Source organism: Nonomuraea sp. NPDC049625 (assembly GCF_040675285.1).
GTDB classification, from domain to species: Bacteria; Actinomycetota; Actinomycetes; order Streptosporangiales; family Streptosporangiaceae; genus Nonomuraea; species Nonomuraea angiospora_A.
The window spans coordinates 1-57671 of record NZ_JBFAOQ010000002.1; the positions used below are offsets into that span (position 1 = coordinate 1).

At 69.4% G+C, this 57671-nt stretch carries 54 protein-coding genes and 1 tRNA gene (1 of these 55 running past the window's edge); 33 read left to right on the forward strand and 22 right to left on the reverse strand.

Annotated features, from left to right (window positions below):
* On the forward strand, positions 1–574 hold a 574-nt coding region (locus AB0J87_RS07345), incomplete at its 5' end, for a transposase (RefSeq protein WP_363963136.1).
* A gap of 536 nt (positions 575–1110) precedes the next feature.
* On the forward strand, positions 1111–2190 hold the full coding sequence (locus AB0J87_RS07350) for an integrase core domain-containing protein (RefSeq protein WP_363963140.1): 1080 nt from the start codon (positions 1111–1113) through the stop codon (positions 2188–2190).
* Between the two features lie 105 nt (positions 2191–2295).
* On the opposite strand, the gene AB0J87_RS07355 is transcribed toward AB0J87_RS07350, so the two are convergent.
* A complete protein-coding gene (locus tag AB0J87_RS07355; RefSeq protein WP_363963142.1) occupies positions 2296–4239 on the reverse strand; it encodes a hypothetical protein in 1944 nt (647 codons plus the stop codon).
* Positions 4240–4402: 163 nt separating this feature from the next.
* On the opposite strand from AB0J87_RS07355, the gene AB0J87_RS07360 reads away from it, so the two are divergent.
* From AB0J87_RS07360 to AB0J87_RS07375, 4 genes are all read left to right on the forward strand, one after another.
* Positions 4403–5455 (forward strand): integrase core domain-containing protein, encoded by a 1053-nt coding sequence (locus AB0J87_RS07360; RefSeq protein ID WP_363963144.1) that lies wholly within the window; start codon positions 4403–4405, stop codon positions 5453–5455.
* Positions 5456–5579: 124 nt separating this feature from the next.
* Positions 5580–5984: a hypothetical protein gene (locus AB0J87_RS07365; protein WP_363963146.1), complete on the forward strand. Its 405-nt coding sequence runs from the start codon at positions 5580–5582 to the stop codon at positions 5982–5984.
* 1408 nt (positions 5985–7392) lie between these two features.
* The gene (locus AB0J87_RS07370) at positions 7393–16062 is read left to right on the forward strand and encodes a DNRLRE domain-containing protein (RefSeq protein ID WP_363963148.1); all 8670 of its coding nucleotides are present in this window, start codon (positions 7393–7395) and stop codon (positions 16060–16062) included.
* A gap of 101 nt (positions 16063–16163) precedes the next feature.
* A complete protein-coding gene (locus tag AB0J87_RS07375; protein WP_363963150.1) occupies positions 16164–16586 on the forward strand; it encodes a hypothetical protein in 423 nt (140 codons plus the stop codon).
* A gap of 209 nt (positions 16587–16795) precedes the next feature.
* Here the strand turns inward: AB0J87_RS07375 and AB0J87_RS07380 are convergent, their stop codons facing one another.
* Positions 16796–17080 (reverse strand): hypothetical protein, encoded by a 285-nt coding sequence (locus AB0J87_RS07380; RefSeq protein ID WP_363963152.1) that lies wholly within the window; start codon positions 17078–17080, stop codon positions 16796–16798.
* A 552-nt stretch (positions 17081–17632) separates the two neighbouring features.
* Positions 17633–17944: a DUF4236 domain-containing protein gene (locus AB0J87_RS07385; RefSeq protein ID WP_363963154.1), complete on the reverse strand. Its 312-nt coding sequence runs from the start codon at positions 17942–17944 to the stop codon at positions 17633–17635.
* A 226-nt stretch (positions 17945–18170) separates the two neighbouring features.
* Between AB0J87_RS07385 and AB0J87_RS07390 the strand changes: the two genes are divergently transcribed.
* Complete coding sequence (locus AB0J87_RS07390) at positions 18171–19475, forward strand: site-specific integrase (protein WP_363963156.1); 1305 nt, start codon at positions 18171–18173, stop codon at positions 19473–19475.
* A gap of 72 nt (positions 19476–19547) precedes the next feature.
* Here AB0J87_RS07390 and AB0J87_RS07395 read toward each other — a convergent pair.
* Positions 19548–19624: transfer RNA gene (locus AB0J87_RS07395), tRNA-Ile, on the reverse strand.
* A gap of 402 nt (positions 19625–20026) precedes the next feature.
* Here AB0J87_RS07395 and AB0J87_RS07400 point away from each other — a divergent pair.
* Entirely contained in the window at positions 20027–20197 is a 171-nt protein-coding gene (locus AB0J87_RS07400) for a hypothetical protein (RefSeq protein WP_363963158.1), read from the forward strand.
* A 308-nt stretch (positions 20198–20505) separates the two neighbouring features.
* Here AB0J87_RS07400 and AB0J87_RS07405 read toward each other — a convergent pair whose 3' ends face one another.
* Positions 20506–21438 carry a LysR family transcriptional regulator gene (locus tag AB0J87_RS07405; RefSeq protein ID WP_363963160.1) on the reverse strand — a complete coding sequence of 311 codons (933 nt, stop codon included), beginning with the start codon at positions 21436–21438 and terminating at the stop codon, positions 20506–20508.
* Positions 21439–21533: 95 nt separating this feature from the next.
* Here AB0J87_RS07405 and AB0J87_RS07410 point away from each other — a divergent pair, with 95 nt between their 5' ends.
* Positions 21534–21761: a DUF6158 family protein gene (locus tag AB0J87_RS07410; RefSeq protein ID WP_350741535.1), complete on the forward strand. Its 228-nt coding sequence runs from the start codon at positions 21534–21536 to the stop codon at positions 21759–21761.
* A complete protein-coding gene (locus AB0J87_RS07415; protein ID WP_363963162.1) occupies positions 21758–21994 on the forward strand; it encodes a hypothetical protein in 237 nt (78 codons plus the stop codon). Before AB0J87_RS07410 ends, AB0J87_RS07415 begins: the two co-directional genes overlap by 4 nt.
* A gap of 363 nt (positions 21995–22357) precedes the next feature.
* Here the strand turns inward: AB0J87_RS07415 and AB0J87_RS07420 are convergent, their stop codons facing one another.
* Together AB0J87_RS07420 and AB0J87_RS07425 are read right to left on the reverse strand one after the other, a co-directional pair.
* Positions 22358–22519 carry a hypothetical protein gene (locus AB0J87_RS07420; protein ID WP_363963164.1) on the reverse strand — a complete coding sequence of 54 codons (162 nt, stop codon included), beginning with the start codon at positions 22517–22519 and terminating at the stop codon, positions 22358–22360.
* Positions 22516–24147: a sodium:solute symporter family protein gene (locus AB0J87_RS07425; protein WP_355206434.1), complete on the reverse strand. Its 1632-nt coding sequence runs from the start codon at positions 24145–24147 to the stop codon at positions 22516–22518. The genes AB0J87_RS07420 and AB0J87_RS07425 overlap by 4 nt, the downstream gene beginning before the upstream one ends.
* A gap of 67 nt (positions 24148–24214) precedes the next feature.
* Between AB0J87_RS07425 and AB0J87_RS07430 the strand changes: the two genes are divergently transcribed.
* Positions 24215–24997: a putative hydro-lyase gene (locus AB0J87_RS07430; RefSeq protein WP_363963166.1), complete on the forward strand. Its 783-nt coding sequence runs from the start codon at positions 24215–24217 to the stop codon at positions 24995–24997.
* Between the two features lie 100 nt (positions 24998–25097).
* Positions 25098–26387, forward strand: a complete 1290-nt coding sequence (secY, locus tag AB0J87_RS07435; protein WP_363963168.1) for a preprotein translocase subunit SecY — start codon at positions 25098–25100, stop codon at positions 26385–26387.
* A 1-nt stretch (position 26388) separates the two neighbouring features.
* On the opposite strand, the gene AB0J87_RS07440 is transcribed toward secY, so the two are convergent.
* The 4 genes from AB0J87_RS07440 to AB0J87_RS07455 form a co-directional block, all read right to left on the reverse strand.
* Positions 26389–27033: a response regulator transcription factor gene (locus tag AB0J87_RS07440; RefSeq protein ID WP_355206532.1), complete on the reverse strand. Its 645-nt coding sequence runs from the start codon at positions 27031–27033 to the stop codon at positions 26389–26391.
* Positions 27034–27155: 122 nt separating this feature from the next.
* The gene (locus tag AB0J87_RS07445; protein WP_363965020.1) at positions 27156–28091 is read right to left on the reverse strand and encodes a sensor histidine kinase; all 936 of its coding nucleotides are present in this window, start codon (positions 28089–28091) and stop codon (positions 27156–27158) included.
* 44 nt (positions 28092–28135) lie between these two features.
* Positions 28136–28525, reverse strand: a complete 390-nt coding sequence (locus AB0J87_RS07450; protein ID WP_363963170.1) for a PPOX class F420-dependent oxidoreductase — start codon at positions 28523–28525, stop codon at positions 28136–28138.
* Positions 28526–28559: 34 nt separating this feature from the next.
* Positions 28560–29468, reverse strand: a complete 909-nt coding sequence (locus AB0J87_RS07455; protein ID WP_363963172.1) for an aryldialkylphosphatase — start codon at positions 29466–29468, stop codon at positions 28560–28562.
* Between the two features lie 150 nt (positions 29469–29618).
* Here AB0J87_RS07455 and AB0J87_RS07460 point away from each other — a divergent pair, with 150 nt between their 5' ends.
* Positions 29619–30074: a TIGR02611 family protein gene (locus tag AB0J87_RS07460; RefSeq protein WP_363963174.1), complete on the forward strand. Its 456-nt coding sequence runs from the start codon at positions 29619–29621 to the stop codon at positions 30072–30074.
* A 54-nt stretch (positions 30075–30128) separates the two neighbouring features.
* Positions 30129–31073 (forward strand): hypothetical protein, encoded by a 945-nt coding sequence (locus AB0J87_RS07465; protein WP_363963176.1) that lies wholly within the window; start codon positions 30129–30131, stop codon positions 31071–31073.
* Here the strand turns inward: AB0J87_RS07465 and AB0J87_RS07470 are convergent.
* Together AB0J87_RS07470 and AB0J87_RS07475 are read right to left on the reverse strand one after the other, a co-directional pair.
* On the reverse strand, positions 31068–31388 hold the full coding sequence (locus tag AB0J87_RS07470) for a co-chaperone GroES (protein WP_363963178.1): 321 nt from the start codon (positions 31386–31388) through the stop codon (positions 31068–31070). The genes AB0J87_RS07465 and AB0J87_RS07470 overlap by 6 nt on opposite strands.
* A gap of 47 nt (positions 31389–31435) precedes the next feature.
* The gene (locus tag AB0J87_RS07475) at positions 31436–32356 is read right to left on the reverse strand and encodes an endonuclease/exonuclease/phosphatase family protein (RefSeq protein ID WP_363963180.1); all 921 of its coding nucleotides are present in this window, start codon (positions 32354–32356) and stop codon (positions 31436–31438) included.
* A 63-nt stretch (positions 32357–32419) separates the two neighbouring features.
* Between AB0J87_RS07475 and AB0J87_RS07480 the strand changes: the two genes are divergently transcribed.
* Positions 32420–33673, forward strand: a complete 1254-nt coding sequence (locus AB0J87_RS07480) for an ArgE/DapE family deacylase (RefSeq protein WP_363963182.1) — start codon at positions 32420–32422, stop codon at positions 33671–33673.
* 61 nt (positions 33674–33734) lie between these two features.
* The gene (locus AB0J87_RS07485) at positions 33735–34334 is read left to right on the forward strand and encodes a helix-turn-helix domain-containing protein (protein WP_363963184.1); all 600 of its coding nucleotides are present in this window, start codon (positions 33735–33737) and stop codon (positions 34332–34334) included.
* A 53-nt stretch (positions 34335–34387) separates the two neighbouring features.
* Here the strand turns inward: AB0J87_RS07485 and AB0J87_RS07490 are convergent, their stop codons facing one another.
* Genes AB0J87_RS07490 through AB0J87_RS07500 form a run of 3 tightly spaced genes read right to left on the reverse strand, consistent with a single transcriptional unit; the run spans position 34388 to position 37271 of the window.
* Positions 34388–35185 (reverse strand): ABC transporter ATP-binding protein, encoded by a 798-nt coding sequence (locus AB0J87_RS07490; protein WP_355206402.1) that lies wholly within the window; start codon positions 35183–35185, stop codon positions 34388–34390.
* A complete protein-coding gene (locus AB0J87_RS07495; protein ID WP_363963187.1) occupies positions 35185–36192 on the reverse strand; it encodes an iron chelate uptake ABC transporter family permease subunit in 1008 nt (335 codons plus the stop codon). Before AB0J87_RS07495 ends, AB0J87_RS07490 begins: the two co-directional genes overlap by 1 nt.
* Entirely contained in the window at positions 36189–37271 is a 1083-nt protein-coding gene (locus AB0J87_RS07500) for an iron ABC transporter permease (RefSeq protein WP_363963188.1), read from the reverse strand. The genes AB0J87_RS07495 and AB0J87_RS07500 overlap by 4 nt, the downstream gene beginning before the upstream one ends.
* A gap of 85 nt (positions 37272–37356) precedes the next feature.
* Between AB0J87_RS07500 and AB0J87_RS07505 the strand changes: the two genes are divergently transcribed.
* A complete protein-coding gene (locus AB0J87_RS07505) occupies positions 37357–38370 on the forward strand; it encodes an ABC transporter substrate-binding protein (protein ID WP_363963190.1) in 1014 nt (337 codons plus the stop codon).
* Here the strand turns inward: AB0J87_RS07505 and AB0J87_RS07510 are convergent.
* Both AB0J87_RS07510 and AB0J87_RS07515 read right to left on the reverse strand, forming a co-directional pair.
* Positions 38354–40771: a helicase-associated domain-containing protein gene (locus AB0J87_RS07510; RefSeq protein ID WP_363963192.1), complete on the reverse strand. Its 2418-nt coding sequence runs from the start codon at positions 40769–40771 to the stop codon at positions 38354–38356. The genes AB0J87_RS07505 and AB0J87_RS07510 overlap by 17 nt on opposite strands.
* An 80-nt stretch (positions 40772–40851) precedes the next feature.
* The gene (locus tag AB0J87_RS07515) at positions 40852–41346 is read right to left on the reverse strand and encodes an ATP-binding protein (protein WP_363963194.1); all 495 of its coding nucleotides are present in this window, start codon (positions 41344–41346) and stop codon (positions 40852–40854) included.
* 377 nt (positions 41347–41723) lie between these two features.
* On the opposite strand from AB0J87_RS07515, the gene AB0J87_RS07520 reads away from it, so the two are divergent.
* The 6 genes from AB0J87_RS07520 to AB0J87_RS07545 all read left to right on the forward strand — a co-directional run bounded on the left by AB0J87_RS07520 (position 41724) and on the right by AB0J87_RS07545 (position 45095).
* Complete coding sequence (locus AB0J87_RS07520; protein WP_350741585.1) at positions 41724–42545, forward strand: helix-turn-helix transcriptional regulator; 822 nt, start codon at positions 41724–41726, stop codon at positions 42543–42545.
* Positions 42546–42782 carry a DUF397 domain-containing protein gene (locus AB0J87_RS07525; protein ID WP_185072716.1) on the forward strand — a complete coding sequence of 79 codons (237 nt, stop codon included), beginning with the start codon at positions 42546–42548 and terminating at the stop codon, positions 42780–42782.
* Positions 42783–42870: 88 nt separating this feature from the next.
* Positions 42871–43128, forward strand: coding sequence for a hypothetical protein (locus AB0J87_RS07530; protein WP_350741570.1), 258 nt, complete (start codon positions 42871–42873; stop codon positions 43126–43128).
* 43 nt (positions 43129–43171) lie between these two features.
* Positions 43172–43930: a hypothetical protein gene (locus AB0J87_RS07535; RefSeq protein WP_350741572.1), complete on the forward strand. Its 759-nt coding sequence runs from the start codon at positions 43172–43174 to the stop codon at positions 43928–43930.
* A gap of 20 nt (positions 43931–43950) precedes the next feature.
* Positions 43951–44832, forward strand: a complete 882-nt coding sequence (locus tag AB0J87_RS07540; RefSeq protein ID WP_363963197.1) for a maleylpyruvate isomerase family mycothiol-dependent enzyme — start codon at positions 43951–43953, stop codon at positions 44830–44832.
* A complete protein-coding gene (locus AB0J87_RS07545) occupies positions 44832–45095 on the forward strand; it encodes a sigma factor (protein WP_355206387.1) in 264 nt (87 codons plus the stop codon). Before AB0J87_RS07540 ends, AB0J87_RS07545 begins: the two co-directional genes overlap by 1 nt.
* A gap of 4 nt (positions 45096–45099) precedes the next feature.
* Here the strand turns inward: AB0J87_RS07545 and AB0J87_RS07550 are convergent, their stop codons facing one another.
* The 3 genes from AB0J87_RS07550 to AB0J87_RS07560 all read right to left on the reverse strand — a co-directional run bounded on the left by AB0J87_RS07550 (position 45100) and on the right by AB0J87_RS07560 (position 47340).
* Positions 45100–45684 carry a histidine phosphatase family protein gene (locus AB0J87_RS07550; RefSeq protein ID WP_363963199.1) on the reverse strand — a complete coding sequence of 195 codons (585 nt, stop codon included), beginning with the start codon at positions 45682–45684 and terminating at the stop codon, positions 45100–45102.
* 38 nt (positions 45685–45722) lie between these two features.
* On the reverse strand, positions 45723–46631 hold the full coding sequence (locus AB0J87_RS07555) for a TIGR03621 family F420-dependent LLM class oxidoreductase (RefSeq protein WP_363963201.1): 909 nt from the start codon (positions 46629–46631) through the stop codon (positions 45723–45725).
* A gap of 64 nt (positions 46632–46695) precedes the next feature.
* A complete protein-coding gene (locus tag AB0J87_RS07560; RefSeq protein WP_363963203.1) occupies positions 46696–47340 on the reverse strand; it encodes a hypothetical protein in 645 nt (214 codons plus the stop codon).
* Positions 47341–47436: 96 nt separating this feature from the next.
* On the opposite strand from AB0J87_RS07560, the gene AB0J87_RS07565 reads away from it, so the two are divergent.
* From AB0J87_RS07565 to AB0J87_RS07610, 10 genes are all read left to right on the forward strand, one after another.
* A complete protein-coding gene (locus AB0J87_RS07565; protein WP_363963205.1) occupies positions 47437–48219 on the forward strand; it encodes a phytanoyl-CoA dioxygenase family protein in 783 nt (260 codons plus the stop codon).
* Positions 48212–49168, forward strand: a complete 957-nt coding sequence (locus AB0J87_RS07570) for a phosphotriesterase-related protein (RefSeq protein WP_363963207.1) — start codon at positions 48212–48214, stop codon at positions 49166–49168. Before AB0J87_RS07565 ends, AB0J87_RS07570 begins: the two co-directional genes overlap by 8 nt.
* On the forward strand, positions 49165–50367 hold the full coding sequence (locus AB0J87_RS07575) for a cytochrome P450 (RefSeq protein WP_363963209.1): 1203 nt from the start codon (positions 49165–49167) through the stop codon (positions 50365–50367). Before AB0J87_RS07570 ends, AB0J87_RS07575 begins: the two co-directional genes overlap by 4 nt.
* Positions 50364–51191 (forward strand): SDR family oxidoreductase, encoded by an 828-nt coding sequence (locus AB0J87_RS07580; protein WP_363963211.1) that lies wholly within the window; start codon positions 50364–50366, stop codon positions 51189–51191. Before AB0J87_RS07575 ends, AB0J87_RS07580 begins: the two co-directional genes overlap by 4 nt.
* A 107-nt stretch (positions 51192–51298) precedes the next feature.
* Positions 51299–52156, forward strand: coding sequence for a Gfo/Idh/MocA family oxidoreductase (locus AB0J87_RS07585; RefSeq protein ID WP_363963213.1), 858 nt, complete (start codon positions 51299–51301; stop codon positions 52154–52156).
* Positions 52157–52354: 198 nt separating this feature from the next.
* Positions 52355–53335, forward strand: coding sequence for an ABC transporter substrate-binding protein (locus AB0J87_RS07590; RefSeq protein ID WP_363963215.1), 981 nt, complete (start codon positions 52355–52357; stop codon positions 53333–53335).
* A 2-nt stretch (positions 53336–53337) separates the two neighbouring features.
* Positions 53338–54372, forward strand: coding sequence for an iron ABC transporter permease (locus AB0J87_RS07595; RefSeq protein ID WP_355206361.1), 1035 nt, complete (start codon positions 53338–53340; stop codon positions 54370–54372).
* Positions 54369–55142, forward strand: a complete 774-nt coding sequence (locus tag AB0J87_RS07600) for an ABC transporter ATP-binding protein (RefSeq protein WP_363963217.1) — start codon at positions 54369–54371, stop codon at positions 55140–55142. The genes AB0J87_RS07595 and AB0J87_RS07600 overlap by 4 nt, the downstream gene beginning before the upstream one ends.
* On the forward strand, positions 55139–55777 hold the full coding sequence (locus tag AB0J87_RS07605; RefSeq protein ID WP_363963219.1) for an adenosylcobinamide amidohydrolase: 639 nt from the start codon (positions 55139–55141) through the stop codon (positions 55775–55777). The genes AB0J87_RS07600 and AB0J87_RS07605 overlap by 4 nt, the downstream gene beginning before the upstream one ends.
* Positions 55778–55809: 32 nt before the next feature.
* Complete coding sequence (locus tag AB0J87_RS07610; RefSeq protein ID WP_363963221.1) at positions 55810–56379, forward strand: Uma2 family endonuclease; 570 nt, start codon at positions 55810–55812, stop codon at positions 56377–56379.
* Here the strand turns inward: AB0J87_RS07610 and AB0J87_RS07615 are convergent.
* Positions 56298–57671, reverse strand: the 3' portion of a protein-coding gene (locus AB0J87_RS07615) for a hydantoinase B/oxoprolinase family protein (protein ID WP_363963223.1). 351 nt of this gene lie beyond the right edge of the window; 1374 of the gene's 1725 nt are visible here — the last part of the coding sequence; its start codon lies beyond the right edge, outside the window; the stop codon is at positions 56298–56300. The two genes, AB0J87_RS07610 and AB0J87_RS07615, sit on opposite strands and share 82 nt — an antisense overlap.

The following is a 57671-nucleotide window of genomic DNA, read 5'->3' on the forward strand; positions in this document are numbered from 1 at the left end:
GGCCGACGTTGGCGCGTCGGTCATGCTTGTGGATTCACATGATCACCGGGACGGTACACCCCTTCCCAGTGATCCACAGATCTCAAGCATTGCTCACTTCCTCATGGGCACCGATACGACGAACATGAAGTTTCTGATCCGCGACCGTGCAGGGCAGTTCACCGATGCCTTCGACAGGGTGTTTGCCGATTCCGGCTTGCACGTCCTGAAGAGTCCTCCGCAAGCGCCGAAAGCGAATGCACACTGCGAGAGGGTCATTGGCACCCTGCGTCGTGAACTCCTCGACCGAACGCTCGTCCTGAATGAGCAAGACCTGCGCCGAATCCTCACCCGATACCTGGAGCACTACAACACGGCCCGACCGCACCGTGGCCTCGGACAGGTGTCCCCATCTCAAGCCGAAACCGGCCCGCCAACCCCCATCGACCTAGCCAGTCACCGAGTCCACCGTCGAACCATCCTCGGCGCCTCATCAACGAGTACCATGGCGCCAGCTGAAGCCATCAAGAACCCGCAGGTCAGACACCGCATCATGTTTATGAGCCCCACAGGAAAATCCATCCGCAGGAGTTAGAAGTGACAGACTCGCCAGCCCACCTCGCCGTGGAATTCGAGGACCTTCCCCGACTGCGCGATCTGCTCGACGCGGGTCACGATGTGGAAGATGAACAGGGATGTCATAACGGCTGGACACTACTCAGGCACGCGATTGATATCGAGTGGGACGGTCATGTTCAAACGGGAGAGCCTTCGCGTGCTGATATAACTGCTTACCTCCTTGCGAGAGGCGCCGACCCGCTGCGGATTATCGAGGGTAAGTCGATACTTTCCGAAGCCGAGGATAGTGGTCACTGGCTCGCTGCTGACATTATGAAGGCGTGGATCGCGAGAGGGGAGCGGAAGTGAGGTAATCCCAGCAGGCGAAGCTATTCGTATGCTGTATATAATCGTGATTCGGGTGTTCGGCTGGCTTGTGCTACTCGGTCGTGGTCAGGCGTCTATGGGCGTCGAGATCACGGTGCTCCGTGTGGGGTGCGGAAACTCAGCCGCCGAGGTTGACGTGGGGTTTCGTGGCTCGAGCATGATGAGGCCTCGGGCATCCTGCTGACGGTGTTGTGGTCCTCGCTCTACCTCATCCTCGGGCGTGTCTTTCAGCTCCTGGTCCTGCTGGGTCGCGGTGATCGGGCCAAGGCGGCTGAGATCGTGGTGCTTCGCCACCAGGTTGCCGTATTGCGTCGTCGAGTGAACCGGCCCGATCTCCATCTGGGGGGTCGAGTCGGGCTCGCGGCCTTGTCGCGGTTGCTTCCTCGCTCGTCGTGGGATGTCTTTTTCGTCACTTCCGCGACGTTGCTGCGCTGGCATCGTGCCCTGGTGATGCGCCGGTGGACCTACCGGTCCAAGCGCCCGGGCCGTCCCTCTACCCGCGCGGACGTGCGGGAGGCGGTGTTGCGCCTGGCCCTGGAGAATCCCTCGTGGGGTTATCAGCGCATCAGCGGTGAACTGGCTGGAGCCGGCCTTCGGATACCGCCCAGCACCGTGCGCGACATCCTCAAAAGAGCCGGACTCGCTTCCGCGCCACGTCGCACCGGACCGAGTTGGAGTCAGTTCCTCAAAGCGCAGGCCAAGGGCATCTGGGCGTGTGAGCTGTTCCACGTCGACCCCATCTTTCTCAAGCGGCTCTACGTTCTGTTCGTCATCGAGCACGCCACCCGCGTAGTTCACGTCGCGGGCGTCACGACGCATCCGACCGGAACCTGGGCCGCTCAGCAGGCCCGCAACCTGGTCGTGAACCTGGGGGAGCGGGCCGAGGGGATCACATTCCTCATTCGCGACCGCGACCGCGACGCAAAATTCACCGCAGTCTTTGACGAGGTGTTCACCTCACTCGGTGCTCGCATCATCATGACGCCCGTTCGTGCGCCGCGAGCCAACGCGATAGCCGAGCGTTGGGTCGGCACGGTTCGAAGGGAATGCACCGATCGCCTGCTGGTCTATGGTGAAGGTCATCTTCGCCGAGTTTTGCAGACATACGAGCGGCATTACAGCCGATACCGTCCCCATCGCTCACGAGACCGTCGACCGCCTCAACCACCACGTGCCTCGGCCCCACCAAGCGATCTCGATCAGGTCCGCCTGCAACGCCGGCAGGTACTCGACGGCCTGATCAACCAGTACCGGCGGGCCGCATAGACGGGGCGGATAACCGCAGGCCAGAGGTCGCATCCGGGTTTTGCACCCCACATCCCCGGTCTGGTGGTGATGGGGTGTGCGGTCGCCCGCACACCCCATCACGAGCTAGTCGACGGGGCCGTTCACCGTGACCGTGTGGCTCACCTGAGCGGGCAAGTGCGTGGTGTTTCCGGTCCACCGGACGGTATAGGTGTAGTCACCGCCCACCTGGGGGGTATCGGCGAAGGCGAAAGATCCGTCGGGCGGGGCCGGCCGTATGGTTGCCAACCTGGTGGTGACGGTGCCGTTGCGGTTGGTGAGGGTGCGTTCCAGGATCATCGCAATGCGTGGCCAATCCAGGTTGAGGCCGGTCAGCGCTCCGCTGAACTCGAGACTCCGGTCGACGACCGACGACTTGGAGCCGGTGAGGGTGAGGACCGTCGGGGCCTTGGCCACCAGCACGCTTCGCGTTGTATAGCTCAGTTCGTAGGTGGCGTTGCCGGACCAGGACACTTGGTAGGAGTGCCTTTCGGCGGTCGGCGGGGTGTCGGTGACAGTGAAGGCGCCGTCCTCGGCGGTCACCGTGGACAGGGTCAGGCGCGTGCCGTTCGGACTGTTACGAGTTACTGTGAGGTGCTGCTCGCCTGGGGGCTTTCCGTTCGCCAGGATGAGCCGGCCAGTCAAGGTCAGCGGTTCGAAGAGGGTCGCCGAGCTCGGAGCGTCCAGGCTGATCGAAGATTTGACCTTGGCCGCGGTGACGTATCTGTACGCTCTGGTCCACCGGTGCTCCGCAGTGCCGTCCCAGACCGCCTCGTATCTGAAGTCGCCGGCGGTTGGCAGTGCGTCGGTGAGGGTGAAGGTCCCGTCGGCAGCGGTCGTCACCTCGGCGACGGGTTCGCGGGGGCCGTTCCCGTCCAGTGATTCCAGGCGGCGGGCTACCGTGACCCGCTGCTCGCCGGGCGCCGATCCGTCGGCCAGAGTGAGTTGGCCTGTCAGCGTGAGCGGTGCGACCGCGTCCACCGTGTACGGGGCGGTCAGCGTGAGCGTGGATGCCGGGAGGCCGACATCTGGCACCCGCCACAGGTGGACACGGTCGGAGGCGTCCTTCACCAAGGCGAAGGCGACCTTACCGATGCTGGTCAGGGCGCCCGCGAACACCTCCACGTCGGAGTCCGCGTAGGTGAAGGTGTTCTCGCCCGTCGCGGTGTCGAACACGTTGACGCTGCTGACGCCGTTGAAGTATTGGGCGCCCATGACCGAAGTGCCGTCCGGGCTGACCGCCATGGCACGTCCGGAGCCTCCCGTGCCGTAGCCGCGGACGACGGTTAGGCTGGTCGTGTCCCAGGCGGTGTACGTGTTGGAAGAGCCCTGCAAGGTCAGCGCGGTCGAGCCGTCCGACGTGAGGGTGATGTCAGCCTGGCTGGACAAGATGGACGAGGGTTCGCCGAGCTTGCCGCGAAGGGTGACCTCGGCGCCGGAGGTGTCGTAGACGAGGGTCTCGTTATCGGCGCTGACGACGAGCGTCGACCCTGCGGCGGCGGGTACGGGAAAACTGTGCAGCCGCGGGATGATCGGAGCGGGCTCCGGCTGTGCCGCCGTCGTGTCGAGGCCGAGGAGACCGGCATTCCACGATGTACAACCGTAGCCGACGTACAGGCGGCCGCCGGACCAGGCCAGGCGCCGCGGGCAGGGGTACGCGGCCAGATCGAACCGCCGCGTGATGGAGAAGGAGCCGGTATCGATTTCGGCGACTTCGTTCGAGAGCCTCAGCGCTGCGTACAGGCGGGTGCCGTCGGGCGTCGCGGCCAGGCCGTCGGCGTCTGCAAGTCCGGTAATGGCCCCGGTGAGGACGCCACTGGAGTCCGCCGCGACGATCCGGTCGTTGATCGATGCGTAGACCCTGTCGTTACCGGCTACGACATCGGAGCCGTACATGTAGTCGCTGTCGACTCCGAGGTCAATCATGGAGTCGGCGGCTGTGGCACCGGAGGCATGCGCTATGAGCATGGCGGCCGCAGTCACGACGGCAGCGGCGCAGGCGAGGAGCCGCTGGCTCAATCGTAAGGACACGTTCCATCCAATCGTTCATCAGTACGAGAAAATAGGATCTAACTTGGTCGGTATCTTGACGTCAAGTTCGACAGAGAGGTGCCTGTACCGCTTCATAACGCATCGCAGGGTGCTTGATCTGCGGTTTTGACCTTCAGCAGCGGTACGGGCAAGATCGCGGCTTGTGTCGGTTCGTCTGCTGTATCTGATCATGGTTCGGGTGTTCGGCTGGCTGGTGTTGCTGGGACGTGGTCAGGCGTCCAAGGACGTCGAGATCATGGTGCTCCGCCATGAGGTGGCCGTGTTGAAGCGTCAGCTCGCCCGTCCGAAGCCGGACTGGGCCGATCGGGCGCTCCTGGCGGCCTTGGCCCGCTTCCTACCTGCGGCGCTGCGGGCGCATCGGCTGGTCACCCCGGGCACCTTGTTGGCATGGCATCGCCGTTTGATTAAACGCTCGTGGACCTGTTCCCATCGCCCTGGTCGTCCCGAAACGAGCAAGGAGGTCCGGGATCTGGTCCTCCGCCTGGCACGGGAGAACCCGAGGTGGGGGTATCGGCGGGTACACGGTGAACTGGTTGGCCTCGGCTTGCAGGTCAGTGCAGCGACCGTGCGACGGATCCTGCGTTCGCGCCGACACCGTCCGTCTCCCCGAAGCCTGGACACCTCCTGGCGGACGTTTCTACGCCTGCAAGCGAAAGGGCTGCTCGCCTGCGACTTCTTCCACGTTGACACGATTTTCTTGAAACGCCCTGTACGTGATGGAGGTGGCGACGCGGCGCGTTCACATCCTGGGCGTGACCGCCAACCCCACGGCGCGTGGACGGCCCAGCAAGCCCGCAACCTGCTCATGAACCGCGACTGGAGGGCCGGCTCGTTTCGGTTCCTCATCCGCGATCGAGATGCCAAGCTCACCGCCGTCTTCGATGAGGTCTTCACCGGCGAGGGCGTCACGGTAACGAAGACGCCGCCGCAGACGCCCCGAGCCAACTGCTATGCCGAGCGCTGGGTGCGCACCGTCCGGGCCGAATGCACCGACCGGATGCTGATCTACGACGAAGGCCACCTCCGATCGGTCCTGGAGGAGTACGCCGAGCACTACAACGCGCACCGCCCGCACCAGTCCCGCCAACAACGCCCACCCGATCAAGACGAGCAAGTTGTGGTGCCGCTGGAGGGCCGGATTCAGCGCCGAAAGGTGCTCAGCGGAGCGATCAACGAGTACCACCGAGCAGCCTAGCCGACCCGAAGAAACACCAGTTCAGACCACGTGTACGAATTTCGAAGCGGTACACGACACGCTCAATGGACAACGTCGGTACATCCCGGCCGTCATCGAGCACGCCAGCCGGCACGTCCGTGTGTTGGGCACCACCGCCCACCCGACCGCGAGCTTGGTGCTCCAGGCGATGAAGAATCTCATGATGGATTTGGACGACGCGGGCTGCCAGGCGCGCTATCTGATCCGTGACCGGGATGGGAAGTTCCCCGCCCGGATGGAGGAAATCCTCGCCGGGGCCGGCATCCAGACCGTGCTCACCGGTATCCGGATGCCGCGGATGAACGCGGTCAGGAGCGGTGGGTGCAATCGTGTCGCCGTGAGCTTCTCGATCGCTGCCTGCTGTGGATCGAACGCCACCTGCGGCACGCCCTGCGCGAGTACGAACGGTTCTACAACTGGCACCGAGCCCATCAAGCCCTGGCCCAGGCGGCCCCGCTGCGTACCGTCCCGGATCCGATCATCGATCCAGAGCGAATCGCCGGCTTGAACATACGACGAGACCGGCTCGGTGGAGTCCTCAACGAGTACTCGCATGCCGCTTGAACTGCATGGATGGAGTTTCGGCAGGCGCAGCACCCAGTGCTCGGCCGGAAGCCGTGTGAAGGGGATCAGGGGCAACGGCTGCGACACCTCGCCACGGATGCTTGTCCAGGGTTGCTGTGGCCGCACTATGGCGATGGCGCTTTGCGCGCTTGGCCGGGTGGGGTGTGCAGTTCCTGGGAGGGCTGGTCGTCTACAGGTAGTTGTGCTGATTTCTTCTCTTGGCCCGGTGGTTGTCCGCCTTGGCCGGGTGGGGTGTGCGAAGGGCTGGTCTCGGGAGGTGCGCTCAGCGACGCCTGCTGCGTGCCGGTCTCGGTGGGCCGGCTGTTGGCGCTGTTGGGTTTCGACGGCTTGGGGACGTCCGGCAGCGCGGCTGGAGTATGGGGGTGGTGCCGTGGGGGCGTTGCCTGGGCGGCGGCAGCGGGTGGAGTGGTGCGGTTTCGGTGCGCAGTGGGGGTCGGGCGCGGGCGGCTGGTCGGAGCAATGGCGGAGGCGATGATCCGGGATGGGGCCGAGGTGGCTTTTGCCGGTGTGGCGTTGGGGCGGGCGGAAAGGGCGGCTGGGGGTGGGCTGGTGGCGTTGCTTTCCGGGGTCGGCACTTCGTCGAAGGTGGGGGAGCTGGCAGGGATGCCCATCAGGAGGGCGGCCGCGACGAGGTGGAGGAGGCCGGCCAGGACGGTGGCGGTCCTGATCGCCTGCCCGCGTGTGCGCCGCCGTTCGGTGGTGACTTGGTGGGGCCGGGTCGTCACCGTGGACGCGTTCTGGTCGACGACATGGATGTCCTCCCGGAGGCGAGGGCGGGCAACGGCAAACCTTATCGATCTAGACATGGATGGTGACTGCGGTCAAGGGCGGCGGGCAAAGATTTGTCGCCGCGTACCTGCTCGACGTGCGTTTCCACACGTCGAGGGCGTTTTCGAGGAAGGTTTACGGACTGAGTCAGTTGCTGTGAGTTCGCTGGGAGTTGACTCCCAGGTACTCCGCGGAGCGGTTTCAGCGACCTGGACCTTTCACTCTCCGTTACGCCTTCTGAGGGTTGGCTGGAACCCCATCTTGGGGCGGATCTTCGCAGCCCGACGGGCCCTCGCAGACCATTCAACAGTGTGTTCGACTCTTTGGATGGGTCACTTTCTGTGGTTCTTGACCGAATGTGCCGATTTGTGGCGTGATGCGGATGTTTTGCCTCAAGGGATCTTTAGATCCTCCTTATCCGCGGCCCCTCGGGGCCACATGCCTTGTGGAGTGTGCCCGTGTCGCAATTACCCGTCCCACGACCGCAATCGGCCCAACGACCCGGGCCTAAACGTCACGCACGGTTACGCCGGTACGTCGTCATCATCACCGCCCTCGCACTGGTGGCCTCGCTCGCTTCGGCACCGCCCGCCGCAGCGCAAAGCGGACCAGCCGAGCCCGGGCTGCTGGCGCGCGCGTCGAGCTGGCTGACCGCCCAGTCGAGCTGGCTGGCCGGACAGGTGGCCGGCTGGTTCGCCGAGGAGCCGAAGGGGGAGATACGCCCGGCGCAGGCGCCGATCACGCTGCCGGGGCGAGACGGCACACCGGCGCAGCTGAAGCTGGATCCGGTCAAGGAGCCGGGCAAGCGGGTCAAGGAACTGACCGGGCAACGCACCGCGGTGAGTAAGACCTTCGAGCTGGAGGACGGCCGCCGCCAGGTGGAGATCTCGGCGGTGCGCCAGCACGTGCGGGACGAGTCCGGCACGTGGCAGCCGGTGGACACCCGGGTGCGGGAGCAGGCCGAGGACGGGTTCACGCTGGCGGCCGAGCGGACCGGGTACGTCGCCCGGTTCGGCGAGCGCAGTGACCGGCTGGTGCGGGTCGGGCTCGGCGAGGCGCAGGTGACCTTCGGGCTGCCGGGCGAGCCGCGGACGATCAAGCCGGAGGTGGACGGAGCGAAGGTCATCTACCGGGGCGCGTTCGGTGAGGGCGCGGACCTGGTGTACGAGGTGACCGCGTCCGGGGTGAAGGAGGGCATCGTGCTCGCCCGCGCCCCGCAGGGCACCCCGTCGTACCAGTTCACCGTCAGCATGTCCGGCGGGCTGCAGGCCAAGGCGAACCCGGACGGGTCGATCGGTTTCGTGCCGCCGTCCGGCAAGGGAGCGGTGTTCACGATCCCGAAGCCGTACATGATCGATACGGCCGACGACGCGGCCTCGCCGTACGGCAAGCGCTTCTCTGCCGCCGTCACCCAGACGCTGGGTGAGCAGTCGACCTTGACGGTCACCCCCGACGCGGGCTGGCTGGCCGCTCCCGAGCGGTCCTGGCCGGTGACCATCGACCCGACCGTCGTGATCGCGCCGGACTGGTCAACCTCCAGCGACGCGATGATCGTCTCCACCTCGCCGACCACGAACTACGACGTCGACCTGCGGCTGAGCGTGGGCCGTTCGGGGACGAGCGTGTATCGCGGGCTGGTGCGGTTCGATCTGGCGGGGCTGGTCCCCGAGGGGACGACGATCGACAAGGCCGAGATGGGGCTGTACTACGACCAGACGCTGGCCGGCTCGACGGGATCGGTGGCGCTGGAGGCTCGGCGGGTGACCCAGCCGTGGGACCCCAGCACGGTGACCTGGAACTCGATCAACACCGCGATGGGCGAGGTCGCCGCCACCGCGACCTTCCAGGCCGCCGAAGCCAACCTCTGGCACACCTACACCGTCACCGACCTGGCCCGCGCCTGGCTGGCCGGGACGACGCCGAACCACGGCGTGATGGTCAAGGCGGTCAACGAGACGGTGGCGGCGGGCGGTCCGCAGTACGCGGAGGGCGAATGGGCCAAGGGTTTCCCGGAGAACCCGATGCCCAAGCTGACCCTCACCTACGGGACCCCGTCGGTGCAGCTCGGACGGCCGCTGGTGGTACACGCCACCGGCGCGGAGCTGGCCTGGAAGCCCTATGACGGGCCCGGTGAGGTCACCGAGTACCAAATACACCGCAGCCAGGACCTCTCCTTCACCCCGTCCCCGGCCACGCTGGTGGCGCCGCTGGACAGCAAGGCGACCACGTACGTGGACACCTCGGCCACGCCGAACACGAAGGTGGCCTACCAGGTGGTCGCGGTGCGTTCGGCCGGGCAGGCCTCGACGTCGGGGCCGTTGATCGTGGAGCTGCCCAACGCGGGCATCACCGCGGCCACCATCCCGCCCAGCGCCGACACCACGCTGACCAGCTGCCAGCCCAGCGTCGGGCACGACAAGCTGGGCGAGCGCGCGAACCTGTCGGCCGGATTCGGCGGCACCGCCTTCGGCACCACCAGGGCGCTGCTGAAGTTCGACACCTCCATCATCCCGGCAGGCATCAAGGAGGTCATGGCGAACCTGCGGATCTTCCAGGTCGCCCACCGCGGCCTCGAGCCGAGCTACCACTTCTACCCGCTGACCCGCTCCTTCGACGAGGCCACCGCCTCCTGGCAGCAGGCCGCACCCGGCGTGCCCTGGACGAAGGCGGGCGGCGATCACGAGACCGCCTCAGTGGGGCAGGGCTTCTTCACCTCCCCCACCGACCCCGACTTCTCCAGCTGGTGGGCGCCGCGCGGGTTCGACGCGCTGGTGCAGCGCTGGATCAGCGACCCGTCCACCAACCACGGCCTGCTGCTGCGCGCCGACAGCGAGTCGTCCAAGGCCTGCCCGACCAGCGGCGACGGCGACTCCTTCACCTCCTCCGAGGCGGCCGAGCCGGAGGTACGGCCCTGGCTGCACGTCCTCTACTACGACCCGACGCTGACCTACAGCGCCCCCCGCACCCCGTCCCGGATGGCCGGCGGCGAGCAGCAGACGGTCGACGTCACGATCACCAACACCACCAGCGAGACCTGGCCGGCCGGCTCCACCCGGCTGGGCTACTTCTGGAAACTGCCGGACGGCACGGACGTGACCGGCGACACCCAGCTGTTCACCCCGCTGGAGGCGGCGCTGGAGCCACGTGACACGGTCACCGTTCAGGCCCAGGTCAAGGCCCCCACGCTGGCGTCGGGCAACCTGGCGGACGCCGCCTCGCTGGTGTGGGACGTGCATGACACCACTACCAACAGCTGGAAGTCCGCCAGCCACCAATTGCCGCAACTGCCGCAGCAGATTCGCCTGGAGTCCCCGACCAGCGACCTGCTCGGGTTGGAAAAGTTCTACGCCTACACCGGCAAGAACACCGGCGCCGGCAGCACCGCGCTGGTCAACCCGTACGCAGGCAACGTGGTGTGGAACTACAACGCCTTCACCAACCCCTCCCGCGGCGCGCAGACGTTCGTCCGGATGACCTACAACAGCCTGGACACCAGCGCATCGTCGATGGGCTACGGCTGGTCGCTGCAGACCTCCACCCTGCAGCGCCTCGGCTCGCAACTACACCTCCACCCGCCCGGCCAGCCCTGGCCCGAGCAGGTGCGGCTGACCGACGGGGACGGCACCACCCACGTGTGGCTGCGCGACCCGCCCACCTGCACCTCCAACTGCGAGTACAAGCACCCACGCGGCGTGCATCTGTACCTGCAGAAGACCGGCTCGGCCGACCCGCTGCGGCAGTGGGTGTTCACCAAGCCCGACCGCACCCAGTTCTTCTTCGACGACGAGGGCTTCCAGTCGGCGATCGTCGACAAGAACGGCAACACCATGTCGTTCACCTACGAACGTCGCCGCTCCAACAACAAGCCGACCAAGTTCCTGCAGTACATCACCGACGCGGCCGGGCGCCGCACCCTGACCTTCGACTACTACGCCAAGGGCCAGGACTACACCTACATCAACGACGCCGGCCAGCCTGTCAACGACACCAAGCTGACCAACCCGCACATCATCGACAACGTCGAGTCGATCACCGACATCGCCGGCCGGAAGGTGACCTTCACCTACACCGACAAGGGCCTGATGGCCAAGATGGTCGACGGCGCCGGCGACGAGCAAGCAAAGACGTTCGCCTTCACCTACGACGCCACCCAGGGCAACAAGAACGTCAAGCTCGTGGCCGTCAAAGACCCGCGCGGCAACAGCACCAAGCTGGACTACTACGACGCGACGGAAGACCCGGAAGATCTGTGGAAGATCCAGACCCTCACCGACCGGCTCGACGGAGTCACCAAGTTCGACTACGTCGACCCGGACGGCCCGCAGGGCGCAGTCATCAACGCCACCGTCACCGACCCGCTCCAGCAAGGCACGAACAAGGCCACCAAGTACGTGCTGGACAAGTACGGCCGCCCGGATCTGATCACCAACGCAAATGACGAGATCACCGATCTGGAGTGGGACGACGACCACAACGTCACCACGCTGATCGAGAAGGGCAAGGACGACGGCAAGACGGAATATGCCGTTACGACGTGGGAGTACGACCCGAAGACCGGCTACCCGCTGAAGATCACCGACGCCGAGGCCAACGAGAACGTCACCGCCCCCACCACCCTGACCTACGAGGGCCCGGAAAACTTCAAGGGTTTCGTCGCCGACCTGCGCTTCAAGACCAGCCCGAACGGCAACACCCTGGCCTCCGGCGACGGCGCCAAACACTACACGTGGGAATTTGGCTACGACGGCAACGGCAACCTGAAGACGGTCACCGATCCGCTCGGCGTCTTAACGGCCGATCCTGACGACTACACCACCACCTACACCTACGACCCCTTCGGCCAGCTGGCCACGTCAGTCGACGCCAAGGGCAACACCACCGCGTACACCGACTACCACCCGACGGGCTACCCGCAGAAGATCACCGACGCGTACGAGCACAGCACCGTCACCGAATACGACGTGCGCGGCAACGTGCGGTCGGTCACCGACGCACTCGGCAAGACCACCAGCCAGACCTACGACATCTTCAAACGGCCGTTGGAGTCCAAGGTCCCCAAGGACCAGGACGCCTCTCCACCGGTGTTCATCGTCACCCCGGCGCCGGAATACGACGCCAACGACAACATCACCACGACCACCGCTCCCAACGGCGCCGTCGCCACCGCCGTCTACGATGATGCCGACCAGCTGACCGACTCGTTCCTGCCCAAGGACAGCGACGAGGGGCCGGTACGCAAGGCCACCTTCACGTGGGACCTGGCCGGCAATCTGAAGAACCAGACCGAGCCCAAGGGCAACCTGCCCGGCGCGGACCCGGCCCAGTTCACCACCACGTACGCATACGACGACATCTACCAGCTGATCGGCGTCACTGCCACCGAGGTCGCCAATGGCGGTCGGCAGAACAAGCTCACCTACGAGTACGACGACGTCGGCAACGTCATCAAGGTCATCGACCCACGCAAGAACGCCACCGCCGACGCCGGCGACTACGCGGCGTTCTCCACCTACGACCGCAACCACCGCGTCAAGACCGTCAAGGACGCGGCCGGGTTCGAAACGGGCACTGAGTACGACCTGGACGGCCGGGTCGTAAGCCAGACCGACCAGGACAACAACAAGACGATCACCGGTTACAACGAGCGCGGCGACGTCACCGAGACCAAGGTGCCGCACTCCGGCACCGGCGACGCCCTCAAGCACGTCATCACCCAGTTCGAATACGACCAGGTCGGCAACCGCACCAAGGTCATCACCCCACGCGGCGTCGAGACCACCGACGACCCCGACGACTTCATCGCCGAAACCACCTACGACAAGCTCAACCGCCCTGCTGAGGAGATCTACCCCTACGACAAGGACGACCCGGTCTACAACACGGCCGACAAGGTCATCTACACCTACGACGCGGTCTCCCGCCTGCAGAAGATCTCCCACCCGCCCTCGCACGGGCAGAGCATCCGCAACGACGCCACGATGACCTACTGGGACAACGGCTGGTCCAAGACCACCACCGACCCGTGGGACATCAAGACCACCTACGACTACAACGAGCTCGGCCTGCAGACCAACCGCACCGTCACCAGCGCGGGAGGTTCGTCGCAGCGGGCTTTGGACTGGTCGTACTACCCCGACGGCAAACTCAAGACCCACTCCGACGACGGCGTCCCCCTCGGCCTCGACGTCGTCCTGTCCGACAACTCCGACACCGGCCAGACCGCCACCACCGGCACCTGGACCCTCGGCACCGGCGGCAGCTCGGCCTCGAACATCGTCGGCCCCCAGGCCGAGCCGGCCACCGGGTTCGTCGGCTACGACTACGCCACCGCCCCCGCGGGCACCGGCCAGTCCGCCTTCACTTGGAACCTCACCACCCCGACCGACGGCACCTACAAGGTCCAAGTCCGGTACCCGACGGGTGCCACGGCCACCAACGCCAAGTACAAGGTCAAGCACCAGGGCGGCGAGGCGAGCGTCACCCTCGACCAGACCAAGAACCCCGGCACCTGGGTGGAACTCGGCTCCTACAGCTTCACCGCTGGTACCACGCACAGCGTCACCCTCACCGACGAGGCCAACGGCACGGTAGCGGCTGATGCGGTCAAGCTGGTGCGCGACAACAGCGGCGAGACCGACAGCGAGAAGAAGGACTTCACCTACACCTACGACCCTAACGCCAACCTCACCACGATCGAGGACAAGTCCCCGACCGCGAAGATCGACCTGTGGGACATCTCCTACACCAACCTCAACCAGATCGACACCATCAAGGAGTCGATCAAGGGCACGCTGAAGAACACCACCACCTACCGCTACAACGAAAACAGCGCCGTCACCACACGCACCCACGACAAGACCGTCGCCACCTACGGCTACGACATCCGTGACCTGGTCGACCAGGTGGTCAACAAGAAGTCGGCCACCGACCCCGCACCGAAGACCACCCGCTACACCTACACCCCCCGCGCCGAACGCTTCACCGAGACCAAGGCCAACGGCAACACCGTCACCTACGACTACTTCCTCTCAGGCGTCCTACGCCAGTCCATCGAGAAGAAGCCCAACGCCACCGTCGTGGCCGAGCACACCATCGGCTACCAGGGCAACCTGCAGCGCGCCAGCGACCACGCCAAGATCCAGAACGCCGACAACCCCGGCGCCTACCTCGAACACGACTACGCCTACACCTACGACCCCCGCGACCGCATCACCAAAACCGTCAAGACCCCGGTCGGCGGCGGCACGGTCGAGACCGAGACCTACTCCCACGACCCCAACAGCAACGTCTGGGAAGAAGAGGTCCTCGGCAAGAAGACCACCTTCACCTACGACCGCAACCGCCTGATGACCTCCGTCACCGGCGGCCAAACCTCGACCTACACCTACGACCCCTACGGACGGCTGCGCACCATCCAGGGCGGCGGCAAAACCTGGGAGAAGTACACCTACGACGGCTTCGACCACGTCACCCGCCACGAGAAACTCGGCACCGACGGCACCACCAACACCGTCACCAGCTACACCTACGACCCGCTCGACCGCACCACCAGCAAGACCGAAAAGGAAGGCACCGCCTCAGCCAAAACCACCACCTACTCCTACCTCGGCCTCTCAGGCGAGGTCCTGGACGAAGAGGTGGCCGGCAAACTCACCAAGTCCTTCCAATACTCACCGTGGGGAGAGCGCCTGTCCCAGGTGAAGGTCAACGGCGATGGGTCGGAGGAGTCGTCCTACTACGGCTACAACCCGCACACCGACGTCGAGCAGATCACCTCAGAGACGGGTGACACCCGGGCCACCTACGGCTACACCGCCTACGGCAAGAACGACGACAAACTCTTCACCGGCGTCGACAAACCCGACCCCGTCGACCCCACCGCCAAGGAGGAGTACAACCCCTACCGCTTCAACGCCAAGCGCTGGGACAACTCCACCGGCATGTACGACATGGGGTTCCGCGACTACAACCCCAACCTCAACCGCTTCCTCAACCTCGACAACTACAACGACGCCCTCGACGACCTCTCCCTCGGCCTCGACCCCTGGACCGCCAACCGCTACGCCTTCACTGGCGGCAACCCCATCAACAACATCGAAATCGACGGCCACGAACCGCGGCCCTGGCACGATCCGAAATTCGGCAGCAAGTCTAAGAAGGATCAGAAAAAGGCCATCGATGAGAATCGTTCCGGCCACGAGCGCATGCTAGCGCGGTTCGCGATTAGAGAGGCGGTCGATAAGACTGTCAAGACGCTGGAGAAGATAACGAAACCGCAAGGCGGTTTCAACGAGAACATGTACTGCAATGGCAGTGTCACATATCTCTGCGACGCAGCGAAGGAGGTAGACAAGAGGACAGAGGAAGGTGGCGTCTCGCCTGTCGACGGCGTAGTCGAAGGGCCAATGCATGGATGGGTCCTCGGTCGCAAGGGAGGTGGTTATCCCGGCCGCAAGGGAATCCCCTGCAATAGCTTCGTTCCCGGTACAGAAGTTCTTATGGCCGATGGCACGCGTAAGCCGATCGAGGATATCAAGGTCGGGGATGAGGTTCTTGCCACTGACCCTGAAACCGGGGAGACCAGAGCAGAACCCGTCACGGCCATCATGACTAGCAAGGGTGACAAGAATCTCGTCCAGATCAGCATCGACACTGACGGCGAAAAGGGCAACGCCGGCGGCAGTGTAATCGCCACCGATCATCACCCGTTCTGGGTGCCCAAGCTCCGGAGGTGGATGAACGCCGGCGACCTCAAGCCAGGCATGTGGGTGCGAACCTCCGCCGGTACGCACGTTCAGGTCGCAGCAGTACAGCATTGGACCGCTGTCCAGCGAGTTCACAACATGACTGTTGCCGACCTCCACACCTACTATGTGAACCTTGGGGCGGTCTCGGTTCTGGTCCACAACGCCGGTCCATGTGGGATCGACGCTCCCAGCGAATTCGAAAGAACGCATTCTATCAGCGGGAAATCATCCTCCAAATGGGTGCTTTCGCTCATAGAGGAAATGCGTGTCAATGGTTATACACAGGATCCCATCAAAGTGGTCACCCTGCACGGGAAGAAATATGTGGTGGATGGTCACCACAGGTTGGCGGCAGCTCGACGTGCCGGAATTAAAGAAGTCCCATACGAGGTGGTAGAATTACCCTTCGGTGGCTATCAAAGCGAAGACGATCTGCTCGACTTCGTACCTCCGGACGCTCTCAGAAACAAGGGCAAGTTATTCTGAGTCTCTGAGACCTGCAGCCACGCTGAGCGCGTGGCTGCAGGTCTCAGACCCTGATCAAAGGACTCGTCACCTGAAACTATGCGAACCATAGGGGGAAGCAGATGGGATTGGCAGCAGAAAACATCGCACGTCTCTTCATGCAGCGTCTGAAGGAATTGACAGAAGGTGTCGCTCAAGGCATGTCGGCCAAGACCGGCGGTGGCAGTCTTGCAGCTCTCCTGCGTGCAGTCGTCGAAGGCAAGGCCAATCGAAAATGGCAATTGAGTAACGGGATCTCCTATTCCGTTCATGGCATTGGCTGTAGAATCAAAGGGGTAGACGGTGCGGTTATAGACATAGACGTCGACCCAGTGCACGGTTATTCCATATTCGATGCGCAGCGCGTGCTATGGTTTGCGCAGTCTATTCGAGCAGGTAGTGTTACTCGAGATGTCATGGAATCTCAGCTCGACGAACTTGTGGAGGCGGGCATTCTGATGCGGGTCGACACGAGTTCCAGTTCGCCATGGTACAGGTTGTCCTGAACTGCCTTGCAAGAAGGACCTTGTCGTGGAAGGTTAAACCGTAAAATAGCGACGGTAGAGTTCGCTCGGAAAGTGCCTTCTGATCTGGGGTGGACGGGGCCTTAGATAAGTCCGATCCTCCCAGCTCAAGGGCAATTTTCTTATGTGAACGATCGGGTCGGCTCAAATTTGCCGTGAAAGCCGCAGGCTAGTACGGCAGCCGCCATTCGTTAGTTGAGCTGGATATATGCGGTGCTCAGGCGGGCTCGGTGATGAAACCAGCGGGCGCGGGCTTGATGGCGGCGTCGCCAGGCCGACCAGTGGGCGGCGTGTTCCAGCGTCGGTGTGCGGCCGGTGACGGCGTTGAACAGGCGCTTGACCTCGGCAACCGTCAACGGGATGAGGCCAGGGTCGGCGGGCGGTGCTTCGTCGGGATGAGTGGGGCGGTTGACCTGGGTGTCGGTTCCGTGCCGGGCTGCAGCGGCGGTGACCGCGCAGACGGCCAGGGCAGCCATGACCAGCACGAGGTGTCGCAGCAGTGCCTGGTGGAGGCGGACCTGGGACTGGTCCAGGCCGAACAGGTCCTTGCCGGCTTGTGCCGTCGGGTGGGACCGGGCCTGCTTCGATGAAGCGGGCGTGTTCTACGCCGACTTGGAGGTGTTGGTAGGCGAGGTCGGCGATGTGGCGGCCGTCGCGGAGCAGGACGCGGTCGGGGAGGAAGTGCACTGACAGGTTGCCTGAGGTCAGGGTCGGGACGGCGACGTTGGTGACCAGGATTCGCGGTCCCGCCAGCCGGGCCGAGGAGTTCAGCCTGTGCAGCAGGTTGGAGGCGCCGGCGTTCACCTTGAACTGGTAGGTGCTGGTGATCGCGCCGGATGCGGTGATCAGCCAGAACCCGTGAGCTTGCTGGAGGCCGGTGATCGAGCTGACGAGGTGATCGAAGCGCGAAGCGGCTTCGTCGGTCACGTCGTACATGACGACCACCGCGCGAGCCGCCCGGTCGCGCAACGCCACCCAGATCACGCAAGGCAGCCCGACGGCGACGATGACCAGGCCAAAGCGTCCTGTCACCAGTCCCGCGACGAGGAGCGCGGCAGGGCGAACGGCCAGTACGGTCGGCGGTTGGCGGCTTTCTGTAACCGCTGGACGATGTCACTCGGCTGGGCCGGGACCAGGCTGACGACATCGTGCATGGCCACGTCATGGCCGGGCGCGATGGTGCGGTAGGAGATCGCTCCGTGTCCCATGCGCACGACGTTGCCGCGGGGGCCCATCCCCGCCCGAAGGCCCGGTATTGCGGTCGATACTCCCATCCCAGCCTGGCTGAGGGTGAAACGGAACGGTCCAACCCTGAGGCTGGTGCGCACATAGATGCACACGATGAGGAATCCTTCCGACCCGGGTGCCCGTTACCGCGGCGGACCGAGGTTCTGGAGATCGTGTATCGCGTCAGGACGCAGTCACGGCAGCTGTGACCTGTGGTTGGCGAAGTTCATCCCTGCAGACAAGATCGCCTACCTGATTGTTCCTCTTGTCTGGGTCTGTAGCGGGTCTGTCGTTGCTCGGCTCGTACGTTGCTCGTGAGACGGACGCTGGAGGTAAGCGATGTCGGGCGACAACGAACATTGCGTGGTGTACAAGCGGTGCGGGTGTAGCGATGGGGCGAGTGGCAGGCGGCTGGGCGGTCACTGTGCCCGGTTGACCGAAGTGTGGCATGGGAGCTGGTATTTCGCGGCCCAGGTTGTGGGGGCGTCGGGTCGGCGGGAGCGGGTTCGGCGCGGGGGGTTCGCAAGCGCGGAGACGGCGCGGTCGGCGGGCTGCGAACTGCTGACGGCCCAGGCGGATGGGCCGCTTTCTGCTGGGTGCACGGTGGGGCAGTGGTTGCGGTACTGGTTGTCGGTTATGGAGTCGCGGTTGCGGCCGACCACGCACCGGGCCTATCGGGATCACGTGCGGCTGCATCTGGTGCCGTATCTGGGCCGGGTCAAGCTGGCGGAGTTGTCGCGGCGGGACGTGACGAGGATGTTCGTGGCGCTGGGGCGGCGGCGGAATCGGTACGGCCAGCCGATCAGCGCATCGACTTTGGAGCGGATCCGGGCGACGTTGCGGGCGGCGCTGAACCACGCGGTGCGTGAGGACCTGATCGCCGTCAATCCGGCGCAAGGCGTCCGGCTGCCGACGCCGGTGCGGACGCATCCCGTGGTGTGGACGGCTCGTCGGGAGGCGGCCTGGCGGCACGGGGGAGAGCGTCCGACGGTGGCGGTATGGACGGTCGAGCAACTGGCCGCCTTCCTGCGCTTCGCACGTGAGGATCCGCTGTTCGAGCTGTGGTGGCTGGTGGCCCTGCGGGGGCTGAGGCGCGGGGAGGCGGCCGGACTGCGGTGGGTGGACGTCGACCTGGAGCGGCGCGAGCTCACCATCGCCCATCAGCTGGTGCACACCGACGAGGGGCTGGTCTTGTGCGAGCCGAAGAGCGCGGCCAGCCGGCGGACGTTGGCACTCGATCCGGAGACCGTGCGGTTGCTGCGCCGGCACGAGCGTGTGCAGCGCCGGGGGCCGGGGGAGCGGTGGTCACCGACCAGCCCGATCTTCACCGCGGGGAGCGGAGCCCCGGTGCAGCCGAGCTATCTCACCCACCGCTTCCACACGCTGGTCGCCGCGAGCGGGTTGCCGCCGGTGCGATTGCACGACCTGCGCCATGGAGCTGCGACGCTGGCGTTGGCGTCGGGCACGGAGTTGAAGGTGGTGCAGGGCACGCTGGGGCATGCCAGCATCGTGCTGACCGCCGACACCTACGTCTCGGTGTTGCCGCAGCTGTATCACGACAGCGCTCGCGCGACGGCGCGGCTGGTGCTGAAGGCGGTCCGGGCGACCAACCGGGAGATCGGCAAGGCCCGGGAGACGACGTGACTCACATGTGGCTCACCGTGACTCACGATCAGACGACGCGACTACAGATCCGCGTGAAGCCGCAGGTCGGCGTGGTAGGGCGGGTGGGACTTGAACCCACGACCCACGGATTATGAGTCCGATGCTCTGACCGGCTGAGCTACCGCCCCTGGATTAAGTTGTGTGACGTGCGGTGGGACGTCGGAAGACCGTGCCGAGCCCCTGCGCATGCTAAGGCTAGAGCATCGGATGCGGTCGTGGCGTCCGGCCGAACGGGAGACGAGTCTCCGCGGATATCATTCCATGCCCGGCAGTGTTGTTGGAGCCTCGGTCGATCATATTCGGGGTCTTCGCTACCAGCGGAGTCGTAAGGGATTGATGGGGCGGTAGCGTCTGGGCGTGGCCGTGACGCTGGGTTACGAGACTCACTCCATCGCCGTGGACAACGAGACGGGCATCGCCACCGGGTGGTTACCCGGGGAGTTGTCCGCGCGGGGGCGGGACCTGGCTGTGGAGCTGGGGGTGCGGTGGACGGCGGTGGACGTCGTTTATGCCTCTACCTGGGGCGGGCTGTGCGGACGGCGGAGATCGCCTTTGCGGGCGGCGGCAAGGAGATCAGGTTCGATCGGCGGTTCGGGGAGTGCGATTACGGGGTCTGCAACGGGCGGCCGGTCGGTGAGGTGGCGGCGTTGCGGAGTAGGCATATCGATATGCCGTGGCGGGGTGGGCAGAGCTATCGGTAGGTCGTGGCGGAGATGGCGGGGTTTCTGCGGGACATGATGGATGAGTGGCAGGGGGGTCTGGTGCTCGTGGTGTCGCATTCCGCCAATCGGTGGGCGCTACGGAATCTGCTGGATGGGACTCCGTTGGAGGAGTTGGTTGACGCGCCGTTCGAGTGGCGGCCGGGGCGGGAGTACAGCATCGCCTGAGGTGGTGTGCGGGGGAGGGTGGGGTGCCCTCCCCGAGGTGGTGTTTTGGGTTCAAGGGGTGGGGGCGGTGTCCGGGGTGGATGGTGGTCTTCGGGGCGGGGGCGCTGATTTACGGGCGGGGCTTATGGGGCGGTGCCGTAGCTGGGGTTGCGGACCAGCCAGTCGTGGTAGACGGGACTGCGGCGTACGGCGTCCAGGTGGGCTTGTTTGGCCTGTGCCACCACCCAGTCCGCTTTGGGGGCGGTGGGGTGGTGGCCGAGGAGTTGGCGCCAGCGCAGTGGCGCGCCGGCGAACGGCACCATGGTCAGGCCCTGGGCGGCCTGGTGGGTGGCCTGGCAGAGCACGACCGCGCGGCCGACCTGGGCGAGGTGGGTGCAGGTTGACACGTCGGTCTCGTAGATCGTGCCCGGGGTGAACCCCGCTCGCGCGCACGCCGTGGCGAAGCAGTCGGCGAAGCAGCCGTCGCCGGGTGTCACCGCCCACTGTTCGCCGGCGAGGTCGGCGAGCTCCACCTCCTTCTCCTTGGCGGCCGGATGGTCCTCGCCGACCAGGCAGAACACGGGGTCGAGGCTGATCGTCTCCCACATGAGCGCGCCGGTGGGGGTGCCGGAGTCGCCGCAGGCGCCGGTCAGCACGTAGTCGAGGCGGCCGAGCTCGACCATGCTGGTCAGCTCGTGGGCCGACCAGGAGGTGTACGTGCTGACCGCCCCTTCCGCGGCGAGCCGGTCGACCAGGCCGCCCAGTATGGGGCCGTTGGTGGCGCCGATGCGGAATCCGGGGGAGGGGGCGGCGGCGAAACGTACGGCTTCCTCCTGCAGCTCCTGTGCCGCGGGAAGCAGTACTCGTGCCCTGGAGAGCACGAGCTCGCCCAGCCTGGTGGGTCGCGCGCCATGCCTGTCGCGCTCGAACAGCGTGCCGCCGAGCACCCGCTCGATGCGCTTGAGCTGGGCGGTCAGGGCCGGCTGGGCCAGCCCGAGCTGGGATGCGGCCTTGCTCACACTTCCCGCGTCCGCGACCGCACGGACGATCCTGAGGTGCCTGAGCTCGAGGTCCATAAGGGGACGGTAAGGCGGCGATCTCTTACAAACAATGCCCATATGTCAGGAAATGTGACAGATATTGTCGAGGGTCTCTGGGGTAGGGGGAGCCCATGACGACGATGGGAATAGATCCGGCGCAGCTCAGCGACGAGGATCTGGTCCGCGAGCTGCGGCAACTGCACGCCACCCGGAGCGACACCTTCTTCCACGGGTCGGACGACGCTCTGGCGGTGCACACGTCCCGGATGAACGAACTGGAATCCGAGTACCTTCGCCGCAACCCGGACCGTGAGGTCGACCCGAACCGGCTGAGGGAGGGGGCGAGACAGCGATCATGATCGAGGCCCACGATGTGCAGGCTCTGTCGGACGTCGACGTCTACGTCTATGAGGCGGTGGCGTCCCTGGCGGTGGAGCACGGCATGGCGGTACCGGCCGCGTTGGTGCGGGCGTGCGGGCTGACCGAGGAGCAGGTGCGCGAGAGCCTCAAGCACCTGATCGAGCATGGGTACGTGGTGCCCAGGCAGGACGGGTACGCCCTTGGGGCTCATACGTTCGAGGTCGAGTACTGAGGGTCTGAGGGTGCTGAGGCATCGTCGGCCGTCCCCGGTGCGCGTATGAGCGGTCCACCCGGTCCACCCGGTCCACCCGGGGTGCTGATCGCGCGCTGCCTGGACGAGATGTCGGCGATGTGATCGCGGCGCGTAGGGCCTGCGACGAGTAAGGCCTGCGATGAACGGGCGAACCGAGCCGGTCAGGGCCGTCTGGCCCGGACCGGTGCCATGAAAGGTGCCGGTCAGGGCCGTCGGCCGGGGCTGCGAAAGGTGCTGGTCAGTGCTGCCGGGCCGGGGCTGCGAAAGGTGCTGGTCAGTGCTGCCGGGCCCGGGGCCGCGAAAGCGAAAGGCCCAGGCCAGGGCCGGGGCCCGGAGGGGCGGTCAGAGGCGTCTGGCTCGGGCCCAGGCCACGAACGCGCCGCCGAAGACGGCCATGGCGAGGCCGGTCCACAGGTTGATCGCGCTCCCGAGCGCCCCTGCGACCACGAGGATCACCCCGTACACCAGGAACAACCCGCCGATCACCATCCGAATGTCACTCACAGGATCACCCCGTACATCACAACGGCCAGGACGAGGGCGCCCGTGCCGAGCAGCACCGGCGAGCGGTACCAGCGCGCGTCGCCCGCGAGCGCGTCGTCCTCCAGGTCGGTGGCGTTGAGCCCGTACACGAGCCCGCGCAGCTCCTCGGCGGGCTTGGGCGTGGTGACCAGCGTGACCGCCACGGACACGATCACGTCCACGACGAACGCCAGGCCCGCGCCCCAGAAGCTGGCGTTCAGCTCGGTGCCGAAGTCCACGATCCCGGCCTTGAACGCGATGTACGACGCGAAGGCCGCCAGCGTGCCGGCGAGCAGTCCCCAGAAGCCGGCCCACGGCGTCATCCGCCGCCAGAAGAGCCCGACGATGAACGTCGCGAAGAGCGGCGCGTTGAAGAACGAGAAGAGGGCCTGCAGGTAGTTCATGATGTTGGAGTAGCCGGCCGCGATGAACGCCGTCCCGACGCCCAGCGCCACGCCCGCGACGGTCGCGATCCGGCCCACCCGCACGTAGTAGCCGTCGTCGCGGTCCGGCCGCAGGTGCGACTGCCAGATGTCGTTGGTGAACACCGTGTTGAACCCGCTGATGTTGGCCGCCATCCCCGCCATGAACGAGGCCAGCAGCCCGGTCACCGCGACCCCGAGCACGCCGTTCGGCAGCAGGTCCCGCATGAGCATCGGGATCGCGTTGTTGTACGCCTGCCCCTGCCCCCAGCCGCTGAACAGCACCAGCGCGATCATTCCCGGCAGCACCGTCACCAGCGGGATGAACAGCTTCGGGTACGCGGCGATGATCGGCGTGAGCCGGGCCGCGTTCGTGTTCCTGGCCGACAGCGCCCGCTGCACCTCGGCGAAGTTCGTGGTCCAGTACCCGAAGGACAGCACGAACCCGAGGCCGAACACGATCCCGATCCAGTGCGCGTGCATCGGGTTGTCGCCCGCCGTGCCCGCCCACGTGTGCAGGCCGCCCTCGCCGAGCGGGCTCTGCCGTACCTTGTCCGCCAGCCCCGAGAAGCCGCCCACCTTGATCAGCCCGAGCACGGTCAGCGGGATCAGCCCGGCGAGGATCACGAAGAACTGCAGCACCTCGTTGTAGATCGCCGAGGAGAGCCCGCCGAGCGTGATGTACGCCAGCACGATCACCGCCGAGACCACCACCGAGACCGGCAGCGGCCAGCCCAGCAGCGCCTCCATGACCAGGGCGAGCGCGTAGAGGTTCACGCCCGCGATGAGGATCTGCGCGACCGCGAACGTGATCGCGTTCAGCAGCTGCGTGGCGCCGTTGAAGCGCTTGCGCAGGAACTCGGGGACGCTGCGGACCTTGGAGCGGTAGTAGAAGGGCATCATCACGATGCCGAGGAACACCATGGCCGGCACGGCGCCGATCCAGTAGTAGTGCACGGTCATGGCGCCGTACTGCACGCCGTTGGCCGCCATGCCGAGGATCTCGATCGCGCCCAGGTTGGCCGAGACGAACGCGAGCCCGGTGATCCACGCGGGCAGGCCGCGCCCCGCGAGGAAGAAGTCGAGGCTGGAGCTGATCCGTTTGCGGGCGGCTAACCCGATGGCGAGCACGGTGGCGAAGTAGATGGCGATGAGCACGTAGTCGAGGAGGTTCACGTCGAGACGCACGGCAGGCCCGCTACCCCGGAAACGCCCGGCATCACGCGGACCTGTCACGCGGGCGTACTGTCGGGGTGTGGACGTCGCCGATCTCAGCCCGGCGCAGGCGCGGGAGCGCTTCCGCGCCGGCGAGCGCGTGCCCACGGCGGGGTGGTGCCTGGGATGGACGCAGGCCAACCTGATCGCCGTGCCCCGGCGGCTGCGGTACGAGCTGCTGCTGTTCGCCCACCTCAACCCGCAGGCGTGCCCCGTCCTGGACGTGGGGGAGCCGGGCGCCTGGTCCACGCCGCTGTTCCCCGGCGACCTCCGTACCGACCTGCCCGGATACCGGCTCTACCGCGACGGCGAGCCGGTCGCGGACCTCGGCGACGTGGTGGAGCGGTGGCGGGACGACCTGGTGCCGTTCCTCATCGGGTGCAGCTTCACCTTCGAGCGGGCGCTGCTCGCGGCCGGGGTGCCGGTGCGGCACCTGGAGCTGGGGACGAACGTGCCGATGTACGTCACGGACGTGGCCTGCACGGCGGCCGGGAGCCTGTCGGGGCCGCTGGTCGTGTCGATGCGGCCGGTGCCGGGCGAGCTGGTGAAGACCGCGATCGAGGTGAGCGGGCAGTATCCGCTGGTGCACGGGGCGCCGGTGCACGTCGGGGACCCCGCGGGGATCGGGATCCACGATCTGGCCCGGCCGGACTTCGGCGATCCGGTCGAGGTGCGGGAGGGGGAGGTGCCGCTGTTCTGGGCGTGCGGGGTGACGCCGCAGGCGGCGGTCATGGCCAGCGGCGTCGAGTACGCGATCGGCCACCTGCCGGGGCACATGGCGATCCTGGACGCCCGCGACGACGACTACCGCGTGCCGTCCTGACCGCCTTGCTGTCCTGACACCCGCGTACGCGGATTTGCGTACGCGGGTGCCTCGTCTCGGCGGACGACCCCGGGCGCCGCCCAGGTCAGACTTCTTGACCATGCTGACCGTCTTGACCAGGGCGTTCCGGGTGCCGGAGCTGCGTAAGAAGCTGCTGTTCACGCTGGGACTGATCGCGTTGTTCCGCCTCGGGCAGCTCATGCCCTCCCCGGGGGTGGACGTGGTGGCCGTACGGGAGTGCGTGGGGTCGGCCAGGGGCGGGCTGTTCGACATGGTGCAGATGCTCAGCGGGGGCGCGATGCTGCAGCTGTCGGTGTTCGCGCTGGGCGTCATGCCGTACATCACGGCCAGCATCATCATGCAGCTCTTCGCCGTGACGGTGCCCAGGCTGGAGGCCCTCAGGAAGGAAGGGCAGCGGGGCCAGGCGAAGATCACCCAGTACACGCGCTACCTGACCGTCGGGCTCGCCGTGCTGAACGCCGGGACGATCGTCGCGCTCGCCCGCTCCCGGCAGCTGCTGCCCGGGTGCGCGAAGCCGCTGCTGCGCGACGAGGGGCTGCTGCCCGTGACCGTGATCGTGCTGACCATGGTGGCCGGGGCCTGCGTGGTCATGTGGCTCGGCGAGCTGGTAACGGACCGGGGCATCGGGAACGGCATGTCCATCCTGATGTTCACGCAGGTCGTGGCCGTCTTCCCGGGATACATGGCGAAGATCTTCGTGATGAGCCCGGTGAGCTTCGTGGTGATGACGGCGGCCGGGCTGTGCCTGGTGGCGGCCGTGGTGTTCGTGGAGCAGGCGCAGCGGAGGGTCCCGGTGCAGTACGCGAAGCGGATGGTGGGGCGGCGGATGTACGGGGGCACCAACACCTACATCCCGCTGAAGGTGAACCAGGCGGGGATCGTGCCGGTGATCTTCACCTCCTCGCTGCTGTACCTGCCGACGCTGGCGGCGCCGCTGCTGGGGGACTCGGCGCGGACGTGGGTGGAGCTCAACCTGACCTCGGGGACGCATCCCCTCTACATGAGCGTGTACGTGCTGCTCATCGTCGCCTTCGCCTACTTCTACGTGTCGATCACCTTCAACCCCGTGGAGGTGGCGGACAACATGCGGCGCTACGGGGGATTCGTTCCCGGGATCCGGCCGGGCGGGCCCACGGCGCGATACCTGGCGTACGTGCTCTCCCGGCTGACCGCGCCCGGGGCGCTCTACCTGGGGGTGCTGGCGCTGCTGCCGCTGGTGGCGTTCGCGATCCTCCGGGATCCGGGGACGCAGCAGAACTTCCCGTTCGGCGGGACGAGCGTGCTGATCATGGTCGGGGTCGGGCTGGACACCGTCAAGCAGATCGAGTCCCAGCTCCAGCAGCGCAACTACGAGGGTTTCCTGCGGTAAGTCACACGCTGAGCCCGGCTCGCATGGCGAAGACCACGAGCTGGGCCCGGTCCCTGGCATGCAGCTTGAGCATGGCGCGGCTGACGTGGGTGCGGACGGTGTCGGGGCTGATCACCAGCTCCTTGGCGATCTCCTCGTTCGACCGGCCGGTGGCCACCCACGCCACCAGCTCCCGTTCGCGGGGCGTGAGCGTCTCCAGCCCTTCGACCGGCTCGGTGCCGTGCCGCCCGAACAGCCCGATGACCTTCTTCGTGATCGCCGGTGAGAGCAGCGCCTCCCCGGCGGCCACCACGCGTACGGCGTTGACCAGCTCCTCCGGGGCGCTGTCCTTGAGCAGGAAGCCGCTGGCGCCGGCCTGGAGGGCGGCGAAGACGTACTCGTCGACGGCGAAGGTCGTCACCACGACGATCCTGGTGGCGCGCAGTTCGGGGTCGTCGGCGATGGCCCGCAGCACGGCCAGGCCGTCCATGCCGGGCATGCGGATGTCGAGCAGCAGGACGTCGGGGCGGGTGCGGCGGATCAGCGCGAGCGCGGCGGCGCCGTCGGCGGCCTCGCCCACGCACTCCATCCCGGGCGCGCGCTCCAGCAGGGCCCGCAGCCCCATCCGCACGACCGCCTGATCGTCGGCGACGGCCACCCTGACCACGCCCTCAGGGGAGGTCGCGCCGTCCGGGACGGTTGCGCCGTCCGAGGGGATCGCGCCGTACGGGGCAGTCAGGCCGTCCGGGGAAGAAGCCCGGTTTGGGGAGGGAGCGCCGTCCGGGGTGGTCACGCGGAGGTCCGGGGGAACCGGGCGGTCACCTGGAAGCCGCCGCCCTCGCGCGGTCCCGCGGCGAGATGGCCGCCCGCTTCGGTGACCTTGGCACGCATCCCGGCCAGCCCGCGCCCCTCGCTCCCGCCCGTACGGCCGACACCCCGATCGGCCACCTCCACCACGAACTCGCCCGGACCCCCGCCCACCCGCACGAGCACTCTGGTGGGCCCCGCGTGCCGCAGGACGTTGGTCAGCGACTCGCGCACCACCCCGTAGACGGTGGCCTGGAGATGGGCGGGCACGGCGAGGTCCGCGGGCTCGACGTCCACCGGCACGCCCGCCGCCCGGACGCCGTCGATCAGCCCGGCGAGGTCGGCCCCCGGCGGGTCGATGCCGTCGAGCGCCGCCCGCAGCTGGGCGAGCGCCGTCGTGCTGGTCTCCCTGATCGCTTGCAGCGAGGCGCGCGCCTGCTCGGGGTCGTCGTCCAGGGTGACGAGCGCGATCCCGGCCTGCATGGCGATGGCCGCCAGCCCGTGCCCGGCCGCGTCGTGCACCTCTCCGGCGATCCTGGCCCGCTCCGCCGCCAGCAGGTCGGGCCCGGCGCCGTCGGCGGAACGCACCGTGGTGAGCCGGTGGGGCTGGGCGGCGGGGATGCCCCACGCCGGCTCGGCTCGTACGGACTCGGCGAAAAGCGGCGGCTCAGCGAAAGAGAACGACGGTGGCTCGGCGCGTACGGACTCCGTGGAGAACGGCGGCGGCTCGGCCTCCGCCGCGGCGGCAGCGGCCGCGGCGCGGGCCTGGGCGAGGCCGCTGAACGACCACGGGACGGCCAGCCAGCCCGCCCAAGCCAGCATGATCACGACGGGGACGTCGCCGACCCGGGTCAGGCGTGACAGGGCGGCGAGCGGCCGGCGCAGGCGGCCGGCCCTGTGCGTCTGCTCCGTCACCATCCCCACCCGGCCAAGGTTCGCGTTGCCCCGATCCTAGCGAGCTTTCACAGGTTCCGGGTCTGGCGCGGGCCGTCCAGCCCCCACGAGGTGATCTTCCTCGGGGTGATCCTGATGATCTCTCTCGAGAAGTACGGCACGGGCGGGTCGACGTCGCTCAGCGCCTCCGCCGTGCCCCTGATCTCGATGCCGCGCACGACCCACGGATCGACCGAGGCCAGGTCGTCCACGACGAGCGCGACGGTGCTGCCCTTCCCGACGTTCCTGAACTTCTTGGACACCCCCATGGCGTGCCCGCCGATGGTGATCGTGCCGGTCCCGGCGTCGACGAAGAAGCCGACCGGGTTGTTCTGCACCTGCCCGTCGGGCGACACGGAGGCCAGCCGGCCGAGGTGCTGCGAGGACAGGTAGTCAAGTTCCGCTGATGTGAAGGTCATGCAGGCGAGTCTGCAACCTTGACATTGGTTGGGGTCAAGCCATTCCGCCTGTGAGCCAGCGCACCGGGTTCGCGGTGGTGATGAGGCCGATCGTGTCCTCGCCGACGCCCGCCTCGCGCAGGCGCGGCAGCAGCGCGTGGAAGAGGTGCGCGTAGCCCGGCCCGTCGTACTTGCGCAGCTGCGCCACCCGGCTCAGCCCCGTGCTGATCAGCAGGCGTTCCGCGTGGCCGTCCTCGATGAGGCCGAGCGCGATCCTGGCCGCCTGGTCGGCGCCCAGGCCGAGCACGCCCAGGCTCACGTACGCGCCCGCCTCGGCGATCTTCCTGGCCGCGCCCAGGTCGGTGCCCGCGTAGCCGACGGCCACCCGGGAGCCCGGCAGGCCCTGGCCGAGCAGGATCTCCAGGAGCGCGGGGGCGTGCGCGCCGTGCGTGGCGACGGGCAGGCGCGACTTCAGCGAGGCGCGGGCGGCGGCGACCAGGCAGCGCTCCTCGCGCGGCGTCGGCTCGGCGCCCCAGGTGCCGACCTCGCCGATCACGCCGGGGAAGACGCCCATGTCGTCCACGCCGCTGAGGATCTCGTCCATGAGGCGGGCGGTGAGCGTGTCCACGTCCGCGTCGCCGACGTCCGTGAACGGCTCGGCGAACAGGCCGGTCGAGGCGATCACCGGCACCCGGCTGCCGGCCGCCATGCGGGCCAGGGCGGCGGCGTCGCGGCCCATCCCCATGCAGGTCAGGTCGACCACGAGACCGAGGCCGTCGGCCTGGCGCAGCTCGCGGAGCTCGGCGGTGACGGCCTGCTCCTCGTCGAGCCACCGGTACGGGTCCGAGTCGATGCCGACGGCCCAGCGCATGTCGGTACGCAGGTGCTCGTGCGGGAGGACGGGGCCGGTGATGGCCGCGGCTCGTACAGGGCCGGTGACGGTGCGAAGCAAGACCTCGGGCATAGCAGACATTAACCGATGTTTGCCGGAAGTAGCCTCTTCTGGCGGGAAATTTTGCCGTTCGGAGGGTTTCAGGCCTTGCTAGTCGCCTGCAAGTCGGCACCCAGTGAGGGCCCGTATCCTGGATGGCACACCGACTGCCGGGGGGGAATTGTGCAGGTTCAGAACTCCGACACCGGCGACGCCGACATGCTCAAGGGCGAGGCCGCCGAGCATTCCAGCATGCCCGAGCGCCGTACGGGCCTTCACGGGTGGCTGGACGGGATCAGGTCCACGCGCACGGGCGCGCTCACGCTGAAGATCGTGTTCGGCGTGATCGGGACCGTCATGGTGGTGGCCGGGCTGATCATGGTGCCCTTCCCCGGGCCGGGGTGGGCGGTCGTGTTCGCGGGGCTGGCGGTGCTGGCCGTGGAGTTCCACTGGGCCCGCAGGGTGCTGGAGTTCGGCAAGCGCACGCTGCACGCCTGGATGGAGTGGTACAAGCGGCAGGGCTGGCTGGTGCGCGTCGTCGTGCTCGTCGTGACGGTGGCCGCCGCCGCGGTGATCGTCTACTTCGGGCTGCGCACGCTCGGCTTCGACGCGATCGCGTTCGTCCGGGGTCACATATAGATCGGTCCGGTATACCGGCCCGATATTCCATGCTTTCCTGCCTATTCTGCGGGCGTGATCGCCAAAATCGCCATCGCGCTGTCCTTAACGCTTTCCGGCCACGCGTCCGCCGGGTTCACGGGTCCCGCCGCCCGGGCGGACCTCGTCCTCCCCGGGACCGCAGGCGTGAAATATCGCGAAACAACGGGTGATCCGGTACGCCTGACCGCCTACGGCCTCGGCACCAAGCGCACCTACCTCAGGTCCACGACCGGGAGCACGTTCACCTGGCAACAGGCGCTGTCCGAGGTGTCCGTCGCGCCCGGCGGCCGGCTGACGGCAGGCGTGCCCAGGGCGTACCGGTCGGGCTACGACTCCCTGATCGTCACCGACCGCACCACGGGCGCCGCCGGCCGGATCCGTACGGTCAAGAAGCCCTTGACGGCTTCCTACGCCTCCTGGTCCCGCGACGGGAAACGGGTCGCGCTCACGGTCGAGCAGAAGACCGGCGGCACGTGGCGCGTGATCGGCTACACCGTCGTGGACGTGGCCGCCAAGACCGCCCGCACGATCAGGGTCACCGGCCTGAGCGCGAAAGCGGGCTTCTGGTGGAGCCCCGACGGCAACCTCGTCTCCATGTACGGCACCGGCCTGCGCGTCTACCGGGCCTCGGACGGCGCGGTCCTGCGCACTTACGCCGGCGTCGGCCTGCCGACCGGCCCCGAGGACTCGTTCTCGCCGTCGGGCACCCGCCTGACCACCTGGTGCCCGGCACGCTTCAAGGAACAGCTCTGCCTGGTCGACCCGGCCACCGGCAAGATCGCCCAGCGGGTGAACGCCCGGCCGGAGGCGCTGTTCGGCTGGTGGGACGACAGCCACGTCATCGCCGTCGTGGCACGCGGCACCGCCTACCGGCTGGTGGTGCTGGACCTGACCGGCAAGGCGACACGCGTGCTCGCGGAACTGCCCCGTACGACGTGGGCCGCGGAACTCTGGCTCTCCTTCACCCGAGGATCATAGATAGAGGCCGGTGCCGTGGTCGGTCTCCTGGGTGGCCACCGCGTGCAGATCGCGCTCGCGCATCACCAGATAGACCTGCGCGTGCACCTCGACCTCGGACTGGTCTTCCGGGTTGAAGAGCACCTTGTCGCCCACCTTGACCGAGCGCACGTTCGTACCGACGCCGCACACCTCGCCCCAGGCCAGCCGGTTGGCCAGTTTGACCGTCGCGGGGATGACGATCCCGGAGCCGCTGCGCCGCTCCTGTGCCTCCGGCTCCAGCCTGATCATGACCCGGTCGTGCAGCATCTGAATTTCGAACTTGGGCTCAACCACAGCCCAAGTTTACGAGTCAGGACACCCCCGAGACTCCGGAAGCGCGATCACGGCAGCCTGAGCTCGGCGAACACGGGCCGGTGGTCGGTGCCCCGCAGAGGCAGCACCTGGAACTCCCGCACCGCCATCCGCGAGTCCGCCAGCACGTGGTCGATCGCCACACCCGGCAGATCCACCCGCGAGCCCTCCTGCGGCCAGGTCGCCACGAATCCCCGCCCCATGACGTCGGCCGCGTCCCGGTAGCCGCTCGCCAGCAGGGCGCGTACCGGCAGGTGGTCGAGCGTGGCGTTGAAGTCGCCCGCCAGCACCCGCAACTCCTTGCCCGCGGGCGGCAGCGCCTCCAGGCCGGACTGCCAGCACGGCTGCCGCCCGATCCGCTTGGGCGCGCACGGGTGCACCGACACGATCTCCACGCGGGCCCCGCCGGGATGCCTGAGCCAGGCCCTGGCCTGCCCGAAGCCGCCGAAGTTGATGGCCTGCCCGGCCGTGAGCGGGTGCCGCGCGTACACGGCCGACCCGCCGACCCCCTCCCGCGGCCGCGTGACGGCGTACGGCAACAGCGCGCGCACCCCCGCCCGGTCCAGCCGCCGCATGGCGTCCGGCGTGAACTCCTGCAACGTCAGCACGTCCGGCCGCAACCTGCTGATCAGCGCCATCAGCTCCGCCGTGTGGGCCCGCCCCACCAGCAGGTTCGCCGCGAGCACCCGCAGCACCGGCCCGTCGGCGTCGGGGTTGCCGTCGACCAGGGCCCGGGGGAGCACGGCCGGCACCAACGCCAGCACCGTGACGAGCGCGACCGTGCCCGCCGCCCACCGCCGCAGCACGCAGGCCAGCGCCAGGCTCACCGCCGCCGCGCACACCGCGTACGGCGTGTACGCCACCACCGGCACCCACGGCCAGTCCGGCTCGAACCCGCTCAACCGCACCGCCGCCCACCCCGCGAACGGCACCACCACGATCCAGCTCACCCATGTCCGCACGCCTTGTATCGCCACAAAGCGCGATTCGGGTTCATGAGTAAGGTGTGCTCCATGCGCGACGTGGAGGCAGGCGTCCTGAACGCCATCGACGAGGTCGAGACCGTGAGCCTGCTGGCCGAGACCGTCGGCGTCCCCAGCGTGACCGGCACCGACGCCGAGTCCGAGCTTCAGCACCGCTTCGCCCGCCTGCTCACCGAGGCCGGCATGGACGTGGACGTCTGGAAACTCGACCTCGCCGGCCTGGCCGCCCGTCCCGGCTTCCCCGGCACCGAGGCGCCCAGGAGCGAGGGGTACGGCGTCGTGGCCGTCACCGAGGGCGAAGGGTCGCCGGCGCTCGCGCTCCAGGGCCACGTGGACGTCGTCCCGACCGGCGACCTGGCCAAGTGGGAGGGGCACGACCCGTTCGCCGCCCGGATCACCGGCGACGTGCTGCACGGCAGGGGCGCCTGCGACATGAAGGCGGGCCTGGTCGCGAACCTGGCCGTCGCGCGGGCGATCAAGAAGGCCGGGGTCAGGCTGGCCAGGCCGCTGGCGGTGCACTGCGTGATCAGCGAGGAGGACGGCGGGCTCGGCGCGTTCGCCACGCTCGCGCGGGGGCACACGGCGCAGGCCGCGGTCATCACCGAGCCCACCAGCGGCGCGGTCATCACGGCCAACGCGGGCGCGCTGACCTTCCGGCTGGAGATCGCCGGTCGGGCCGCCCACGGGGCCACGCGGCACGAGGGGGTCAGCGCGGTCGAGGCGTTCTGGCCGGTGTTCGAGGCGATCAGGCGGCTGGAGGCCGAGCGCAACCGGGACGTTCCCGGCCTCTTCCGGGGCGACGGAGCGCCGTACCCGATCGAGGTCGGCACCGTGCGCGCGGGCGACTGGGCCAGCACCGTGCCCGACCTGCTGGTCGCCGAGGGCCGGCTCGGGGTGCGGCTGGACGAGGACCCGGCGGCGGCGCGGGCCGCGTTCGAGGAGGCGGTCGCCGACGTCGCCGATCCCTGGCTGCGCGCGAACCCGCCGGTGGTGACGTGGCCCGGCGGCCAGTTCGCCAGCGGCCGGCTGCCCGCCGGGCACGCGCTGCTGGACGAGGTCGGCCGGGCGGTCGCCGACGTCACGGGCGCGCGGCCCGCCGAGGCGGCGGCGCCGTACGGGAGCGACCTGCGGCTGTACGCGGCCGGCGGGATCCCGACCCTGCACTACGGCCCCGGGGACGTGCGGTACGCGCACGCCCCCAGGGAACAGGTCGAGCTGCGGGAGCTGCGCGAGGTCACGCGGGCACTGGCACTGCTCGTTGTGCGCCGCTGCGGAGCACTCTGAGCAGGGTCCCCGGGCTCATCAGCGACGGCGGCGGGCGCTGAAATGGACTAGAGTCCGAATCATGTCGGAGTCACTGGAGCTTCTGGTCGGCCAGCCGGTGAAAGAGCGGGCGGACGCGGCGCGCAACCGGGAGAAGGTGCTGGCCGCGGCCGCCCGGCTGTTCGCGGAGAAGGGGGTGGAGGCGGTCTCGATGGACGCCGTCGCCGCGGAGGCCGGGGTGGGCAAGGGCACGCTCTTCCGGCGCTTCGGTGACAAGTCGGGGCTCGCCGTGGCACTCCTGGACGATCGCGAACGCGACCTGCAGCAGCGCGTCCTGTCCGGCCCGCCGCCCCTCGGGCCCGGCGCTCCCGCGTCCGAGCGGCTGGCCGCCTTCGTGGCCGCCTACCTCGATTACCTCTTCGCCCACCTGGACCTGGTCCGCATGTCGGAGACCGCCAGCCCGGGGGCCCGCTACCGAATCGGGGCCTACCGCTTCTGGCACAGGCACGTCGCGATCCTGCTGGCCGAGTGCCGCCCGGGCGGCGACGCGGACCCGCTGTCCCACACGCTGCTGGCCGCGATGGGCGCGGAGGCGGCCGCGGCCCTGAAGGACGCCTACGGCCCCGCGCGTGCGGCCACGGCCATCACCACCCTCGCCACCGCCCTCACCACCGCCCCCTGACCTCACCGCCCGGCCCGCCGAGCCCGCGGGCCGGTCGTCGGCGGGGTGGTGGGTCAGGCGGAGGTGGAGATGCGGCGGCGGGATTCGGGGACGATGAGCGGGGTGCCGGACTGCGGGTCCGGGATGATCTCGCAGCGCAGGTCGAACACCCGGTGCACCAGCTCAGGCGTGACGATCTCCGTCGGATCCCCCTCCGCGACGATCTCGCCGGCCCGCATGACGATCAGGTGGGTCGCGTACCGGCAGGCCTGGTTCAGGTCGTGCAGGACGGCCACCATGGTGCGTCCGGCCTCGTGCAGGTCGGCGCAGAGGTCCAGCACCTCGATCTGGTGGGAGATGTCCAGGAACGTGGTCGGCTCGTCCAGCAGCAGGATCGGCGTCTCCTGAGCCAGCGCCATGGCCAGCCACACCCGCTGCCGCTGCCCGCCCGACAGCTCGTCCACGATCCGGTCGGCCAGCTCCGCCACGTCGGTGGCGCGCATGGCCTCGGACACGGCCGCCTCGTCGGCGCGCGACCACTGCCGCATGAGCCGCTGGTGCGGGTAGCGGCCGCGGGCCACCAGATCGGCCACGGTGATCCCGTCGGGCACGACCGAGCTCTGCGGGAGCAGGCCCAGCCGCCGCGCCACCTCCTTCGACGGCAGCGACGTGATCACGCTCCCGTCCAGGTGGACGGCGCCGGACTTCGGCTTGAGCATCCGGGCCAGGGCGCGCAGCAGGGTGGACTTGCCGCAGGCGTTCGGGCCGATGATCACGGTGAAGGACTCGTCGGGGATCGCCACGCTCAGGTCGGCCGCCACGACGCGCTGGTCGTAGGCGAGCGTGAGATCGGTGCCTGACAAACGGGCCATCAGTGGCGGTCCTTTCGCAGGAGCAATGCGAGGTACGTGCCGCCGATGGCGGCGGTCAGCACGCCGACGGGCAGCTGGGTGGGGGCGAGGACGCGCTGGGCGGCCAGGTCGGCGACGGTCAGCAGGACGGCGCCCATGAGCGCCGAGGCCCCCATCGTCACCCCGGCCGAACGCGTGAGCCGCCGGGCGAGCTGCGGTGCGGCGAGCGCGACGAAGACGACGGGCCCCGCGGCGGCCGTGGCCACCCCGGACAGCAGCACGCCGGCCGTGATCGCCACCGCGCGCACGACCTCCACCCGGATCCCCATGGCCTTGGCCGCGTCGTCGCCCATCTCGATCATCCGCATCGGGCGCGCCACGAACGCGCACACCGGCAGCAGCACGGCCAGCGCCAGCGCCACAGGGATCGCGTGATCCCAGCCGCGCCCGCTCAGGCTGCCGGTCAGCCAGGCGCCCGCGGTGGCCGCGTCGTTGATGTTCGCCCTGGTCAGCAGGTACGAGTTGACCGCCAGCAGCAGCGCGTTCGCCCCGATGCCGACCAGGACCAGCCGGTAGCCCTGCACGCCTCCGCGGAAGGCCAGTGCGTACACGAGCACGGCCGTGAGCACGCACCCGGCCAGCGCGCCACCGGCGATCGCCATCGCCGAGCCGCCCGTCACGACGGCGACGATGCCGCCCGTCGAGGCGCCGGCGGTGAAGCCGATGAAGTCGGGGCTGCCCAGCGGGTTCCTGGTGAGGCTCTGGAAGATCGCGCCGCTCACCCCGAACGCCGCGCCGACCAGCAGCCCGGTCACCACGCGAGGGGCGCGCAGCTTGTTGACGATCAGCTCGGCGACCGGCGTGCCCTGGCCGAAGAGCGCGGAGACGATGTCGGGCACGGGCACCGTGAACTCACCCGTCGAGATGGCCGCCACGGTCACCGCGCAGGCGACCACGACGAGGATCGCGCCGACGAGCAGGGCGCGGGGCGCGAGCCGTACGGACCAGGGGCCGACGCGGACGGTCACAGCGCCGCCACCCGCCTGCGCCTGGCCAGCATGATGAAGATCGGCGCGCCGATCACCGCCCACACGATCCCCACCTGCACCTCTCCGGGCCGGGCGATGACCCGGCCCACCACGTCGGCCGCCAGCAGCAGCACCGGCGCGGCCAGCGCGGAGTAGGGGAGCACCCAGCGCTGGTCGGGCCCCACCACCGCGCGCACGGCGTGCGGCACGATGAGCCCCACGAACCACAGCGGCCCCGCGGCGGCGGTGGCCGCGCCGCACAGCAGCGTGACGGCCACCCCGGTGAGGATCCTGGTACGGTTCACGGCCACGCCGAGCGCCCTGCCCGCGTCGTCGCCGAGGGCGAGCAGGTTGAGCGGCCTGGCCAGCAGCAGCCCCAGCACCAGCCCGGCCACCATGAACGGCGCCAGCCGCACCAATGCGTCGGCCGTCTGCCCGGCCAGCGACCCGGTCAGCCAGAACCGCATCCGGTCGAACGTCTGCGCGTCCATGCGCAGGATGGCCGAGGCCACCGCCGTGCACACCATGCCGAAGGCCACGCCGGCGAGCGCGAGGCGTACCGGGCTGGAGCCCGAGCGGCCCGCGGAGGCCAAGGCGTAGACGACGGCGGAGGCCAGCGCGGCGCCGCCGAACGCGAACCAGACGTAGACCGTCGGATCGGACAGCCCGAACAGGCCGAGCGCCAGCGTCACGCCGAGCGCGGCCCCCTCGTTGATGCCCAGCAGGCCGGGGTCGGCCAGCGGGTTGCGGGTCAGGCTCTGCATGAGCGCCCCCGCCAGGCCGAGCGTCGCGCCGACGCCGAGGCCCAGCAGCGTACGCGGGACGCGCAGCTCGCGGATGACCGTGTGGTCGTTGGAGCCGTTCGGGGCGAGGAAGGCGTCGATCACCGTCGAGAACGACACGGACCGCGCCCCCAGCGCCACGCTCGCCATCGCCACGAGCACCAGCACGCCCACCGTGACGACGAGCCCGGTGACGAGCACGAAGGCCCTTGCGGCGGGAGCGGGGCGGCCGGTGGCGGGCGGATCGTCCTCCACGGCCCCCCAGCGCGGCGGGGACGTGTCTTCAGCCGGGCGCACCCGACCCCCTCTCGTAGCGGTCAAACTTAGGCAAGGCTAATCTAAACGCCCAGTAATCAGGCAAGCCTAACCTTAGGAGATGTACATGTCGGGACCGGTTCTGCCTCGCAGGGGTTTTCTGGCGTCCGCCGCGGGCCTCGCGGCAGCCCTGACACTGGCGGCGTGCGGCGGCGAGCCGGCGGCCCCCGGCGGGTCAGCCGTTCCCACCGCCTCGTCCTCCACCGCACAGAGCTGGACGTTCACCGACGACCGCGGCAAGAAGGCCGAGCAGCCCAAGACCCCGTCCAGGATCGTCGCCCAGGTCGGCGCCGCCGCCGCCCTGTGGGACTTCGGCGTGCGCCCCGTCGCCGTGTTCGGCCCGCACAAGCTCAAGGACGGCTCCAAGGACCCGCAGGTCGGCAACGTCGACATCACCAAGGTCCAGGGTCTCGGCAACGTGTGGGACGAGTTCAACGTCGAGCAGTACATCGCGCTCCAGCCCGACCTCCTGGTCAGCAGCATGTACATCAAGGGCACCCTCTGGTACGTGCCCGAGAAGTCGAAGGACACCATCGAGCAGGTCGCCCCGACCGCGGGCATCATGCTGACCGGCCGCAGCGCCACCCAGGTGATCGGCAAGTACGAGGAGCTGGCCAGGTCACTCGGCGCCGACATGCAGGGCGTGCCCGAGGCCAAGGCCCGCATGGAGGCCGCCACCAAGGAGCTCGCGCAGTTCAAGAATCTCAAGATCCTCATGATGTCCGGCGGCCCCGACGCGATGTGGGTGGTCAACCCGCCGGAGTACCCGGACATCGTGCACCTGATGGATGCGGGCCTCGACGTCGTCAAGCCCGCGAAGGTGGACGAGGGCGGCTTCTTCCAGACGCTGAGCTGGGAGAACGCCGACGAGTACGACGCCGACGTGATCCTCTACGACACCCGCACCCAGTCGCTCAAGCCCGAGGAGATGATGAAGAAGCCCACCTTCGCCAAGCTCCCCGCGGTCAAGGCCGGCCAGCTCTACCCGTGGAACGCCGAGGCGCCCTACAGCTACCAGGGCTACGCGGCCTTCCTCGAAGGGCTGGTGGCCAACCTGAAGAAGGCTAAAGAGCTCCCCTGACCTCGACGATCTCGGCGAGGGGGAACTCGAGGTAGTCGCCCGCCTCCTCGCACCACGCGTCCAGCGCGCCGCCCTTGAGCTCGCCGTGGCTGATCGTGGCGGTCAGCCCGTCGGTGAGCGTGATGCCGGCGCGCACGCCCCGGTCGACCACGAACCCGAGCAGCGACTGCTGGGCCGTCGGCAGCCTGGTGGCCATCCTGCCGATGATCGCCCACGTGCGGCCGTTCCTGTCGTCCGCGGTCCGGCCGGCGGTGACCAGGCGGCGGGCATGCTCGTACGGGTCGGGCGTCGGCTCGGCGAGCATGTAGGGGACCTCCAGCTCCGCGAGGCCGGGGAACTCCGACAGCTCGGCCACCTGGCCGCCCGGCAGCAGGATCAGCTTGCCGTTCGGCGGCTCCTCGGGCCTGGCGCGGTGGATGGTGATCTGGCCGGTGTCGGCGACGGGCACGGGGGAGTAGCCGACCTCGCGCAGCGCGGCCAGCGTGCGGTCGGCGGGCGCGGCGCTCACCAGCACCGTGGGCGCGAGCAGCCGCAGGCCCAGCCGGCCGAGCCGCCGGTGCGCGGCGATCTCGGCCAGCAGCGCGGGGTCGCCGGCCTGGACGACGCATCCGACGGTGGTGACGGTGACCTCGCCGTGCCTGCGCGCGGTGTCGCGTACGAGGTATTCGAGCGGCTGCGGGATCGTGCCGACCCCGGCCAGCTCGTCGAGCAGGGCGTCGGCGTCGTAGCCGTGGTCGAGCGCCCGGCGCACGCTCTCGGTCGTGAACCGCCACACCGAGGCCGCGCCCCGCGACTCGCGGTCGGCGGCCCGGTCGAGCAGCGCCGCCAGCTCCGCCGACGGCGGCCCGGTCACGACCGCGGTCAGGTCGGGGCCGAACAGCGCGCTCCTGCGCACGCTGGCCAGCGCCCTGGTGGCCGCCTCTGCCAGCACGGGGTCGTGCTCGACCATGGGCACGGCGTCGTCGTTCTCGTCGCCCGGCCCGGCGACGAGCCCGGCCATCGCCCGGCCGAGGTCGGTGATCGCGTTGTTGGCCAGCAGGCCCAGCAGCGTGGCCTCGTCGAGCACGGCGGGCGCGCAGGCCAGCAGCAGCTCCAGGTCGAGCAGCGGCGCGTGCCAGTGGACGTTGGCCACGAGGCTGTCACGGTCGGCGAACGCCGTGCCCGCGGGCAGACCGGACAGGACCGGCAGCACGGCCCTGCGGATCCTGGCGACCGCGCTGCCCGAGGGGTCGTCGCCGAGCACGGTGCCGTACTTGCCGTCGACCTTGCGCAGCGACGTGCGCTCCATGCGCCACCAGGCCGCCAGCAGCACCCGCAGCCGCGCCGAGCCCTCGTCGAGCCGCCACCGGTCGAAGCGCTCGGTGGGGATCATGCCGCCCGACTGCTCGTCCCAGGCCAGCAGCCTGGCCACCGCGCAGACCTCCAGGAGCAGCCGCGTCTCGTCCTCGTCGCAGCCGGTCTCCTTGGCCACCCTGCGCACCTCGCGCACGCCAACGCCGCCGGTCTTGAGCAGGGGCAGCGGCGTCTTGGCGGTGTTGTCGAGCAGGGCCGCGCACCGCTCGACCACGTGCGGCGCGGCCAGCGTCATCAGGTGGTCGACCTCCTCGGGGTCGACCGGGATCGTGGCCACCTCGGGAGCCTCGGGCCTGAAGGCCGGGTGGTAGCCGGGGCCGCGCAGGCAGATCGCCACCTCGCGGGGGATCTCCGCGACGTGCCAGCTCGGGCGGAAGAGCAGGCCGTGGTCGGCGCACCACTTCTCCGGCGTGCCGGGGGTGACGAACCGGCCGCCGTCGACGTTGAGCGCCGGGCCCTGCCAGGCGACCCGGTCGAGCAGCGGGATCGTGCCGTCGGGGGCGTTGCGCAGCAGCGCGTTGAGGCGTTCGCGGTCGGCGAGCGCCTCGGTGACGCGGGTGATGACGCGGCGCTTGTGGCCGTGGGAGGACAGGCCGAGGTTGCGGGCCAGCGCGTGCAGCGCGTCGTTGCCGATCGACCAGGAGTTGAGGTAGTGGTCCAGCGGCTCGCCCAGGCTGAGCGGGGCGGACCACCAGCGGGCGACGCCCTCCGCGAGATGGATGACGCCGTCGTCGCCCGGCCAGGCCAGCGCGTGGTCGTACAGGTGCTCCAGCCAGGGGGTCACCTCGTCGACCGGCGCGTCCACGAAGCCGGCCAGCCGCTCGGCCGTGGGGCGGGTCATGGCCAGGGCGGCCTCGGCGAGCTGCAGGCAGGGCAGCGGCAGGGCCCGCAGGGTCTCCATCACGGCGAAGCCGTTGCTCAGCCGCTGGGCCAGGGTGTCGAGCCGCCGTGGCCAGGGAGCGGCGATGGCGTCGGGCCTGTTGGCCAGGACACGGCCCAGCCTGTCTTCGTTCAGTTTTCGCAGCCAGCCGAGCAGGTGATCTTCCATCTGTGAGCAACTCTCATGGGGTCGCACGCGGGGACTCACCGTGAGCCATGAGCATCCACGGTAATGCAGATCACCCCCGGTCAGGAGAGGACTGCCCAGACGATCTTCCCGTGGGGTGCAAGTGCGGACCAGCCCCAGCGGAGGCTGAGTGATTCGACGATGTGGAGTCCGAGGCCGCCGGTGTCAAGGGGGCCAGGGTATCGCAGCACCGGCACCGATGAGCCTGGATCGGTGAATGCGCCGGTCACGAGGGGCCCCCGGCGGACGAGGGACATGTGGACGGGGCGCTGGCAGTGGGGCTCGTCCAGATGCAGGCCGTGGCGCAGCGCGTTGGTGGCGAGCTCGGAGACCACCAGCTCCATGTTCTCGGCCAGCTCGGCGAGCCCCCACCCGGACAACGTGCCGGTGGTGAAGCTGCGGGCCGAGTGGACCGAGGCGGGGCTGGGCGGGAGCACGAACGTGGCGCTCGCGGACGGGCCGGGGACCAGCAGATCGCGGGCCGCCTCCGGCCACCAGCCGACCGGAGGCCACCAATCGAACGTGGTCCACTGGCCGGGCGCCGTGGTGGATTGCACGTGATCATTCTGCGACAAACTCTCGTGCAGGTGCAAGAGCGAATGCACGTGCAGACAACCTGTGCACGCGCTACCGTTGCCCTCAAATGGTCAATATGGGGGAAAGGGGATCTTGTCCGCGGCCCATGATCTTTCGGCCGTGAAGTGACAGACTGTACGTGCATACCCCGCAACATGCGGTGGGCGGCCGACCGCGGCTCACCGTAAGTGCAGACTCCGGTACTTATGGCGATCCGCTGGGCGCGGCCCACCATAGGTGCATACTCCGCTACTTGCGGTGGACCGCCGAACGCGGCCCACCGCGTCGCAAGGAAACGAACAAGGAGCAGCACGTGTCCATTGATCCGCCCGGTTCTGCTTCGACCGTTCGGCGCATCATGCTGGGGGCGAGTCTCAGGCGCCTGCGTGAGGCCAGCGGGCTCGACCGCGGACAGGCCGGATTCCACATCCGGGCGTCCGAGTCCAAGATCAGCCGGATGGAGCTCGGTCGGGTCGGTTTCAAGACACGTGACGTGGAAGACCTGCTCACCCTGTACGGCGTCGTCGACGATGCCGAGCGCCGTGCCCTGCTGGAGATGGTTCGCGAGGCCAACACCCCCGGGTGGTGGCACAAGTACTCGGCCGAGCTGCCTTCGTGGTTCACCACTTACGTGGGCCTGGAGGAGGCCGCCGAGATGATCCGCACCTACGAGGTGCAGTTCGTGCCCGGTTTGTTGCAGACCGCCTCGTATGCGCGATCGGTATTCCAGCTTGGCAACCCCGGTCTGAGTCCGGACAAAATCGAGCGCCGCGTGCATATGCGCATGCAGCGTCAGGAGCGCTTCACCCAGAAGGACGGACCCCGCCTGTGGGCCGTCATCGACGAGGCAGCGCTCAAGAGGACCATCGGCGGGCGGGAGGTCATGGCGGAGCAGCTCCAGCATCTGCTGGAAGTGGCTGCCCTTCCCAACATCACCATTCAGGTGATGCCCTTCAGGTTCGGCAAGCACGCCGCTGAAGGGGGCGCGTTCAGCATCTTGCGGTTTCCCGAGTCCGACTTGTCGGACGTTGTCTACGTCGAGCAGCTATGGGGTGCCCTGTACCTGGACAAACGCGAGGACATCGACCCGTACCTCACGGCCATGGAGCAGTTGTGCGTGGAGAGCACCACGCCAGGGGGCACCGTCGAGCTCATCGGCGGTCTTCTCAGAAAGATGTAGATGAACCAGACCTACAACGGCATGCCCGCGGCGAACCTGACTCAGGTCGCCTGGCGCAAGAGCCGCTACAGCAACTCGCAGGGCAACTGCGTGGAGCTCGCCGAGCTTCCTGACGGGGGGATCGCGGTCCGCAACTCGCGCTTCCCCGACGGCCCTGCCCTCATCTATACCCGCGACGAGATCCGGGCCCTGGTGCTCGGGGTTAAGGACGGAGAGTTCGACGGCCTGCTCGTTTAACAGCCTTGTAACCTCCGGCGCGCCCGCTTAACGGGGGCGCGCCGGAGGCTTAACAGCCCGGCCTTCTGTTGCCGCGAGGATCAGGGTCATGCTCGACCAGATGACCCTGTATCCGATCGCCGACGACGTGCTGTTCGCACCCGGCGGCAAGGTCGTGATCCGTACGTATGGAGTGGCGCCCGCCACCACGGGGGCCTCCGTCTCTTACCGGACCTGGGTGACCGGCATCCGCGACCAGCCGCGGTACTGGCACTGGGGCCACTTCGAGGACGCCGCCTCCGGGCACCGCAGGGTCCTGGAGTGGCTCACGGGGCGGGGGCCGCAACCTTCCCAAGCGCTGACCTGATCGCTATCCTCGTGCCAAGCAACCGCTTGGTAGAGGAGGCGTGGTGCGGCGCGCGATCCACCTGATCGAGGAGGTCGACTTCCGGCCGATGAACTCCAGGCGGCCCCTGGAGTACCTCACCTGGCTGACCCGCTACAAGCGCGAGGACGAGAGCCGTGCCGCGCCCTCGCTCACCTCCGGCATGTCCATCAGGTCCCGCGAGATCGACCTGGTGGGCGCCTTCTACGCCGTCGGCATCACCGGCCATCCGCAGTTCAAGGCCGTCACGCTGTGGGACTGCCACGGCGGGTGGGACGGCGGCTGGCGGCAGATGATGGAGATCTACCAGGGCGTCGACGAGCGGCTCTTCCTGTCCGACATCGACGACCTGCGCTTCTCCGCCTTCTCCCGGCCTCTCGGCGCCGTGCCCGGCTGCCCGCCGCTGTCCGAGGCGCCCGCCGCCGAGCTCTACCTCTTCGAGAGCGCCCGGGTCCGCCCGGGGGCCGCGCTCGACTACCTGCACGCCGTGCGCACCGAGCGGGCGCCGCTGCTCGCCGAGCACGGCCACACCCTGGTCGGGCTGTACGAGGTGCTGTTCTGCGACACCGAGGCCGTCACCGTCTGGGCCGTCTCCCTCGACGATCACCTGGCCACCCAGCGCGCCCGCGACGCCGCCCTGGGCCTCGACGACGAGGTCGCGCCCGATTCCCGGCTTCTGGACTGGAGCAAACGGGCTCGCGACTATCTGGAAGGCCCCTGGCGTGAGACGCTTCTGGCACCGTTCCCCGGTTGCCGCCTGGCGCCGGAGGTCCCGCCGGGTTAGCGTCGGCTGCGGAGGTGGCCATGACGGACTCGTACCTCTCCAACGGGCAGAGCCCCGACGAGCACGTCGCCGCGTGCCCCGACTGTCGCGCCGCCATCGCGCTGCTCGACCATCCCGACCCGGCGGCGGAGCCGCCGCCCACGCTGCGCGAGGCGGTGCTGTCCAAGGCGCGCCGCCGCCGCAGCCCGGCTGTGCTGGGCGTGTCGTCCGTGGTGGTCCCGTACGCGGAGCAGGTCGCGCTCATGGACGACCTGCTCGGCGAGCTGAGCGGGCCCCAGTGGGAGGCCCCGATCGCCGGGCACGGCACGGTCAGGGGGCTGATGGAGCACCTGGCGGCCAACGACGCGACCGTGGCCCGGTTCATGGGCGTGCGCGGCATGAGCGGCCTGCCCGTGCACCGGCGCTGGCGCGAGCAGGCCGGCAGCCTGCTCGAACGGGTCTCCGCCGGCAGCGAGGTGCTGCTCGGCGTCGAGGTCGCGCTGGCGGGAGCCCGGCCGGCCCGCGCGCCGCTGCGCCAGGCCCTGATCCAGCGCACGTTCGAGACGTGGACGCACGCCGACGACATCAGGGCCGCCACCGACCGCTCCCAGGAGCCGCCGCGTCCCGAGCACGTGCACATGATCGCCGAGTTCGGGCTGGCACTGCTGCCGCGGGCGATGCGGGAGCCGCGCCGCGACATCTCGGCCACCGTCGTGCTGACCGGGCCGGGCGGCGGCACCTGGACGATCCCGCTGTCGCCCACCTCCGACCACGTCGCCGTGCTGCTGTCGGCCGGGGCGGTGGACTTCTGCCGGCTGCTGGCCAACCGCCGGCCGCCCGACTCCTTCCCGTACGCCGCCGAGGGCGACTCCGCCCTCGCCCGCGACATGATCAGCGCCGCCGCCACGTTGGGGTGCGATTGATGAGCGATTTGGAACTGTGCACGCGGCTGACCGCCGGTGACCTCGACGCGCTGGCCGACGCCTACGACCAGCACGGATCGTACGTGTACGGGGTCGCGGTCAGGGTCACCGGCAGCCAGGCGCACGCCGAGGAGATCACCCAGAACGTGTTCACGGCCCTGTGGGAGCAGCCGCTCTCCTACGACCCCGCGCTGGGGTCGCTGCGCGGCTGGCTGGTCAGCCGGGCCCTGCACGAGTCGGCCGTGCGCTCGAAGGTCGGCTGACCGGTCAGCTGATCGGGGCGTTCCAGGTCAGGAGCACGGGCTCGGCGTGCTCGAAGCCGAGCCGCGAGTACGTGCCCGTGTCCAGCTTCAGCAGCCTGCCCTCCTCGGGCCCGAGGCCCAGCCAGCGGGCGGCCAGCACGCGCAGGAAGTGCCCGTGCGCCACCAGCGCCACCCGCCCCCCGGCCTTCCTGGCCCGCTCGATCACCCGGTCGGCGCGGGCGGCGACCTGCTCGGCGCTCTCCCCGGGGTGCTCGGCGTCGCCGGGGATCACGCCGTCCCGCCACAGGTACCAGCCGGGGTGGCTCTCGCGGATCTCCGGCGTGGTGATCCCCTCGTAGCCGCCGTAGTCCCACTCCCACAGGTCCGGGTCCACCTCGTAACCGGTCAGGCCGGCCAGCTCCGCCGTACGCCGTGCGCGCTGGGCGGGGGAGACCAGCACCAGGTCGAACGACTGCCCCTTGACCAGCGGCGCCAACGCCCTGGCCTGGTCCTCGCCGTGCTCCGTCAAAGGCAGGTCCGTACGTCCGGTGTGCTGACCCGCCTTGCTCCATTCGGTCTCACCGTGCCGGAGCAGCAGCATCTCTTCCATGGAGTCCATCATCCGGTATGCCCGATTCCGGCCCGGCGTCAGGTGGCGAGCTCCTCGACGACGGGGGAGAAGGCGTCCAGGTCGCGCTCATGATGCACCACGAAATACGAAATATCGTGCTCATCCCGCCAATAGCGGAGCTTGTCGATGATGTCGGCGCGAGTCCCGAGCAGGACCTGCGGCGTCTCGCCGAGCGACGAGCTGTCGGCCGCGCTCCACGCCTCCTCCGCCTTCCGCTCGCCCACCTGCACCACGCTCGTCCCCAGCTCCAGCGCGTCGTAGCGCTCGCCCGCGGCCTCGCGCACGATCTCGATCTTCCTCAGGAACGCCGCCGGCCCGCCGTCCCGGTCGTCGGGCCCGCTCCCGTCCGGCCGGACCCGCATCCCGAGGTTCACGACGTCCGCCTCTTCGGCCGCCAGCCGCAGCATGCGCGGCCCGCCTCCGCCGAGCGCGATCGGCGGGCGCGGCCTCCGTACGGGCTTGGGCTGCTGGTCGAGGCCGTCGATGCGGTAGTGCTTGCCCTGGAAGCTGAACGGCCCGTCCCCCCAGAGCCCCTTGAGCACGGCCACGGCCTCCCGCAGCCGCGCCACCCGCACCCCCGGCGGCTCCAGCGTCAGCCCGGCCCCGTCGTAGTCGCGCGCCATCCACCCGGTCCCGATCCCGACCTCCAGCCGCCCGCCGGACAGCAGGTCGAGCGTGGCCGCCTCCTTGGCCAGCACGGCCGGATGCCGGAAGTCGTTGGCGAACACCAGCGTGCCGACCCGCAGCCGGGTGGTGGCGCAGGCGGCCGCCGTCAGCGCGGCGATGGGGGCGAACCTGGGGCCGACGAGATGGTCGGGCACGAGGAGCACGTCGTACCCCTGCGCCTCGAGCCGTCGCGCCTTCTCCGCCCACGCCGCGCCCGACCCGGCCTCCCGCACCACCGCCCCGAACCTGAACCGCCGCACGATGCCTCCCATCACGTTGAGCAAGCGCTTGGGCGACACTGTACGCGCCGACCGGCCACGCGGGTCAGCGGGAGGGGAGGGCGAGGGCGATGCCGGTGGTGGCGGCCGTGAAGACGAGCCAGGCCACGCCGCCCACCGCGCCCGGGAGCCCGGCGATCCAGGCGACCGGGATGAGGAACGGCGCCACGATCATGGCGATGGCCGCCCACTTCGGCGCGGCGCTGCGGAGTGCGGCGACCCCCAGCAGCACGAACCCGAGCAGGCTCAGGAAGAACGTGAACCCGAGGATCGACGTCGGCATCCCCTCGCTCAGCTGCGTGACGAGCCGGTTCGTGGTGGGCACGTCGAGCCCGGCCTTGGCGGCCGCGTAGATGGTGTCGTCGGAGGTCAGGCCGAAGGGCAGGGCCATGGCGAAGGCGAGGATCATGCCCACCAGCCCCAGCACGGGCCGCCCCGACCGGGCCACCTTGCTCACCGCGAAGATCGCGGGGATGAGGGTGACGGCGCCGAGGGCGGCGACCCAGCTCCAGAGCGCGTACGCGCCGAGGTCGGCGACGATGGCGCGGATGTACGGTTCGCCCTCGGCCGTGGCGTCGAACGGGCCGAGCAGGAGCGACACGGCGACGGTGAGCGGTGAGATCGCGGCGCAGGCGATCATCGCGCTCCGGGTGAAACCGGCGGTGGAGGAGGTTGTCTCAACTGTGGTCATGCCCCGAGGGTGAGCCCGCGTGGCGGTGCGTGCATGAGTATGGGCTACTCAAATCGCGGGTTTACCAAGCGCTTGCTTAGGTGACAGACTGGGGGCATGGAGATCCCGGTGCGCCAGGTGACGGACGACGAGGCGGCGTTCTTCGGCGAGCACGGCTGGGTGCGGCTCGGCCGGCTGATCGACCCGGGCACCGTCGAGGCCCTGCGTGAACGCGCCACCGGCTTACTGAACGGCCGGTCCAGGAGCCACGAGACGCTGGTCGACGAGGCGTTCGGGCAGTCGAGGGACATCGCGGCGAGCGACGAGATGTTCGGCGCGCTGACGTCGAGCCCCGAGATGGGGCGCAACGCCGTACGGCTGCTGCGCGGCGTCCGGGCCGTGCGCGTGCAGGTCACCAACCTCCTGGTCAAGGAGGCGGGGGAGCACGGCGCGACCGAGTTCCACCAGGACTTCCCCTGGATGCCGATGGACCGCTCGGCCATGCTGACCGTGTGGCTGGCCCTCGCCGACGTGCCCGCCGACATGGGGTCGCTGCGCTTCTACGACCGTTCGCACCGGTACGGGCTGCTCGGCCGGAGCTTCACCCGCCCGGGGGACGACCAGCTCACCCAGCACCCTTGGCTCAAGGAGCTGGAGCTGTCGCCGCCGCTCGACCTCAAGGCGGGCGACGCCACTGTGCACCACGCCCTGACCGTGCACGGCGCGCCCGCGAACCGCCGAGACAGCCCGCGCCTGTCGTTCACCGTCACGTACTTCGACGCCGACGCCCTCTACACCGGCCTGCCCTACCGGCAGACCGACGGGCTCGGGCTCGAGGTCAACCGGCCGTTCGAGCACGAGAGATTCCCCGTCGTGAGCCTCGGAGGCCGGGATGCCTGAGACCTTACGGGGGCCGGTGGCGGAGCTCGGGGCGACGCTCATGCACGAGCACGTCTTCGGGCTGAGCCCCGAGATCCTGTGGAGCTGGCCGGACATCCCCGAGGGCTGGGACCTCGAGACGCGGGCGCGCGAGGCGGCGGGCAAGCTCGACGCGCTCAAGGCCGAGGGCATCGACACGATCGTGGACCTGACCGTGGTGGGGCTCGGCAGGTACATCCCCGCCGTCCAGCGCGTGGCCGAGCTGACCGGCGTGAACATCGTGGCCGCCACCGGCCTGTACACCTACGATGCCCTGCCGCCGTACTTCGCCAACCGGGGCCCGGGGTCGCTGTTCGGAGGGCCGGACCGGCTGGCCGAGTTCTTCGTACGGGACATCGTCGAGGGGATCGGCCGGACCGGCGTCAAGGCGGCCATGCTCAAGTGCGCCTCCGACCACCTGGGGATGACCAAGGGCTGCGAGCGGGTGTTCCGGGCGGTCGCGCAGGCGCACCTGGAGACCGGTACGCCGATCACCACGCACTCCCACAGCGCCTCCAGGGGCGGCCTCGAACAGCAGCGCCTCCTGGGCGAGCTCGGCGTGGACCTGGGCAAGGTGGTCATCGGGCACGCCGGGGACTCCACGGACGTGGCCTACCTGGAAGAGCTGATCGCCAACGGCTCCTACCTCGGCATGGACCGCTTCGGCATCGAGACGATCAGCCCGTTCGAGGACCGCGTGGAGATCGTGGCGAAGCTATGCGAGCGCGGACACGCCGGAAAAATGGTCCTAAGTCACGACTCATACTGCTTCAACGACCGCTTCGACGCCGACGTCGTACGGCGGCGCCACCCCAACTACCACCTTCTCCACGTCCCCCGCGACGTCGTTCCCGAGCTCCGCAAGAGGGGCGTCACGGACGACCAGGTCCACCAGATGCTCGTCGACAACCCGCGGAGGATCTTCGCATGACCGGTGACATCGAGGACTTCGACGTCAGCGCGGACTGGCACGTCGCCGCCCCGTACGACTTCCTTCGCGGGCTGCGCCGGGAGCGGCCGGTCTTCCGCAGCGAGCACCTCGGCGCGTACGTCCTGACCCGCTACCCCGACGTGCGGGCGGCCTACGGCGATCCGCGGCGCTTCTCCTCCAAGGGCTCGCTCACGATCTCCCGCAGCCTCACCCGCGAGACCAGGGAGAAGCTGGGCGAGCACGGCTCGTTCCTGTCCAGCTTCGTGGCGAACGTGGACCCGCCCGACCACACCCGCCTGCGCCGGTCGGTGTCGAAGGCGTTCACGCCGCGCGCCGTGGCGGCCATGGAGCAGGAGTTCCGGCGGCTCAACGAGGACCTGCTCGACCGCCTGGAGCCGCGCAGGAGCGCCGACTTCGTCGGCGAGATCGGTCACGAACCGTCGATCAAGCTGACCGCCCGCTTCATCGGCGTGCCCGAGGCCGACGAGGCGTTCGTGCAGGCGCACGTCAAGGACTGGTTCCAGCTCTTCCTGTCGCCGCAGCCGCCGGAGCGCCAGCTCGAACTCGCCGGCAGCTTCCTGACCTATCTCGACTACGTGGACCGCCTGGTCGCCTCCCGGGCCAAGGACCCGCAGGACGACTTCACGTCCCTGATGACCTCCCTGATCGGCGCGGAGCTGACCCATCGCGAGGTCGTCGAGCTGATCTCCACGATCCTGCTCGGCGGCAACGACACCGTCCCCAACCAGCTCGGCAACACCGTCCTGCGCCTGCTGCGGGAGGGCGCCTGGCCGGTGCCGCCCGACCTGGTCGCGAACGCCGCCGAGGAGTGCATGCGCATCGACGGCGCGTCGCTGGGCTCGTTCCGCTACGCCGTGACCGACATCCCCCTGCACGGCGTCACGATCCCGGCCGGAGCCCTCGTCCTGCTCTCCACCGACTCCGCCGCCCACGACGAGAGCGTCTTCCCCGAGCCCGAGCGCTTCCTGATCGACCGGCCGAACGCCGCCGAGCACATGGTCTTCGGCTACGGCATCCACTTCTGCGTCGGCGCCGCGCTCGGCCGCCTGCAGCTGCGCACCGCGCTCGACGTGCTCGGCCGCCGCCTGCCCGGCCTGCGGCTCGTCCCCGGCGAGCCGGTCGCCCACCGCAGGTCGATCGTCGGCCGCGGCCTGACGTCCCTGGCGGTGGAGTGGTGAGCGGCCGCCCCTCGGGCCGGTTCGACGGGCGGGTCGCGATGGTGACGGGCGCGGGCTCGGGCATCGGCGCGGCCTGCGCGGCGCGCCTGGCCGCCGAGGGAGCCTGCGTCGGCGTCCTGGACCTGCGCGCGGCCGGGGCGAAGTCCACCGCGGCCGCCATCCGCGCCCACGGCGGCACGGCCATGGCCCTGACCTGCGACGTCTCCGACGAGAAGCAGGTGGAGGAGGCGGTCGCGGCCCTGGTGACGTCGTTCGGCCGGGTGGACGTCCTGCACTCCAACGCCGCCGCGCTCGATGCCGGCGTCTACGGCCGCGACCGGGATCTGGACTCGCTCGACGTCGGGGTCTGGGACCGCACGATGGAGGTCAACCTGCGCGGCGCCATGCTCATGGTCAAGCACACGGTGCCCGCCATGCCGGACGGCGGCGCCATCGTCCTCATGTCGTCGGTGTCCGCCCTGGTCGGGGACGAGGTCCACGCCGCGTACGGGGCCTCGAAGGCGGCCCTGATCGGCTTCACCCGTTACGTGGCCACGATGTACGGCTCCCGCGGCGTCCGCTGCAACGCCGTCGCCCCCGCCCTCGTCCTCACCCAGGCCGCTCAGCTGGCCCTGAGCCAGGGGCAGCTCGCCGACAAGGCCGCCGAACGCCTCCTGCCGTGGCCGTGCACCCCCGACGACGTCGCGAACCTGGTGTGCTTCCTCGCCTCCGAGGAGGCCCGCTGCATCACCGGTCAGACCCTGACCATCGACTCCGGCACCCTGGCCCACCGCCCGCAGCACGCCGTCCAGCGCCGGCGCGATCTGAACGACGGGCCCCACTGACGCCGATGGGCGGGCGCCGCGCGGGGCACCCGCCCATCGAGCCACCGGCCGTCATGCCGGTGGTGTGGGAAGATCCTCCCCATACGTGCGGTAACAGGGGAGGTCTCATGGAGCCGGTGGCGGTCGGGCTGGTCGGAGCGGGCCCGTGGGCCGAGATGGCGCACGCGCCGATGCTGTCCAAGGGGCCGCACACGCGGCTGGCCGGGGTGTGGGCCCGCCGTCCCGAGGCCGCCGCCCGGCTCGGAGCACCGGTGTTCGAGCGCGTCGAGGAGTTGTTCGACGCCTGCGAGGCCGTGGCGTTCTGCGTGCCGCCCGCCGTACAGGCCGAGCTCGGCGTCCGCGCCGCCCGCGCGGGCAAGGCACTGCTGCTGGAGAAGCCGCTCGCGGACACGCTGGACGGCGCGCGGCGCCTGGCCGAGGCCGTCGCGGAGGCGGGCGTCGCCTCCCAGCTGGTGCTCACCCTGCGGTACGCCCCCCAGGCCCGCGCCTTCCTGGCCCGGTGCCGCGAGATCCAGCCGTTCGGCGGCCACGCCGCGAACATCTCCGGCACCCTCCTCGGCGACCACCCCTTCGCCACCCCCTGGCGGCTGGAGCGCGGCGTGCTGCTCGACGTCGGCCCGCACGTGATCGACCTGCTGGGCGCCGCGCTCGGCCCGGTGACCGGCGTGCGCGCGCACGGCAACTCGCTCGGCTGGACCGGCCTGCTGCTCGAGCACGAGGGCGGCGCGGTCTCCGAGGCGTCGCTGTGCATGGCCGCGGTCGGCGACCTGCCGCCCGCGACGTTCGCCGTGTACGGCCGCACCGGCAGCGCCGTGCTCCCGCACTTCGACGACGACCCCCTGGACACCATAGCCGAGGAGTTCGCCGGAACCGTGCGGAACGGCGGCGGCCACCCGCTCGACGCCGCACACGGGCTCAGGCTCCAGGAGCTCATCGCCGAGGCGGAGTCCCAACTGGCCCCTTGACGCCGCGGGCATCCGGAGGATTGATAGCGTTTGTCCGATGCGCAGGGTCGCAGCGAAGTCCGGTGAGAGTCCGGCGCTGTCCCGCAACTGTCATAGCCAGGTCGCCTGCCTCTGCGCTGACGTCATCAACCCTCGTGGAAAAGGGTGATCCGTCGCTCAAACGCGGGTCTCTCGGTTCCGACAGTGAAAGGACTACTCGTGAGGCCCCGACGTACGGCCCTCGCGGGCGCGCTGCTGGGAACGCTGATCCTGGCCGGATGCGGCCAGACCGGCACCACAGCCTCCCCGTCCGCCGCCCCCAGCGCTTCCTCCGCCTCCGCCTCCGCCTCCGCCTCTGTTCCTGACTCCGGGGCGGGCTTCCCCGTCACCGTCGAGGCGGGCAACGGCAAGGTCACCCTCGCCAAGAAGCCCGAGCGGATCGTCTCCCTCTCGGCCACCCACACCGAGACGCTCTTCGCCATCGGCGCGGGCCCCCAGGTCGTCGCCGTGGACGACCAGTCGAACTACCCGGCCGAGGCCCCCAAGACCGACCTGTCCGGCTTCAAGCCGAACGTCGAGGCCATCGTCGCCCAGAAGCCCGACCTGGTCATCGTCTCCAACGACATCGACCAGATCGTCGCCGAGCTGGGCAAGGTGAACGTGCCCGTCCTGCTCGAACCGGCCGCCACCAAGCTCGACGAGGCGTACGAGGAGATCGCCGAGATCGGCGCGGCCACCGGCAACCAGGCCAAGGCCGACGAGGTCGTCTCCGGCATGAAGACGGCCATGGACAAACTGGCCGCCGAGGCGCCCAAGGACAAGAAGCTCACGTACTACCACGAGCTCGACCAGACGCCGTACGCGGCGACGTCCCAGACGTTCATCGGCCAGGTCTACGGCCTGTTCGGCCTCACCAACATCGCGGACAAGGCGCCCGACCAGGCGGGCGGCTATCCGAAGCTGTCGGCCGAGTTCGTGGCCCAGGCGGACCCCGACATGATCTTCCTCGGTGACGTCAAGTGCTGCCAGCAGAGCAAGGACACCCTGGCCAAGCGGCCGGGCTGGAAGGGCCTGTCGGCCATCAAGAACGACCAGGTGATCCAGCTCGACGACGACCTGGCCTCCCGCTGGGGGCCGCGCGTCGTCCAGCTCGCCGAGTCCATCGGCGCCGCGGTCGCCAAGGCCGGGGCCAAGAGCTGACCATGGCGGCGCAGGCCGGCCCGTCGAGGGCCAGACCACTCTGGATCGCGTGCGCCCTGGGCGTGCTGGCCGTCTGCATGATCGCCGGGCTGCTGGACGGGGCGGCCGACATCTCGCCGTGGCAGGTGGTGCTCCAGGCCGTGGACTGGCTGCCGTTCGTGCACGTGGACTCCGGGCTCGCGCCGGTCGAGCAGGGGCTGCTGTTCGAGCTGCGGCTGCCGCGGGTGCTGGTGGCGGCGGTGGTCGGAGGGCTGCTGGCCATGGCGGGGGCGGGGTACCAGGGCGTGTTCCGCAACCCGCTCGCCGACCCGTACCTGCTGGGGGCCGCGGCCGGGGCCGGCCTGGCGACGACCGTGGCCATCGTGCTGCTGCCGGAGTCGGGCGCGAGCATCCCCGTCGCGGCCTTCCTCGGGGCCGTGGGCGGGGTGTTCCTGGCGTACACGCTCGGCAACACCGCCGGGCGCTCCGGCGGCACCGCGACGCTGGTGCTGGCCGGGGTGGCGGTCACCTCGTTCCTGACCGCGATCCAGACGTTCATCCAGCAGTTCAAGGTCGAGGAGCTGCAGCGCGTCTACTCGTGGATCCTCGGCGACGTCGGCGGCGGGTGGGACCAGTTCTGGCTGGTGCTGCCGTACGCCGCCGTCTCGGCCGTGCTGCTCCTGCTGCACGGGCGGATGCTGGACGTGCTGTCCGTGGGCGACGAGGAGGCCACCAGCCTCGGTGTGCGGGCGGCCAGGGTGCGCCTCACCGTGCTGCTGGCCGCCTCCCTGGCCACCGCGGCGGCCGTGGCGGTGAGCGGGCTGATCGGGTTCGTGGGCATCGTCATCCCGCACATCGTGCGGCGGCTGGCGGGCGGCTCGTACCGGATCGTGCTGCCGCTCTCGCTGATCGGCGGCGGGGCGTTCCTGGTGCTGGCAGACCTCATCGCGCGTACGGTGATCGCCCCCGCCGAGCTGCCGATCGGAGTGGTGACCATGTTCGTGGGGGCGCCGTTCTTCGTCGGCGTCCTGCGCATGACCAGGCGGACGGCGACGTGATCAGCACCCAGGCGCTGTCGGTACGGCTCGGCGACCGCGAGGTCGTGTCCGACGTCTCGCTCCAGGTGCGCCGCGGCGAGTGGCTGGCGATCATCGGGCCCAACGGGGCGGGCAAGTCCACCCTGCTCAAGGCCGTCATGGGCCTCGTCGCGCACCGGGGCGAGGTCACGCTGGACTCCCGGCCGGCGGCCCGGCTCAAGCCCCGCGAACGTGCCCGCCTGCTGGCCTACGCCCCCCAGAGCCCCGCCCTGCCGCCCGACATGACGGTCTTCGACTACGCGCTGCTCGGGCGCACCCCGTACATCCCCTACCTGGGCCGCGAGAGCGCGCACGACCGGGAGGTCACCGCCGGCGTGCTCGAACGGCTCGACCTGACCGCGCTCGCCATGCGGCGCGCGGGGGAGCTGTCCGGCGGCGAGCGCCAGCGCGTGGTGCTGGCCAGGGCCCTCGCCCAGGAGGCGCCCGTCCTGCTGCTGGACGAGCCCACGACCGCCCTCGACCTCGGGCACCAGCAGCAGGTGCTGGAGCTGGTGGACCGGCTGCGGCGGGCGGACGGCCTGACCGTCGTCACCACCCTGCACGACCTGACCGTCGCCGGTCTCTACGCCGATTCCCTGCTCCTGCTGGCCGGCGGGCGCGCGGTGGCCTCCGGCAAGCCCGCCCAGGTGCTCACCGAGCCGTTGGTGGGACGGCACTTCGACGCCCATGTGAAGATCGAGCCGGGGCCGGACGGCCGGCCCGTCGTGCACCTCGTCAGGGGAGGGCCATGAAGCTCACCTATCGGGTGGAGGACGGGGCGCGGCTGGGGGCGCTGCTGTGGGAGTTCGGGCCGGGCTGGCGGATGATCTCCTCCGCGCTGCTCGGCGGCGGGATCGGCCCGCGCGAGTGGGTGCTGAACGCGCAGGTGGTGGCCGGGTACTCACGGATGGACCCGGTCGACCACCTGCTGTCGTTAGGCCCGGCGGGGGACGGCGTCGGCATGCTGACCGCCGCCTCCGTCGACCGCTGCGTCCAGGCCTCGGACGGCGGCGTGGAGGCGTACGCGACCGTCGGCCTCCGCGTCCCGACCTGGGCCGCCGCCCCGGAGGGGAGCGCGGACCCGGAGCTGGCGCCGATGCGGGTGGGGACCATCAACATCGTGACCGTGCTGCCGGTGGCCATGACGGACGCGGCCCTGGTCAACGCGGTGATGACGGTCACGGAGGCGAAGTCCCAGGCGCTGATCGAGGCGGGCTTCCCCTGCACGGGGACGGCCTCGGACGCGGTCTGCGTGGCCGCGCCGGCGGAGGGGCCCGCGGAGCTGTTCGGCGGTCCCCGCTCGGAGTGGGGCGCCCGCGCGGCCCGCGCCGTCCACGCGGCGGTCCGCCAGGGCGCCGAAGCGTGGCGACCTCGTGACTTCACGTGACGGAAGTGTGCGTGAGGTCCGATACTCGGCACGTGATCTCAATCGCCGGGCCGACAGTCCTCCCTGGAAGGCCGCCCTATTCCGTCGAGGACCTGTTCACGTTTCCCGATGACGGGAATCGCTACGAACTCTTCAACGGAAGCCTCCTGATCAGCCCGCTGCCCACCATCCTGCATCAGCGGGTCATCTCCCGCGCGATGCGCGTTCTCGATCGCGAGGTGCCGCGCGACCTGACGCCGCTGATGGGCGTCGGCGTGCAAGCGAGCGACCGGGACTTCTACATCCCCGACCTGGTGGTCGTGCCGGAAGAGGCGATCAAGGCGGACGAGCCCGTGCTCTCACCTGGGCAGGTGCATCTCGTCGGCGAGGTGGTCGGCCCGGACACCCAAGGGCGTGACAGAGCGCTGAAGGTCCTGGCCTACGCGGTGGCGGGCATCCCCGTCTACTGGCGCATCGAGCCGGACGAAGAGGTGCTCTACGTCCATGAACTCGACGGCGACACCTATGGCCCGCCGATCGCCTATGGAGCCGGGACCGGCGTCACCCTGTCGTCGCCCTTCCCGGTGAGCTTCGACCCCGCCGACCTGGTCTCGAAGCCGTAGTCCTCGGCCGCCCTCCGTGGCGTGACGCGGCCCGCCTCGAGGTCGGCCAGGATCGCCTCGGGGTCGCGTTCGGCCGGTGGGCCGAGGCCGGCGCCGCCCGTCGTCTCCACGATGAACGCCTCCCCGGCCGCGAACCGCACATTGTTGACCTTGGACGCCAGCCGTTCCACCGTCCCGTCCAGGTGGCGCCTGAAGAAGCCGCCGAGCCGCCCCGGCTGCCCGCCGGCACGGCCAGGGGGCGGGAGGCGGAGGCGGTCGCCGCGGGTGGTGACGTGGCAGTCGGCCAGGAAACGGTAGACCGTGCGCGAGCCCAGCCCGCCGCGGAAGCGGCCGGGGCCGCCCGAGTCCGGGATGGTCTCCACGGACTCGACGATCAGCGGGCAGCGGCTCTCCACCGGCTCCGCCTGCGGCACCGAGTTGCGGCCGATGCCGAAGTGCACGCCCGTGGCGTCCGGGCCGTCCAGGCCCCGGCGGGCGCCCACGCCGCCGAAGTCGTAGGAGAGGTGGATCCAGTACGGCGCCCCGACGGCGGCGATCGAGAACGGCTGCAGGATCCCGCTGGGGGCGATGGCACGCTCGGGGACGGCGTCGGACATGGCCTGGAAGACGGCCTCCATGGCGGCGTAGATCGGGACGTACCGGCCGCCGCACGGGTAGGGGGAGCGGGCGTTGAGCAGGGAGCCCTCGGGCAGGCGTACGTCGATGGCGCGCAGGCAGCCGTCGTTCATGGGAATCGTGGGGTCGAGGAAGCAGCGGACGGCGAAGACGGCGGCGGCGAGGGACTGCGAGGCCGAGGCGTTGATCGCGGCCGGGACCTGCGGGCCGGTGCCCGCGAAGTCCAGCACGGCTCGTTCGTCGCCGAGGGTGACGGCGACCCGGATTTCATGCGATTTTTCGGGATTTATGCCGTCATCGTCGATCGGGTACGCCGCCTCGAACCGGCCCGCCGGCAGCTCGGCCAGCGCCGCGCGGGTCCTGGCCTCGGTGTAGTCCAGGTAGTCGTCGACGCCCGCGCTCAGGCCCTCCGCGCCGTACTCGCCGACCAGGGTCTCCAGCCGGGCGGCGGCCACCGCCGTCCCGGCCACCAGGGCCCGCACGTCGCCCATGACCTTGTCGGGGGTACGGCTGTTGGCCCGCAGGATGGCCACCACGGTCGGATCCAGGCCCTCCTCGGTGGCCAGGCGCACCGGCGGGAGCTGGAGGCCCTCCAGGAAGATGTCGGTCGCCAGCGGGGCCATGCCGCCCGCCGAGAGGCCGCCCAGGTCGGAGACGTGGATCATGGTGGCGGTGAA

What these genes read in the sequence shown, in the direction of transcription:
- AB0J87_RS07540 (WP_363963197.1), top strand. Translation starts at nt 43,951, where the DNA reads ATGACGGACTCGTACCTCTCCAACGGGCAGAGCCCCGACGAGCACGTC.
- AB0J87_RS07455 (WP_363963172.1), bottom strand. Translation starts at nt 29,468, where the DNA reads ATGCCCGAGGTCTTGCTTCGCACCGTCACCGGCCCTGTACGAGCCGCG.
- AB0J87_RS07550 (WP_363963199.1), bottom strand. Translation starts at nt 45,684, where the DNA reads ATGGAAGAGATGCTGCTGCTCCGGCACGGTGAGACCGAATGGAGCAAG.
- AB0J87_RS07505 (WP_363963190.1), top strand. Translation starts at nt 37,357, where the DNA reads ATGTCGGGACCGGTTCTGCCTCGCAGGGGTTTTCTGGCGTCCGCCGCG.
- AB0J87_RS07490 (WP_355206402.1), bottom strand. Translation starts at nt 35,185, where the DNA reads ATGGCCCGTTTGTCAGGCACCGATCTCACGCTCGCCTACGACCAGCGC.
- AB0J87_RS07585 (WP_363963213.1), top strand. Translation starts at nt 51,299, where the DNA reads ATGGAGCCGGTGGCGGTCGGGCTGGTCGGAGCGGGCCCGTGGGCCGAG.
- AB0J87_RS07595 (WP_355206361.1), top strand. Translation starts at nt 53,338, where the DNA reads ATGGCGGCGCAGGCCGGCCCGTCGAGGGCCAGACCACTCTGGATCGCG.
- AB0J87_RS07445 (WP_363965020.1), bottom strand. Translation starts at nt 28,091, where the DNA reads ATGGTGACGGAGCAGACGCACAGGGCCGGCCGCCTGCGCCGGCCGCTC.
- secY (WP_363963168.1), top strand. Translation starts at nt 25,098, where the DNA reads ATGCTGACCGTCTTGACCAGGGCGTTCCGGGTGCCGGAGCTGCGTAAG.
- AB0J87_RS07380 (WP_363963152.1), bottom strand. Translation starts at nt 17,080, where the DNA reads ATGGCTGCCCTGGCCGTCTGCGCGGTCACCGCCGCTGCAGCCCGGCAC.
- AB0J87_RS07525 (WP_185072716.1), top strand. Translation starts at nt 42,546, where the DNA reads ATGAACCAGACCTACAACGGCATGCCCGCGGCGAACCTGACTCAGGTC.
- AB0J87_RS07575 (WP_363963209.1), top strand. Translation starts at nt 49,165, where the DNA reads ATGACCGGTGACATCGAGGACTTCGACGTCAGCGCGGACTGGCACGTC.
- AB0J87_RS07480 (WP_363963182.1), top strand. Translation starts at nt 32,420, where the DNA reads ATGCGCGACGTGGAGGCAGGCGTCCTGAACGCCATCGACGAGGTCGAG.
- AB0J87_RS07510 (WP_363963192.1), bottom strand. Translation starts at nt 40,771, where the DNA reads ATGGAAGATCACCTGCTCGGCTGGCTGCGAAAACTGAACGAAGACAGG.
- AB0J87_RS07390 (WP_363963156.1), top strand. Translation starts at nt 18,171, where the DNA reads ATGTCGGGCGACAACGAACATTGCGTGGTGTACAAGCGGTGCGGGTGT.
- AB0J87_RS07375 (WP_363963150.1), top strand. Translation starts at nt 16,164, where the DNA reads ATGGGATTGGCAGCAGAAAACATCGCACGTCTCTTCATGCAGCGTCTG.
- AB0J87_RS07405 (WP_363963160.1), bottom strand. Translation starts at nt 21,438, where the DNA reads ATGGACCTCGAGCTCAGGCACCTCAGGATCGTCCGTGCGGTCGCGGAC.
- AB0J87_RS07605 (WP_363963219.1), top strand. Translation starts at nt 55,139, where the DNA reads ATGAAGCTCACCTATCGGGTGGAGGACGGGGCGCGGCTGGGGGCGCTG.
- AB0J87_RS07560 (WP_363963203.1), bottom strand. Translation starts at nt 47,340, where the DNA reads ATGACCACAGTTGAGACAACCTCCTCCACCGCCGGTTTCACCCGGAGC.
- AB0J87_RS07530 (WP_350741570.1), top strand. Translation starts at nt 42,871, where the DNA reads ATGCTCGACCAGATGACCCTGTATCCGATCGCCGACGACGTGCTGTTC.
- AB0J87_RS07520 (WP_350741585.1), top strand. Translation starts at nt 41,724, where the DNA reads ATGCTGGGGGCGAGTCTCAGGCGCCTGCGTGAGGCCAGCGGGCTCGAC.
- AB0J87_RS07485 (WP_363963184.1), top strand. Translation starts at nt 33,735, where the DNA reads ATGTCGGAGTCACTGGAGCTTCTGGTCGGCCAGCCGGTGAAAGAGCGG.
- AB0J87_RS07415 (WP_363963162.1), top strand. Translation starts at nt 21,758, where the DNA reads ATGATCGAGGCCCACGATGTGCAGGCTCTGTCGGACGTCGACGTCTAC.
- AB0J87_RS07565 (WP_363963205.1), top strand. Translation starts at nt 47,437, where the DNA reads ATGGAGATCCCGGTGCGCCAGGTGACGGACGACGAGGCGGCGTTCTTC.
- AB0J87_RS07545 (WP_355206387.1), top strand. Translation starts at nt 44,832, where the DNA reads ATGAGCGATTTGGAACTGTGCACGCGGCTGACCGCCGGTGACCTCGAC.
- AB0J87_RS07410 (WP_350741535.1), top strand. Translation starts at nt 21,534, where the DNA reads ATGACGACGATGGGAATAGATCCGGCGCAGCTCAGCGACGAGGATCTG.
- AB0J87_RS07450 (WP_363963170.1), bottom strand. Translation starts at nt 28,525, where the DNA reads ATGACCTTCACATCAGCGGAACTTGACTACCTGTCCTCGCAGCACCTC.
- AB0J87_RS07570 (WP_363963207.1), top strand. Translation starts at nt 48,212, where the DNA reads ATGCCTGAGACCTTACGGGGGCCGGTGGCGGAGCTCGGGGCGACGCTC.